59 protein-coding genes (2 of these 59 cut by a window edge) are annotated in these 57671 nt (G+C 31.0%); 21 read left to right on the forward strand and 38 right to left on the reverse strand.

Features of this window, described 5'->3' with window-relative positions:
* The 16 genes from FHK87_RS01600 to FHK87_RS01675 form a co-directional block, all read right to left on the reverse strand.
* Positions 1 to 319, reverse strand: the start of a protein-coding gene (locus FHK87_RS01600; protein ID WP_140588976.1) for an NUDIX hydrolase. Its footprint begins 362 nt before the window's first position; only the first 319 of its 681 coding nucleotides appear in the window; the start codon lies at positions 317 to 319; its stop codon lies off the left edge, out of view.
* Positions 320 to 397: 78 nt separating this feature from the next.
* Positions 398 to 898 (reverse strand): nuclear transport factor 2 family protein, encoded by a 501-nt coding sequence (locus FHK87_RS01605; protein ID WP_226293981.1) that lies wholly within the window; start codon positions 896 to 898, stop codon positions 398 to 400.
* Between the two features lie 32 nt (positions 899 to 930).
* Positions 931 to 1656 carry an SDR family oxidoreductase gene (locus FHK87_RS01610; protein ID WP_140588982.1) on the reverse strand — a complete coding sequence of 242 codons (726 nt, stop codon included), beginning with the start codon at positions 1654 to 1656 and terminating at the stop codon, positions 931 to 933.
* Positions 1657 to 1746: 90 nt separating this feature from the next.
* Positions 1747 to 2043, reverse strand: a complete 297-nt coding sequence (locus FHK87_RS01615; protein ID WP_226293982.1) for a putative quinol monooxygenase — start codon at positions 2041 to 2043, stop codon at positions 1747 to 1749.
* Positions 2044 to 2124: 81 nt separating this feature from the next.
* A complete protein-coding gene (locus tag FHK87_RS01620) occupies positions 2125 to 2700 on the reverse strand; it encodes a Crp/Fnr family transcriptional regulator (RefSeq protein WP_140588987.1) in 576 nt (191 codons plus the stop codon).
* Between the two features lie 63 nt (positions 2701 to 2763).
* Positions 2764 to 3183, reverse strand: coding sequence for a DUF6463 family protein (locus tag FHK87_RS01625; protein WP_140588989.1), 420 nt, complete (start codon positions 3181 to 3183; stop codon positions 2764 to 2766).
* 61 nt (positions 3184 to 3244) lie between these two features.
* A complete protein-coding gene (locus FHK87_RS01630) occupies positions 3245 to 3535 on the reverse strand; it encodes an antibiotic biosynthesis monooxygenase (RefSeq protein ID WP_140588991.1) in 291 nt (96 codons plus the stop codon).
* 150 nt (positions 3536 to 3685) lie between these two features.
* Positions 3686 to 5812 (reverse strand): T9SS type A sorting domain-containing protein, encoded by a 2127-nt coding sequence (locus tag FHK87_RS01635; RefSeq protein WP_140588993.1) that lies wholly within the window; start codon positions 5810 to 5812, stop codon positions 3686 to 3688.
* Between the two features lie 53 nt (positions 5813 to 5865).
* Positions 5866 to 6960, reverse strand: a complete 1095-nt coding sequence (locus tag FHK87_RS01640; RefSeq protein ID WP_226293984.1) for a TolB family protein — start codon at positions 6958 to 6960, stop codon at positions 5866 to 5868.
* Between the two features lie 90 nt (positions 6961 to 7050).
* On the reverse strand, positions 7051 to 7401 hold the full coding sequence (locus tag FHK87_RS01645) for a zinc-ribbon domain-containing protein (RefSeq protein ID WP_140588997.1): 351 nt from the start codon (positions 7399 to 7401) through the stop codon (positions 7051 to 7053).
* Between the two features lie 30 nt (positions 7402 to 7431).
* Positions 7432 to 8127 (reverse strand): hypothetical protein, encoded by a 696-nt coding sequence (locus FHK87_RS01650; protein WP_140588999.1) that lies wholly within the window; start codon positions 8125 to 8127, stop codon positions 7432 to 7434.
* A 53-nt stretch (positions 8128 to 8180) separates the two neighbouring features.
* Positions 8181 to 9305 (reverse strand): TolB family protein, encoded by a 1125-nt coding sequence (locus FHK87_RS01655; protein ID WP_140589001.1) that lies wholly within the window; start codon positions 9303 to 9305, stop codon positions 8181 to 8183.
* Between the two features lie 17 nt (positions 9306 to 9322).
* Positions 9323 to 10441 carry a hypothetical protein gene (locus tag FHK87_RS01660; protein WP_140589003.1) on the reverse strand — a complete coding sequence of 373 codons (1119 nt, stop codon included), beginning with the start codon at positions 10439 to 10441 and terminating at the stop codon, positions 9323 to 9325.
* Between the two features lie 410 nt (positions 10442 to 10851).
* The gene (locus FHK87_RS01665; protein WP_140589006.1) at positions 10852 to 11484 is read right to left on the reverse strand and encodes a response regulator transcription factor; all 633 of its coding nucleotides are present in this window, start codon (positions 11482 to 11484) and stop codon (positions 10852 to 10854) included.
* A 1-nt stretch (position 11485) separates the two neighbouring features.
* Complete coding sequence (locus tag FHK87_RS01670; protein WP_140589008.1) at positions 11486 to 13480, reverse strand: tetratricopeptide repeat-containing sensor histidine kinase; 1995 nt, start codon at positions 13478 to 13480, stop codon at positions 11486 to 11488.
* A gap of 107 nt (positions 13481 to 13587) precedes the next feature.
* Positions 13588 to 14352, reverse strand: a complete 765-nt coding sequence (locus tag FHK87_RS01675) for a LytR/AlgR family response regulator transcription factor (protein ID WP_226293986.1) — start codon at positions 14350 to 14352, stop codon at positions 13588 to 13590.
* A 127-nt stretch (positions 14353 to 14479) separates the two neighbouring features.
* Here FHK87_RS01675 and FHK87_RS01680 point away from each other — a divergent pair, with 127 nt between their 5' ends.
* The gene (locus FHK87_RS01680; RefSeq protein ID WP_140589013.1) at positions 14480 to 15796 is read left to right on the forward strand and encodes an alpha/beta fold hydrolase; all 1317 of its coding nucleotides are present in this window, start codon (positions 14480 to 14482) and stop codon (positions 15794 to 15796) included.
* A gap of 18 nt (positions 15797 to 15814) precedes the next feature.
* Here FHK87_RS01680 and FHK87_RS01685 read toward each other — a convergent pair whose 3' ends face one another.
* The 3 genes from FHK87_RS01685 to FHK87_RS01695 all read right to left on the reverse strand — a co-directional run bounded on the left by FHK87_RS01685 (position 15815) and on the right by FHK87_RS01695 (position 19386).
* Positions 15815 to 18214: an outer membrane beta-barrel family protein gene (locus tag FHK87_RS01685; protein WP_140589015.1), complete on the reverse strand. Its 2400-nt coding sequence runs from the start codon at positions 18212 to 18214 to the stop codon at positions 15815 to 15817.
* A 60-nt stretch (positions 18215 to 18274) separates the two neighbouring features.
* Entirely contained in the window at positions 18275 to 18865 is a 591-nt protein-coding gene (locus tag FHK87_RS01690) for a nuclear transport factor 2 family protein (protein WP_140589018.1), read from the reverse strand.
* Positions 18866 to 18957: 92 nt separating this feature from the next.
* On the reverse strand, positions 18958 to 19386 hold the full coding sequence (locus FHK87_RS01695; RefSeq protein WP_140589020.1) for a nuclear transport factor 2 family protein: 429 nt from the start codon (positions 19384 to 19386) through the stop codon (positions 18958 to 18960).
* A 207-nt stretch (positions 19387 to 19593) separates the two neighbouring features.
* Here FHK87_RS01695 and FHK87_RS01700 point away from each other — a divergent pair, with 207 nt between their 5' ends.
* Together FHK87_RS01700 and FHK87_RS01705 are read left to right on the forward strand one after the other, a co-directional pair.
* Positions 19594 to 20658 carry a sensor histidine kinase gene (locus FHK87_RS01700; protein ID WP_226293988.1) on the forward strand — a complete coding sequence of 355 codons (1065 nt, stop codon included), beginning with the start codon at positions 19594 to 19596 and terminating at the stop codon, positions 20656 to 20658.
* Positions 20655 to 21359 carry a LytR/AlgR family response regulator transcription factor gene (locus tag FHK87_RS01705; protein WP_140589026.1) on the forward strand — a complete coding sequence of 235 codons (705 nt, stop codon included), beginning with the start codon at positions 20655 to 20657 and terminating at the stop codon, positions 21357 to 21359. Before FHK87_RS01700 ends, FHK87_RS01705 begins: the two co-directional genes overlap by 4 nt.
* Positions 21360 to 21453: 94 nt before the next feature.
* Here the strand turns inward: FHK87_RS01705 and FHK87_RS01710 are convergent, their stop codons facing one another.
* The 9 genes from FHK87_RS01710 to FHK87_RS01750 form a co-directional block, all read right to left on the reverse strand.
* The gene (locus FHK87_RS01710) at positions 21454 to 22482 is read right to left on the reverse strand and encodes a serine hydrolase domain-containing protein (protein ID WP_140589029.1); all 1029 of its coding nucleotides are present in this window, start codon (positions 22480 to 22482) and stop codon (positions 21454 to 21456) included.
* 52 nt (positions 22483 to 22534) lie between these two features.
* Positions 22535 to 24004, reverse strand: a complete 1470-nt coding sequence (locus FHK87_RS01715) for a serine hydrolase domain-containing protein (protein WP_140589031.1) — start codon at positions 24002 to 24004, stop codon at positions 22535 to 22537.
* Between the two features lie 66 nt (positions 24005 to 24070).
* Positions 24071 to 25192, reverse strand: a complete 1122-nt coding sequence (locus tag FHK87_RS01720) for a serine hydrolase domain-containing protein (RefSeq protein ID WP_140589034.1) — start codon at positions 25190 to 25192, stop codon at positions 24071 to 24073.
* A gap of 51 nt (positions 25193 to 25243) precedes the next feature.
* Positions 25244 to 25699 carry a YybH family protein gene (locus FHK87_RS01725; protein ID WP_140589036.1) on the reverse strand — a complete coding sequence of 152 codons (456 nt, stop codon included), beginning with the start codon at positions 25697 to 25699 and terminating at the stop codon, positions 25244 to 25246.
* 12 nt (positions 25700 to 25711) lie between these two features.
* Complete coding sequence (locus FHK87_RS01730; RefSeq protein WP_140589038.1) at positions 25712 to 26134, reverse strand: nuclear transport factor 2 family protein; 423 nt, start codon at positions 26132 to 26134, stop codon at positions 25712 to 25714.
* Between the two features lie 15 nt (positions 26135 to 26149).
* The gene (locus FHK87_RS01735; RefSeq protein ID WP_140589041.1) at positions 26150 to 26917 is read right to left on the reverse strand and encodes a type 1 glutamine amidotransferase domain-containing protein; all 768 of its coding nucleotides are present in this window, start codon (positions 26915 to 26917) and stop codon (positions 26150 to 26152) included.
* Between the two features lie 105 nt (positions 26918 to 27022).
* Complete coding sequence (locus tag FHK87_RS01740) at positions 27023 to 28051, reverse strand: helix-turn-helix domain-containing protein (RefSeq protein ID WP_140589044.1); 1029 nt, start codon at positions 28049 to 28051, stop codon at positions 27023 to 27025.
* Between the two features lie 73 nt (positions 28052 to 28124).
* Positions 28125 to 29231, reverse strand: a complete 1107-nt coding sequence (locus FHK87_RS01745) for a D-TA family PLP-dependent enzyme (RefSeq protein WP_226293990.1) — start codon at positions 29229 to 29231, stop codon at positions 28125 to 28127.
* A 143-nt stretch (positions 29232 to 29374) separates the two neighbouring features.
* Positions 29375 to 30037 (reverse strand): hypothetical protein, encoded by a 663-nt coding sequence (locus tag FHK87_RS01750; protein ID WP_140589050.1) that lies wholly within the window; start codon positions 30035 to 30037, stop codon positions 29375 to 29377.
* A gap of 197 nt (positions 30038 to 30234) precedes the next feature.
* On the opposite strand from FHK87_RS01750, the gene FHK87_RS01755 reads away from it, so the two are divergent.
* Positions 30235 to 31473, forward strand: a complete 1239-nt coding sequence (locus tag FHK87_RS01755) for a response regulator (protein ID WP_140589052.1) — start codon at positions 30235 to 30237, stop codon at positions 31471 to 31473.
* 12 nt (positions 31474 to 31485) lie between these two features.
* Here FHK87_RS01755 and FHK87_RS01760 read toward each other — a convergent pair whose 3' ends face one another.
* On the reverse strand, positions 31486 to 32430 hold the full coding sequence (locus FHK87_RS01760) for a peptidoglycan DD-metalloendopeptidase family protein (RefSeq protein ID WP_140589055.1): 945 nt from the start codon (positions 32428 to 32430) through the stop codon (positions 31486 to 31488).
* 347 nt (positions 32431 to 32777) lie between these two features.
* Between FHK87_RS01760 and FHK87_RS01765 the strand changes: the two genes are divergently transcribed.
* Complete coding sequence (locus FHK87_RS01765) at positions 32778 to 33611, forward strand: OmpA/MotB family protein (RefSeq protein WP_140589058.1); 834 nt, start codon at positions 32778 to 32780, stop codon at positions 33609 to 33611.
* A 115-nt stretch (positions 33612 to 33726) separates the two neighbouring features.
* On the opposite strand, the gene FHK87_RS01770 is transcribed toward FHK87_RS01765, so the two are convergent.
* Positions 33727 to 34941, reverse strand: a complete 1215-nt coding sequence (locus tag FHK87_RS01770) for a class I SAM-dependent rRNA methyltransferase (RefSeq protein ID WP_140589061.1) — start codon at positions 34939 to 34941, stop codon at positions 33727 to 33729.
* Between the two features lie 237 nt (positions 34942 to 35178).
* Here FHK87_RS01770 and FHK87_RS01775 point away from each other — a divergent pair, with 237 nt between their 5' ends.
* On the forward strand, positions 35179 to 35778 hold the full coding sequence (locus FHK87_RS01775; protein ID WP_140589063.1) for a short chain dehydrogenase: 600 nt from the start codon (positions 35179 to 35181) through the stop codon (positions 35776 to 35778).
* A 32-nt stretch (positions 35779 to 35810) separates the two neighbouring features.
* Here FHK87_RS01775 and FHK87_RS01780 read toward each other — a convergent pair whose 3' ends face one another.
* Positions 35811 to 37310, reverse strand: coding sequence for a DEAD/DEAH box helicase (locus FHK87_RS01780; protein WP_140589066.1), 1500 nt, complete (start codon positions 37308 to 37310; stop codon positions 35811 to 35813).
* A 191-nt stretch (positions 37311 to 37501) separates the two neighbouring features.
* Between FHK87_RS01780 and FHK87_RS01785 the strand changes: the two genes are divergently transcribed.
* The 6 genes from FHK87_RS01785 to lpdA all read left to right on the forward strand — a co-directional run bounded on the left by FHK87_RS01785 (position 37502) and on the right by lpdA (position 42005).
* Complete coding sequence (locus FHK87_RS01785) at positions 37502 to 38371, forward strand: alpha/beta hydrolase (RefSeq protein ID WP_140589068.1); 870 nt, start codon at positions 37502 to 37504, stop codon at positions 38369 to 38371.
* Positions 38372 to 38441: 70 nt separating this feature from the next.
* Complete coding sequence (msrB, locus tag FHK87_RS01790) at positions 38442 to 38936, forward strand: peptide-methionine (R)-S-oxide reductase MsrB (protein ID WP_140589071.1); 495 nt, start codon at positions 38442 to 38444, stop codon at positions 38934 to 38936.
* A complete protein-coding gene (msrB, locus tag FHK87_RS01795) occupies positions 38929 to 39324 on the forward strand; it encodes a peptide-methionine (R)-S-oxide reductase MsrB (protein ID WP_140589073.1) in 396 nt (131 codons plus the stop codon). The genes msrB (FHK87_RS01790) and msrB (FHK87_RS01795) overlap by 8 nt, the downstream gene beginning before the upstream one ends.
* A gap of 26 nt (positions 39325 to 39350) precedes the next feature.
* A complete protein-coding gene (locus FHK87_RS01800; RefSeq protein ID WP_140589076.1) occupies positions 39351 to 39911 on the forward strand; it encodes a hypothetical protein in 561 nt (186 codons plus the stop codon).
* A 28-nt stretch (positions 39912 to 39939) separates the two neighbouring features.
* Positions 39940 to 40455: a hypothetical protein gene (locus FHK87_RS01805; RefSeq protein WP_140589078.1), complete on the forward strand. Its 516-nt coding sequence runs from the start codon at positions 39940 to 39942 to the stop codon at positions 40453 to 40455.
* A 158-nt stretch (positions 40456 to 40613) separates the two neighbouring features.
* Positions 40614 to 42005, forward strand: coding sequence for a dihydrolipoyl dehydrogenase (gene lpdA / locus FHK87_RS01810; RefSeq protein WP_140589081.1), 1392 nt, complete (start codon positions 40614 to 40616; stop codon positions 42003 to 42005).
* Between the two features lie 98 nt (positions 42006 to 42103).
* Here lpdA and aroQ read toward each other — a convergent pair whose 3' ends face one another.
* Complete coding sequence (aroQ, locus tag FHK87_RS01815; RefSeq protein ID WP_140589084.1) at positions 42104 to 42517, reverse strand: type II 3-dehydroquinate dehydratase; 414 nt, start codon at positions 42515 to 42517, stop codon at positions 42104 to 42106.
* A gap of 3 nt (positions 42518 to 42520) precedes the next feature.
* Positions 42521 to 43150: a porin family protein gene (locus FHK87_RS01820; protein ID WP_140589087.1), complete on the reverse strand. Its 630-nt coding sequence runs from the start codon at positions 43148 to 43150 to the stop codon at positions 42521 to 42523.
* 488 nt (positions 43151 to 43638) lie between these two features.
* Between FHK87_RS01820 and FHK87_RS01825 the strand changes: the two genes are divergently transcribed.
* From FHK87_RS01825 to FHK87_RS01840, 4 genes are all read left to right on the forward strand, one after another.
* The gene (locus FHK87_RS01825) at positions 43639 to 44238 is read left to right on the forward strand and encodes an outer membrane beta-barrel protein (protein WP_140589090.1); all 600 of its coding nucleotides are present in this window, start codon (positions 43639 to 43641) and stop codon (positions 44236 to 44238) included.
* Positions 44239 to 44321: 83 nt separating this feature from the next.
* Positions 44322 to 45218, forward strand: coding sequence for a site-specific tyrosine recombinase XerD (gene xerD / locus FHK87_RS01830; RefSeq protein WP_140589864.1), 897 nt, complete (start codon positions 44322 to 44324; stop codon positions 45216 to 45218).
* On the forward strand, positions 45215 to 46177 hold the full coding sequence (locus FHK87_RS01835; RefSeq protein WP_140589093.1) for a hypothetical protein: 963 nt from the start codon (positions 45215 to 45217) through the stop codon (positions 46175 to 46177). The genes xerD and FHK87_RS01835 overlap by 4 nt, the downstream gene beginning before the upstream one ends.
* 14 nt (positions 46178 to 46191) lie before the next feature.
* A complete protein-coding gene (locus FHK87_RS01840) occupies positions 46192 to 47106 on the forward strand; it encodes a leucine-rich repeat domain-containing protein (protein WP_140589095.1) in 915 nt (304 codons plus the stop codon).
* 66 nt (positions 47107 to 47172) lie between these two features.
* Here the strand turns inward: FHK87_RS01840 and FHK87_RS01845 are convergent, their stop codons facing one another.
* Together FHK87_RS01845 and FHK87_RS01850 are read right to left on the reverse strand one after the other, a co-directional pair.
* Positions 47173 to 48066, reverse strand: a complete 894-nt coding sequence (locus FHK87_RS01845; protein WP_140589097.1) for a hypothetical protein — start codon at positions 48064 to 48066, stop codon at positions 47173 to 47175.
* Positions 48067 to 48333: 267 nt separating this feature from the next.
* Complete coding sequence (locus FHK87_RS01850) at positions 48334 to 49869, reverse strand: NAD(P)H-hydrate dehydratase (protein ID WP_140589099.1); 1536 nt, start codon at positions 49867 to 49869, stop codon at positions 48334 to 48336.
* 416 nt (positions 49870 to 50285) lie between these two features.
* Here FHK87_RS01850 and thrA point away from each other — a divergent pair, with 416 nt between their 5' ends.
* The 4 genes from thrA to thrC are packed head-to-tail and all read left to right on the forward strand — an operon-like array spanning position 50286 to position 55351.
* Positions 50286 to 52730 carry a bifunctional aspartate kinase/homoserine dehydrogenase I gene (thrA, locus tag FHK87_RS01855; protein ID WP_140589102.1) on the forward strand — a complete coding sequence of 815 codons (2445 nt, stop codon included), beginning with the start codon at positions 50286 to 50288 and terminating at the stop codon, positions 52728 to 52730.
* Positions 52731 to 52740: 10 nt separating this feature from the next.
* Positions 52741 to 53670, forward strand: a complete 930-nt coding sequence (locus FHK87_RS01860; RefSeq protein WP_140589104.1) for a homoserine kinase — start codon at positions 52741 to 52743, stop codon at positions 53668 to 53670.
* 3 nt (positions 53671 to 53673) lie between these two features.
* Positions 53674 to 54036: a RidA family protein gene (locus tag FHK87_RS01865; RefSeq protein WP_140589107.1), complete on the forward strand. Its 363-nt coding sequence runs from the start codon at positions 53674 to 53676 to the stop codon at positions 54034 to 54036.
* Between the two features lie 25 nt (positions 54037 to 54061).
* Positions 54062 to 55351, forward strand: coding sequence for a threonine synthase (gene thrC, locus FHK87_RS01870; RefSeq protein ID WP_140589109.1), 1290 nt, complete (start codon positions 54062 to 54064; stop codon positions 55349 to 55351).
* Positions 55352 to 55393: 42 nt separating this feature from the next.
* Here thrC and FHK87_RS01875 read toward each other — a convergent pair whose 3' ends face one another.
* Entirely contained in the window at positions 55394 to 56278 is an 885-nt protein-coding gene (locus FHK87_RS01875) for a M28 family metallopeptidase (RefSeq protein WP_140589111.1), read from the reverse strand.
* Positions 56279 to 56376: 98 nt separating this feature from the next.
* Here FHK87_RS01875 and FHK87_RS01880 point away from each other — a divergent pair, with 98 nt between their 5' ends.
* A complete protein-coding gene (locus FHK87_RS01880) occupies positions 56377 to 56958 on the forward strand; it encodes a hypothetical protein (RefSeq protein ID WP_140589114.1) in 582 nt (193 codons plus the stop codon).
* 33 nt (positions 56959 to 56991) lie between these two features.
* Here FHK87_RS01880 and FHK87_RS01885 read toward each other — a convergent pair whose 3' ends face one another.
* Both FHK87_RS01885 and FHK87_RS01890 read right to left on the reverse strand, forming a co-directional pair.
* On the reverse strand, positions 56992 to 57561 hold the full coding sequence (locus FHK87_RS01885; protein WP_140589116.1) for an NUDIX domain-containing protein: 570 nt from the start codon (positions 57559 to 57561) through the stop codon (positions 56992 to 56994).
* A gap of 88 nt (positions 57562 to 57649) precedes the next feature.
* Positions 57650 to 57671, reverse strand: partial view of a M20/M25/M40 family metallo-hydrolase gene (locus tag FHK87_RS01890; RefSeq protein ID WP_226293993.1) — the end only. The gene runs 1223 nt beyond the window's last position; the window shows 22 of its 1245 coding nt (coding positions 1224–1245); the start codon falls outside the window, past its right edge; it ends in the stop codon at positions 57650 to 57652.

Genomic DNA, 57671 nt, shown 5'->3' on the forward strand with positions numbered 1-57671 from the left:
TATCTGCTTTGATCTTATGATGTTCGGGTTTGACTAATGCAAAATATGTGATACTAATGACTCTATTTCTTGGATCTCTTTTTACAGCACCAAATGAATACAATTGTTCCAAGTAATCTGCAGTTACGTTGGTTTCTTCTTTTAATTCACGCATTACTGCTTCTTCCAAACTTTCGTTTTCTAAAACTAATCCTCCAGGCAATGCCCATGAATCTTTAAAAGGTTCTATATCTCGTTTGATTAGCAACACATTCAAAGATTTATCTTTGTAACCAAAGACTACGGCATCTACAGCAACTTTAATATTTTGGCGTATCATATACGCAAAATTATGAATTTACAGTTATAGTATTTACTATATTAAGAGATTTTTTAAGAAAATAGAGTTTAAAAATTATTATTCAACACGTTCAAGTTGTTTTTGAAGCCGATAGAGATCGTAGTAATCTTTTTGTGCTATAATCTTACCTTCTTCGTTAATAGTTGTTGTACTGATTCCTTTGATAGAAAACTTTTTATTTTTAATGATGTTCGAACCCCATTGACCATTAAAAGTTCCTCCATACGTCCATTCATATGTAATTGTGTTTTTGTCGATAAAAGCATCTCCACTTCTTACCCAATACATGTCAGGGACATTTCCCATAAAAGTATCAGTAATATGTTTGGTAACATTAGATTTCCCTTTGATTATTGTATCTGATGGTAAGTTATACCATATGACATTTTGGTCAAAAAAACTGCCAATTTCTGAAGCGTCATGTTTTGTCCATGCAAACATATATTCTTGTAAAATACTTTCGGGGTTATGATTGGTTTTTATAGATGTTTTTTTAGAATCCTTACAGGCACTCAATAGTATTACTAATACCAGAGCTATTTTTACTATTATTTTCATGTTTTCAATATTTCTTTTTGATTGAATTGATTTTACCATTCGATTTTACCGTTTTCATCAAGAAAACCTCCATTGGGACCATTATCTGGTAAAGTTGCCAGATTTACGATCACTTTAGAACCTTGTTTTGGTGTTCGTGGTCCTGTTTTTCCATTCAAATCGGTAGCACAATATCCAGGATCAGCAGAATTTACTTTGATATTTGTGTCTTTAAGTTCGTAGGCGAATAGAATCGTTATGGCATTAAGAGCTGTCTTGGAGGTACTATATGCTAATGATTTATAAGCATAATATTCATAATCAGGATCAGAATTTTGTGTTAGTGATGCCAGACCACTAGATACATTAACAATTCTTGCTTCTTTTGATTTTTTTAATAATGGAAGAAAATATTTTATCGTGGCAATGACCCCAAAAGTATTTACCTTAAATGTATCTTCAATAACATTCATTGATACCTCTAACATAGGCATTCCAAAATCTAACCATACTCCGGCATTATTGATCAGTGCATCTAATTTTCCGAAGTCTTTTTCTATAGTATCTTTTGCCTTTTTGATAGAGGTTTCACTAGTAATATCAATTTGAACAAAAGTGGCATTAGGATTGTCTAAATCGACTAATGTTTGTTTTCCTTTTTCTATGTTTCTAGAGCCAATAATAACTGTATATTCATGATCCAAAAAAGTTTTAGCGGTTTCTAGGCCAATACCTTTATTTGCACCTGTTATTAATACTACTTTTTTATTTGTATTCATGTGATTCTTTTTTAATGACGTATAACCAGAGATAAATTGGTTTTAAAATGATTTTTTTGATATAAGGCGAGAAATTGAACTTAGACAATCTTAAAGGTTTAAAACTTTCCAGTATCTAATATTTGGAGCAGCGGTAAAGGTATTCTCAAGAATATCCATTACACCAGTATCTGTTCGCCATTTTAGATAGGCTTCATAATATTCTATGGTTTCCCATTCTTGATAAAAAACAACAGTATTGTGCTCTAAGTTTTTGTGAATTTTAATGCTGATAAAACCCGGATATTCCCTAGTTTCAGGTAAATATTTTGACAATAAGAGCTGAAATTCATCAACTTTATCTTCTTTTAAATTTGCTTCAAGGATAACGATTGCATTATTTTTCATTCTTTTCATTTTTGAGTTATGATGTGTCAAATGTAGAATGCAAGACCCTTTTATTTCTTGACATAAAGCAAGAAAACAGTTTTATGTAGAAAGTACTCGGCGTCGTACTCGGCTTAACGTACTATCGGTAATGCCTAAAAATGAAGCTATGTATTTGAGTGGTGCTTTTTGGATAAGCCTGGGGCGAAGTTTAAGTAATTGTTCGTAGCGTTCTTCTGAAGATAAATGAATATTAGATAAAATATATTTCTTGATATTAATTAATAATTCTTCATGAATCAATTTTTGATAAATATGCATTTCAGGAACTACTTTGTAAATATCTTGTAAATCTTGGTATGAAAAATAAGTAATTGTTGTCTCTTCTAGACATTGAATGTACTCTTGAGTAGGTTCTTGTTTTAAAAAACTTACTATTTCTGTAATGTATTCTTGATCAGTTAACAGCCAATTTGTTGTTTCTATACCTTGAGTATTGATATTGAAAACTCTCATCAACCCTTTTTCTATATATCCTGTAATATGACAGACTTGACCAGGCTCTATAAAAAAATCATTTTTTAAATATGTTTTTGTTTTAATAACCGATAACAGATATTTTTCTTGTAATACTGTTAAATTTATTTTTGATTTTATTTGATGTAGTAATGTATTCAATTATAGTGTTTTAAGTTATATGTATTGAATTAAGGGTTAAAGTAATGAATTTTATGTTCTTCATTATTGTATACTATTTTGAGGCCTATTTGTTTTTAGTTTTATGTATAGCATATATAATGCATGTGGTAACATAATAAATGTCATTCCTGAAAAAGGGATCATATAGATCCCTATTGCAATAACAAATAAATATGACCAAACAAAGCTTGTTGGTATTTTATGTAGTGTTGCTTCTATATAATGTACTAAAAGTCCTAACGGAATTAGGAGTAAACCAAAATAAAAGAACCAAAAAGCAGCAAAGTTTTCATAATTCATTTGTCCATTTAATAATGGAAATTCAAATAACCCCTCACTAATTTTAAATAAATATGTTTTACAAAAACTATAAAATTGGTTACCAAATGCATATGGTGTAATTCCTAATGTTGAATGACAAACCCCTGTTATTATAATTATTACTCCATTTGAAATTTGCATACCTATGTTTTTAGTTCTATATACATTAAAAATCATCTAAATTTAAGTCTTGTTTTTGGACTTAGATTGATAATACTTCAAAATATTTGATCTCTGGACCTTGGGCTATAAATCCTGAAAGTTCTTGGAGAACACCATTTTCTCTAATAAAGTTTAGATATTCAAGATGATCTAGCTTTGTATTCCAGTCTTCATAAAAAACCATTTCATCTTTTTCAGTATTAAACAAAATATCAACTGAATTACAACCTTTAAAGCTTCTTACATTTGGTAAATTCTTTTCAAGAAAAAGCAATAGGTTATCGTATGTTTCAGCATTAATTTTGGAAGTTAATATTACTTTATAACTCATTTTTTAATTCATTTTTATATTAAACAATTATTGTATTATTTATAAGAGGTGTATTTCTAATGCGTATAAACTTATTTTTATTATGGGGATTATATTGATATAACCCCCATAAACACTAAAAAAAACACTTAATTACGAAAACGTAAAGTGTTATCGTTTAATCAACTTTTTGATTTTTACTTTTTTGTCTACAGATACAATTTTTACAAAATATAATCCTGCGGATAAATTTGCGATTGATGTTGTTGTTTCTACCATCGTTTTTAAACGTTTTCCTAATGCATCATATATCACTATTTCTCGTAATATATTTTGTCCCATATTGATCGTTATTCTATCATCTGTAGGATTAGGAACTAACGATATTGTGTTATCTAATTCTTCTTCTGGATTTGATGGATCAGTCTCCGGATCAGGATTTGGATTTGGGTTTGGAGGAGTAGTTACAGGATCAGCACCAAATTCATATGGTCCTATGTCTATTGTTCCATTAATAACACGATTACGCCCCAGATAATCTTTTGGCCAATAATCAACAGGGTTGCCAGGATAAAAAGGATCATCTTTATAACGATCAATATACTGTTGATAAACATCAGTATGACCTGCTTGATACGTTTGTGTTCCTGCATTGATAGTAGGAGAATCTTCTAGTGTTGTAAAATTGCCTTGATCAATAGCTTCATATAAGGGATCTCCTACTTTATTATCAATTGCCCATGCTTGTGTGTTTAAATTCTCAATTGTATTGTAACTTGTCCTGCTTATAGATACTGAAGCATTATACGTATCAAACAAATTATTTCCTATGTATAAAGAAAGCCCATTTGTAGTATCAAATGTGATTGCTCTTGACGTTTGATCTATGGTAGCTGATATATTGGTAAAGATATTATTATAAATATGTGTTTTATCATTGCTACCATGGCGATTCGTGCCCGACCAAATACCATGACAACTACTATCAAAAATATTATTTACAATATAATGTTCTCCATGTTGTGAAAAAAGAGTGACCCCAGAGCATAAACGCCAGTTGTTATTACTTTCATTATCTCTATTGTTATAAAAAAGGTTTCCAATAATAAAAAGAGGCCCTTTCATAGGATCATTAGCAGTATGTTGCCAGCCTACACCACTTTTTGTCCCTACATTATTGATCCACCAGTTGTAATCTCCCAAACCATATTGATGCCCATAACATTGTCCATTTCCGCCGGCAAGTGTATAGCTATCTGTACAGTAGTTGGTAGAAAAAATGACATCTGTAGCTCTTTTTGTCCAACCAAGAGCTTGTCTCGAAAACTCCTGATAGTTTCCTGCGACAAATATATGGTGATTTCCACCACTAGACGCTATTTGATCTCCTACCTGAACTAAATTTCCAGATAAACTCTTATATAACCCATCTATAGGATCGGGATTTTCTCCTACCAAGGCTTTGTTTTCGATAATCCATACTTTATATACCTGATTGCCATTTATATTACCATTTACTTTATAAGCATGATGATCATTATCTCTAGTTGCCCAATCATAACCACCTCCACAGTTTTTAAATGTGTTTTTATAAGCAACAACATTATGCAATTCAGCATTTGAAGCGCTATTTGATGTTAGCCCTACAATAGCACCTCCTCCTCCGATGTATTTCAAATTTTCAAAAAGTAGATTTCTTAATGTAATATGATGTGTTGGTCCTTCACGATCTCTTGTAAGTGTCAATGCAGCATTAGTTGTGTTACCTCCTATCCAGTTTATATTCTCTACAATGGTATGTTGACTATTATACATTCCTAAAATAACATTAGAAAACACTGGTTTTTCTTCTGGATCCCCATGAATCCAAATAGGGTTATTATTATTTCCTTGAAATTGGGGGGACCATACCCTATGAAAATTGGTAGCATTATAATTACCTCCTTTTAACCAAATTATGGTTCCGGGAGTGTATACATCTCCTATCCAACTGTTACTTGGGATTGTTTTTCTAGGCCTATCTGGATAACCATACCTTCCATAAGTTCCTGTTAGCTCGCCAGACTGTATCGCATCACTTGCATTTGGATGATTGGGGGCTACATAATAGTAATTTTCTACTGCTGTTGATGGCCAATCATCTGGTTTTTCAAGTTTTATTGAAAAAGGGTCATATTCCCAATCTGTATATGGTATGCCTACATATGACCAAGCATTTTGACTATGTAATTGGTTTTGAATACATATCAAACCGATGATAATCAAAAAGAAGTAGATTTTACGTTTACAAAGTTTCATTATTGTAGTTATCTTGGTTAACAATATTTTGATGATTTCTGATTATTAATGGATTAAGGAATCCACGCAACAGTACCTTCTTTTACAGAAAAATCAGTCGTTAGCTCTACATTAGAACGCCCTTGTTTCATAGCAAAATAAGACCGGATGTGTATGATATCGGGATGATCATCATTTAATACTAGATTGTTACTGTCTGAAGGAATAACATATCCACCACCTATCAATCCTAAATCTGTAGTAGTTGCAGCTGCTACGTGACCATGAGTAAAAAAGATATATTTACCATCAGGTGACCATGCGAGGTTCTCAAAACTTGGACGACGCCCGGCTTCAACTTGAGCCAATTGTCGTAATCCGGATCCATCTATATTGATTATCCATGGTGTTGCTGTGCGTGTTCTAAAAGTAGCATCTGTTTGTAAAATAAATGCTATTTTTTTACCATCAAGACTTACTGTAACTTGTTTGGGTTGCCCTTGATTTTCATCAAAAGTCACGATAGGCGTTCCTACTGTATTTTTGTTATTTGTTATGTAGATACTTTGCTGCCGATCATACACAATTCTATTATCAGGTAACCAACTTAAAGATGGTGATACATTAAATCCGGGAGAAGAAATTGCAGATATAGGTTCAAAATCTCTAGAAATGATTACTAAAGCAGGATCTATATCGCTTTTGTCATGATCATAAAAGAAAGCCATGAGTTGACCATCTCTGGAAAGTTTTGGTTCTCCTAAAATATCTTCAAATAGGTGATTACCTTGTTTTTGAGTGCCATCTACCCCATAAATCACTAAACAATCATCATAACCGGAAAGAGGATCATCACCTGCTTTTTGGCATTTTGTAATTTTAGTTAGAAATTCATTTCCATTATATGCAATAGATGAAGCACTAAAATCCGCCAGAGCATGATAAGTACCATTTTTATTCTCCCAATCTACACCCGGTATTCTGTTGTATATGCCGGTTGAAATATCCAGAATCCATCCTTCTCCATCCCCTCCTATGAATAATCTACCTTCTAGATCTCCATTCACTTTTTGAGTACTCTCAAGATCATCATCAATATTTTCAGAATCACTATTACTACAGCTTATGATCAAAGATGAAAATAGTAAGGATAAATATATAATTGTCATTGGTAAGCAACTTTTCATAATATATGGGTTACATTATTTTACAGGATTATCTAATCAATTCTTTTTGATTATTTGAATTTTAGGATGTAATTAAAAAGAATTCATAGTACTTGACAAAATGATAATTGTTACAATTAATAGAAATACTAAACCGCCGAAACTATGCCATAAAGGTCTTTTTGGAGGTGCTGTTTCATTATCTTTTTTTAATTGCTCTCTAAAATTTTCAGGAGTTTCGTAAAGATTATATGTTTTTTTACAATGTGTACATTCTAAATATGTGGATTTATATAATGGAAAAATAGGTATCCAAAATACATGAAAGTATCTTCCATATATTGAAACATTGAATGTGTTATTTTGACAGTAAGAGCATTCAAAATTTCCTTGTATTTGTTTTGATTTTATTAATGAGGCACGAGTTCCAAAAAAAATAAACATGTTTTGACCTTTTTTATATAATTATGTTTTTTATTTACATCTGTAATACACATCTTTTCCGATGCTCATAAAGCTGGATTCATCATCAGTGTCTAAACCGAAAGTGGTAACAACAGAATTACCATTATCAAATAGTAATTCTATTTGATATTTATTTATGGTATAGCTCCCATTTTCATCTGGTCTAATAGAAGCACTGCTTCCTCCCGCACCAATTACGGCTGTAGAAGATTGAAAACTGAATCGACCATTATCACCAAAAAACACTTTTTCAATACTAAAAGAATGAATTTCTAAATCGCCTATACCAGTGCTTACACCACCGGTTATTTTATAGCAATCTGTAAATTTGAAGTCAGAAGATGTAACCGGAGCGATCTCAAAACTATTGAAGAAAGTACTATATTCTCCATTTTCTTCCCAATCAATTTCTAATTTGCCATCTACGATTCGTGATACACCCCAATGATCTGGATTTTTTGATTTTAAGTCTTCAATACTAGATGAAAATATATTGTCTACATCTTTGGTAACAGTACCATCAGAAAATCTAAGAACAACTTCATCATCTAAATCTGCTCCATTAACTGTTGCTATTAAATCGATTGTACGCCATAATACGAAAGAATCCTGTGAATTATCGAGTTGATCCTCATTTTGATCATCGTTACTACTACATGATAAAAAAATAACTAAAATGCATGTACATGCTTGTAAAATTTTCATAATACCCTTTTTTTAAATTGTTTATGTTCTATATTAATCTTGTTTTGTGCTATTTAATTTGGAAGCCAGTATAATCCCCAATTTGGGAAACGATCAGTTGGGTTGGGTTTTTCTTCATTTGGTTCTGTATCTTTATAATAGCGTTTCAAACGAATTGCTTCCGGTGATTTTTCGTCATCGATACTACTTAACATTACTACTTTATCCAAATCTGAAGGAATGGCATATAAATGCCCTAAAACCCCCGGTGTATTAAGATCTTGTCCTTGAGCCCCACCTTCTTTTAACAAAATCCATTTACTATCCGGAGACCATGTAGGGCTGTTTATTATTGGAAATTCCTCTCCTGGAACATCTGCCAATTGTTTAATATTAGTACCATCACTATTCATAACATAAGGCGTAGCACGGGTAGTAGCAAAATTTGAAGTATGAATCATAGAAAAAGCTACTCTTGTTCCATCCGGGCTAACAGATATTTGTCCCGGACTACCTGAAATCATTTCTGGTAAGGTGAGTTGATAATCAGGTGTTGTAGAGTAAGGTTCTGTGAATATAAAGCTACGGTTCTGTATATATACCAACCGTCCGTTAGGCAACCAATCGATACTTGTCTCATCTAGTTTCTGATCGCTGATTAAGTTTCCTTCTCGATCATAAATTTCTAACCATTTATCTGAACTTACAGATTGTCCGATATTTCTAAATAAAGCTAAATATTCTCTATTTCTTGATAAGTGAACAGATCCCCGAACAGCATACAAGAGTTCGAACTGAGAAACATATTCACCTTTGTAATTTTGGATAGCGATACAAGTTAATGAAGGTGATAAAACATCATCATTTACCCTCTTACAATTTCTAACTTTTATAATAAATTCCTGATGATCATACTTTGCTGGAATCGCCCAAAAGTTTGCAACTCCGCTAGGAAAACGATCATTTTGGTTCTCCCAGTCTGTATTGGGAATCTCAGTAAAAATACCACTTGCAAGATCCAATAAATAAGACCCATAATCATTCTCATGAACGAAGAGCTTGCCTGTAATACCAGGATTTAATAGGTTTGAATTTGCATCTAAATCTTCTGAGGTAGAACGACTATCATTACTACACGCGCATAAAAATAGTACCACTATTATTAAAGCTGCTGGAAAAATCTGTTTTAGAGTATTCATTCTTAATATTTTTAGGCTTAAGGAATCCAATAAAATCTACTCGCGGTAAAGAAAATATCAGGGTCATCTCTATCAGGATTAGAATTTTTGTCATAATGATATACAGGAATTGCTTCTGGAGAGCTTTTTTCTAAGCGATGTCTGCTCAAAATCAAAGGAGTCTCTATATCGATAGGAATAGCGTATCCGATCCCTCTAGAAGCCAACGTTGCTAAAGGGATACCTCCTACTCTAACAAATATGTACTTTTCATCTGGTGACCATGTCGGAAAAACAATATTTGGTCTATCTTCATCTTCTGGTGAAGTTGCTAATTGACGATATTGTAACGTTTCTACATCAATAATCCAAGGAATGCCTTTTGAGGCTAGAACTGTACTATTATCTCGATTAATCATTGTATAAGCTATATGCTTTCCAGAAGGGCTTACTGCTATTTGAGCGATAAAATCACCAGGGATATCTTCTGGTAATCTAATTTGTGTATCAGGTATAGAAGAATAAGGTTTGGTAAATACTAATGTTTTTTGATTATCTGTAGACACATATACGATACTTCCATTAGGCATCCAGGCATATGACCCAATTTCTGTTTGTACATTGTCAACAAAAGTACCGTCTCTTTTATAAACAGAAAGCCACATATCATCTAGATCTCTTACGATAGCTAGATATTCTGAATTATAGGAGAGTTTGGCACTATCTATTTCTCCTTCTAAATCAAAAGTATTAACGTAATTTCCTTCAAAGTCTTGAATCAGGATACAACTGTATTCTGGTCCAGGGAATTCAAACTTGCAGTTTTCGGCTACAACCACAAACTCTTTTGCATTAAAAGGAGATGGATTGACACTAAAACGTACTCCTGCTGAATTCGGAAAAGATTCACTGTCAAATTGCCATTCACTATCAGGTACATTTTCAATTAATCCTGTATTAAGGTCTATATAACTTGCTATATCGTTCCGGTTTCTATCGCTAATTCCTTCAAAAAAAAGCTTTCCCGATAGACGATTATTTAATCTATCATTACGCAAATCGGGGATATCCTCATTATCGCCAGAGCTATTGTCACTACAACTTACTGTGCTTAACCATATACATATGATTGCTACACTATACTTATAAATATTCATGTATTGATGATTTGATGTTTTTCTAAAACCATTGAAATAAATTCAGTTTTAGTTTATACCAAAAGTATACGATACATATACACAAAGAAATCCCTTGAAAATTGTATTTTTTTCTACTGGTTTCTAAGTATTTTTTGAGGGAAAAAAAGTGTGGTATTAGTTTTTGATTATTGCTAATAAAATCAGGATATACAAAAGTTTCATTTAAATATTTTGGGAATAAGGGCTGAAATTTACCAATGCTATCTGTTTTTAAGTTTGCTTTGAAGAAGCTGATTACATCGTTTTTCATTCTTTTCATTTTACAATTAGAATGTTTCAAATGTAAAATGCAAGACTCTTTTATTTCTTGACATAAAGCAAGAAAACACTTTTCTTTAGGATTCGAAATGTTATATTCTAAGTAATTTTCAAATCAAATTCTTTTCGATGGCAATTTTAACCAATGCAGCTGCGTTTTTCACATCCATTTTACGAATCAAATTTCGACGGTGTGTTTCTACAGTCAAAGGGCTAATGAATAATTTTTCGGCAATTTGATTTGTAGTTAGACCATTTGCAATTAGGCTTAAAATGTGTTTCTCTCGTCTTGTTAGTTTAGGTAATTCATCATCTTTATTTACAAAATTTGCTAAAAGATTCTGTATTTCATTCCCAAAGTAAAAGTTGCCTTTATAGATCTGTGTTATTGCGTTTACCAACTCTTCTGCCAAGGTGTTTTTTAATAGGTAACCATTTACCCCGTTCTTGATCATTTGATTGACAATACTAGGTTCGTTATAGGTACTCAAGCCCAACACATTTACATCTTTATGGTTTTTTTTGATGATTTTACATATTTCGATACCGCTAATATCAGGTAGGTTAACATCTAGTAACACTACATCTGTTTTTTGTTTCTCGAGAAAGGTAAGCGCATCTTTACCATTTGTAAAACAAGAAGTAATCAAAATAGTATCATAATCATTTAATAAGGTTTTTAATCCTTCTATTACCATAGGGTGATCATCTACTATGATTATTTTTATAGTTTCTTTTTTCATATCAAATATTGATTTGAATTGTTACGGTAGTTCCTTCATCTTGTTTTGATTGTATATCAAAATAACCATCTAGATACTCCACACGAGTTTTTAAATTGTTTAATCCCATACCTTTTGTTTGATCTAAAGAAGTCATATCAAATCCAATCCCATTATCTTCTACAGTAATGTCAATTTTGTTGTCTTCTTGAATATACTGTACCAAAATCTCAGAAGCTTTAGCATGTTTTATAGCATTGTTGATCAGTTCTTGAATAATTCTATATAAAGTTACTTGATCCGAGGTTGAAACATTTTTATAACTTCCGTAGAATTGTAAAGTTATTTGATTATCTTCATTATTCATATTACTACAATAATCTTTCAATGCTGATTGTAATCCATATTTAAGCAATGTTTCAGGCATTAAATTTCTTGCAACACCTCTTAACTCTATTAAAGAATTTGTAATATCATTTTGTATAATATTCAATTCTTGTTTTGGGTATTCTGTGTATCTGTTATTATCTAATTTTGATAACTTTAAGCTAATAGCAGAAAGCCTTCCTCCTAACCCGTCATGTAGATCAATAGCTAATCTTTTTCGCTCTTTTTCTTGCCCTTCTATCATGGCAGAAAAAACTTTTGTTTGTTGTTGATGCTTTAGCGTACCTATTTCTTCTTGATGTTTTCTTTCTTTAATATGATTCGATTTGATCTGATTACGATATATAAAAAATATGATAATCAAAGCAGAACAAAGTGTTATGATTAGTATTGCCATAAGATACCCTTGTGATCTTTTTTTCTCTAATACAAGTGCTACTTCATTGCGTTCATTGGTTAACTTTAAGATTTCTTTTTCTTTTTTTTCTGATTGGTATTGTATTTCTAATTGATCAATTTTTTGTGCGGTTTGTTTATAATCTAAACTATCTAACAGGTCAATGTGTTTTTGGGCATATTCATAAGCTTTATCATAATTCTTTTGTTTAGCTTCATATACTCCCAAACGATAATATGCCTTAGACCTACTTACATCATTACCGGATTTTAAGGATTCCTCTAAAAAATCGAGCATATATTTTTTACTCATCTTATAATTTTTTAGCTGTTCGTAGGTTTCTGCATATATCATATATAATGGAGAGTATTCGCGATGTATTTTATGCTTTTTTATAAAATCATAAGCTTTATCATACATTTTTATAGCTTCTTTATAGTCTCCTATACCACTATAATATAGTCCTCTATGAGAATAATATTTATGCCTATACTTTGATTCAGGTACTCTATCCAAATTAAATTTGACTTCGTCAAGAGCTTTTTTCATAGCTGGCAGAGAGTCGAGTTGGTATAAGCATAAAGAGAAACATAAACGATCAAAAATAATATCTTCGGGTAAGTCTTTTAATTTATAATAATAATCACTTTGGTTAAAATAATAATAGGCTCTGGTATTTTTTCCAAAATTCATGTGCTTGATTCCTAAATTTGTATAGGCAATACCAAGAAAAAGCGTGTCCCTTATTTTTCGTGCGATAGGAATTGTTTTTTCGATATATGATATTTCTTTTTCATTATTTCCTTCATACCCATATGCAACTCCCAAGTTGAAATTATTTTTTGCCCATAATTTAAGGTTTTGCCTAGACGAATCTTTCTTTAATAATTGTTCGATATATTCATTTGCGATATGATAGTTTTTTTTTGCTCTTTCTGCATCAAAATAACTGGAATATTCAACTGCAAGTGTATGATAAGATAAGGCTACACCATATTGATAATCAATATTTTTACTTAGTTTTAATGCTGCTTTGCTATGCTTAAAAGCGTTAACAGAATCAATCCCTTCGTAGGCTCTAGAAAGTTCACACATTAATTTGACCCTGGTAGTATCGTGATGAGCATCTACCAGTTGAAGTTTGATTTGATCTATATTTTGCCCAAAAGAAAGAGAAATAAAACCTGCAAAGAGTTGATAAATAAGAAAAACTAAACATCTTTTTAGTATCATGAATCGTAAAACAATTAAATTTTGAGCATTACCAAGATATTAATTAAGAACAACAAAATGTTCTAAGAGACTAAAAATACACGAAAACCAGTAGAAAATAATTTCAGTTATTTAAGGAATTCTACGATCATATTAAAATCAACAGAATTCCCGATAGGAAGTAATTTACCATTCAGAAGCTCGATATTATCCTTACTATATGATTTTACTTTCTCTTTATTAATAATATGAGATTTATGAATTCTAATAAAACTATCGGATAATTCTTGTAAAGCTTTTTTTAAGCCATTATACACAACAATTGTACTATCGTCTGCCAAATGATATGTGATATAGTTTCCTAACCCTTCTATATGAATGATTTCATCTTCAGCAATTGTATAGACTCTTTTGTTAGACCTTAGTTCTAATGTTTTTTTGGGAATATTGACAGATAGTAATTTGTTTTTTTCTTTTTCTTCAAAATAATAGTCAAGTATGTATACAGAAGATACAAATACAACTGTAGAATTAATTAGGATGATCGCTCTTAATAAAGCATTTATATCAAATATTTGCAAAAAAGTAAAGTCATTATAATCATCTACAAAAAAATGCATGAATAGTCGTTGTACTGCACTTGCTATAAATAATAAAGAAATGTATAATATCAAGAAGTGAAAAAACTTCTTTTTAAGTAAAAATTGAGGGATCAAATATAAAACTGTAAGGTAAACACTAAAAATCCTAACCGGTAAGAGTACAAACTCTAGATAGAAAGAAGCTTTATAATCACCTTCTTTTACCCAAATGATTCCAAAAATAATGTAGTATAGGATCCAAAATGAAACATGTATAAACAATATTGTATGTCGGCTAAGTGATCTAAACATGATAAAGTTTTTATTTGACATATATAAGAGCCTAAATTTCGCATAAAAAATGAAAGGATTCGTATAATTTTCAAAATTAAATCACTGCTACGGATAGTTTTGAACAAAAATTAAAATCAAAAGTATCATGCAACGCGTATTATTTTGTACACTATTTATTTCAGTTATTTTTTCCGGATTTTGTCAAGAATTAGAGCGTCGAGCTTCGTTTATTTCTAAAATATCATGGCCGGATCACAAAAATCCCGGAGCAAAAATTAAAGAAATCATCAAAAAATCTCCTTTGGATATGGCAGGGTTTAAAGCTGGGGATATAATCATTAGTGTAGATGACCGGCCTATAATCACACAAGAAGATTGGAGTACAATTACGTTTAACCTTAATTCTACCAAAACCACAAAAATACAGGCAAAACGAAATCATAAACTATTTACAAAGGTAGTTAGACTACAACCTTTACCATTAGAAAAAAATGAAAATGTAGAAACTTTTTACGAAACTGTAACTAGTGATTATGGAATACGGCAACGAGCGATTATTACCGTTCCAAAAGAAAATATAAACAAAAAGAATCCTGCAATTATATTAATACAGGGACTAAGTTGTTCTTCTGTTGAAAAATATTCTGGTCGCAGTAACAACTGGGTGCGACAGATCAAAGACATTGCCGAAAAATCCCAAATGGTATTTATGAGAATAGAAAAACCCGGTGTTGGCGATAGTGAAGGTGATTGTGGTACAGTAGATTTTTTGACAGAATTAAATGGATATGAATCTGCGATACAATATCTAAAAGATCAACATTATGTAGATGTATCAAAAATTATAATTTATGGAAATAGTATGGGAAGTGCTCTTGCTCCTTATCTGGCAACTAAATATGATTTGAGAGGTATTATCTCTGATGGTACGTTTTTTAAATCCTGGTATGAACATATGCTGGAGATAGAAAGAAGAATTTTACAGATCGAAGGAAAAACAGAGGAGGAAATTTATGATCTTATGAATACCGTTTACATTCCGTTATATTATGAGATGTTGATCAAAAAACGAAGTTTTGAAGAAATTCTAAATGATCATCCTACTTATAAAAAATATCATAGACAAGGAAAAAATCATATGTATGGTAGGTCTATGCATTATTATCATCAAATTCAAGATTTTAATTTTGCAAAACATTGGGAAAATATCAAAGTTCCTATACGAATACGATGGGGAACCAATGATTGGATCATGACAGAACATGATAATGACATGATTATAGATGTTTTAAAGTCTAAAGGACATAAGAATCATAAACTATATAAATATAAAAATCTAGATCACTGGAGTACGATACATCCTAACTATGCTAATAGTTATAATTTTGAACCCGGTACTTGGGAAGATAAAATCAGTCAGCAAATCATTGATTGGGCCTGGGAAATTATTAATGAAGAATAACTGTACTGGTAATTGCTGCTAATTGGCTCTTTTGGTTTCTGGTTCTCCGATATTTACGTTTTTATATCTGTCATTTTTTAGTTTACCAAAATTATATGATAAAGAAAATCTTATATACCTTGTATTGAATATATTTGCATATACGATATCTGTAATTCCGGCCCGATAGTTTCCGTCTGCTCTTACTTTATAAAAGATATCATTGAAATCGATATTAAAAGTAGTTGTTTTATTAAATAATTTTTTTTCTAAGCCTATGTTTACTGAAGAATAATCTCTTTCTGAATTTAATCCATCTTGCTTTTCACTTAAATACCATCCTGTTAAAAATATTGTTACCCAGTCTTTGATGTCAAAGCTATTTTGTGAGTATAAATAGTAGTATGGTTTTTTGTTATTAGAAATGTCAAACACTCCTGTATTGTCTTTAAGTTCATCGTATGTTGTAGTTATGGTATTTGAAGATCGCCACCATTTTAAATTTACATTTTTGGATAATGAAATAAAATAAGAATGCCGTTTAGTGACATTACGTCTTTGCAATATATATGCTCTGGGATTTTCTTCTGATTGAAATGCTCCACCATCTATAGGGTCTATAGTATAATTATATCCTGCTTTTAATCCCCATTTATTATACGTTCCTCCTATTTCGATTGCATGTACTTTTGAGGGTTGTAGATTTGGGTTTCCTTGTATAGATGTAAGCGCATCTTGATACACAACAAATGGGTTTAAAATAGAATAACGAGGCCTATTGATCCTAGAAGTATATGACAAGTATACATTACTATGATCAGACAAAGTAGTATTAATAGAAGCATTTGGAAAAAAATCTATGTATTCGTTTTCAATTTTACTTCCTGCTCTATTACTGGTTGTTAAATCATATGTAGTTAATTCTGATCGTAATCCCAAACTGTAATTTAGGGTATTGATTTTACCTTTATAATTAACATATAGTGCAGGAATTTTTTCTAGATATGTAAACGTGTTCGATATTTCTTCATCTATAATAAGGCTTCCATCATTTTGAATATTGAAGAAATCTGTGTTAGAATTAATGTTTACATATCCCAATTTCCCTCCAAATTCTACTATTGATGTATTGGGAAAGGTTTTTGTATAATCAAATTGAAAACTAACAATATCTATTTTGTTCTCTCCAATATTATTGATACGCGCATTATCTTCTACCATGTCTATTATATTGTTCTCTGTTATCAAATTTTCGAAGTCTTCGTTATAAGAAGAATACTGACCACCTATAAAAATATTAGATCCCAGGCTATCTATTTTAGAATAATAATTAATATTAAAGGTGTTTTTTGATGTTATCTGATCAACATTAATATTACTTTGATATATTCCTGTCGCAGTATCAGTAATTATATTCTTGCTGATTTGGTTTCCACCTAAACTTTCATAAGCACCTATATATGAAAATGATATATAATTTTCTTTGTTGATATTGTATTGAACTCCGGCTGTATAATTAGAAAAGTTATTAAAATCATATTGCCAATCTGTTTCTAGGTCAGAGGTAAACATATCTATGGGTTCTTTGCGTGATCTTGTAGTGGTCAAGATGTGTCTATCATTTCCTGTAAGAAAACCATAACTGCTATTAATAGACCATTTTCCCTTTACATAACTATAGTCAATGTTGGTTCTATTATCATAACCACTAAAATTATTGTGAGTATAATAGTTTTTTACTACTCCTTTATTACCTACTTCATCATTGATTTTTGTAATAATATTTATCACCGCATTACCTTCTGCATCATATCTTGGCCCAGGATTATTAATGATTTCTACTTTTTCGATATTTGTTGGTGATAGAGTTGATAAGCGTTCACTTGCGATTCGTATTCCATTCAAAAATATGATAGCATTACCTTTGCCAAACACACTAATCTCTCCGTCTGTGTTATAAACGATTCCGGGAGATTTCCTTAAAATTTCATCTACAGATGTACTTGTTGCTAATGTTGTATTTGCTATGTTGACCTCTAGAGTACCATCTGCTCGTTCTTTTACAAGGCTACTTTTTGATGTTAGCACGACTTCATCTAATTCATTTTTGTTTTCTAGAACATTCACAATACCTAGATCAATATCAGCCTGACCCTGATATTCAATATTCATGTACATTTCTTTGAATGCTAAAGAAGTGAATTTAAGGATAACTTTTGTTTGTTTGAGGTTATCAATGAGAAACTCATTTTCAAAAAAGCTTGTTCCGGTTATTACAGTAGAATCTTTTGCAGAAAGTACAATTACATTTCCTAATAATACTTGATTCTCGTTATTTTTTACATAACCAGAAATTGATTCTATGGATTGTGCGTGATTATTGTTACATAATAGCATACAAAATATAACCAATAGAATTATTTTGATAATAATATTCATAAATGATTATTGATTACGATTTATGACTTTAGCAAGAGAAAGTGTATGGTTTACGATATTCTACAGCTTTTGTTTTGTGGCGGTTTTGCTTATTATTTTCCATTGATTATCGATCTTTTTTAATAAAAAGAGGTCTATAAACTTTATATTTCTATCCGGATACAAAATTTCTACTTTTGCAGATGCAATATCTACCTGTAAGTCTATTGATAAAATCTTCCCTTTTCGACCTGTGAAATTATTAGGTTCTTGTTTGAAATAACTGAGGTATTCTATCGGTGTAATTCTTTTAAACTTTTCCTGCACAGTTAAATACAGCGTTGCATTTTCTGCAAAAGCACTTTTTAACAAACCCTTCTTAGTATAAGAAGTTCCTTCAATATAATTCTGAAGTGTTTTTTTGACTAATGCTTTTTCGGATACGGTTTTTACGTGAATATCATTATGACTGGGGATTATATTCAGGCTTTCATAGATGAGTTTATCATCACTTACAAAACTTTTATCATAATTGATTACCTTTTTTTGATTGCTATTGCTATGAATATTTATAAGCAATTTTTGTTTTAAGTTTTCTATACTATCATTTGCATATTGAGAATTAACAGTGCAAAATATTAAGACAAGTATTTTTAAAAATAGATATTTCATCTTTACATTGTTTTTAGTAGTTTATATTATTATTTTATAAATATGATTGTTATAGTCTTTAAAGACGTTTATAAGTGATGGTCAATATTTCTTTATTCTTTTACGCTGAAAATTTTACTCACTATCTTCCACTCGTTATTGATTTTAAGCAAATTCACAAAATCGACTACGGTCCTATCGGGATAATTAATTTCGATTTTTACATTTGCTGCTTTTCCAGCTACAGAGATATATTCAATACGATTTTTTCTATTTTTTTCAGGGGCACGTCCTTTGTCATTTTTGAAGACTTCTAATGCATTGTATTCTTGATATCCATTTTTTGAGGATACATATTTCATCGTAGCATTTTTATGAAAAGCTTTTTGCAGTGTTTCGAAATCCTTTTTTGTATCACCATTTATATAGTTGGATACCGTTTTTTCTATCATTTTGTAATCATTTTGATCCTGAGAAAAAATCGTAGTCACGATACTTAGTGTTAGAATACTTGTAAGCAAAATATTTTTTGAACTTTTCATGATGATATTGGCTATTTTGATTTTGAAGCAAATCTATACATCATGATTACACATATTTTTGAATATCGACTTACACGCTAATAGCGTATACCAACATCAAAAACAGTACTCGTAGCTTATTTACCAGGGTTGGTAGTCGATAATGATTGTCTGGTCTTCTTTTTCTAATATCGTACCACTATAATGTCTATTTTTATATCATTTGTTATGAAAAAAATGATCCTCGCAATGAAGCATCCGTTTTTTAATCATCTATTATTTTGGATTGGGGTTTTTTTATACTTTGCAGTTACCTCAAACATGACATTTTTTGATGGATATGTGCATATGATAGAGTCCAGTATGACTTTGGTCATAATGCAAATGGTAGCGACATATGTTATTCTTTATGTTTTTATTCCCAGGTTTTTAGACCAAAAAAAAAATGTAGTATTTACAGTGTTTGTATTACTTTTATTATCGGCTTTATTTGTATGTTACATGGCTATCAGAGCTTACTATTTTGATATAAAATACTTATATGTCTATAGTGATATTGCTAAAGAATATGCTTTAATGTCTTTTGGTGATAGATTATTGGATTTAAGCACGTTTGTAAGTAAAATTGTAAAGTTTTTGACACCTTTGGCGTTGCTTTTGTTATTTCGTTTTTATAGAAAACAAAAGGATTATTTGAAACTTAATGAGCAAAAAAAGATAGCAGAACTTACTGCTTTAAAAAATCAGCTAAATCCTCATTTTTTATTCAACACACTCAATAATCTATATTCTTTAGCTATAAAAAAATCGGATAAAACCCCTGAGGTAATAGAGAAACTCTCTGATATACTTGATTATATGCTATATAGATGTAATCATAAATATGTACCTATCCAAAAAGAGATAGAATTAATAGAAAATTATCTGGCTCTCGAAAAAATTAGATATGGAAAAAGGGTTGCTATTAGTTTTATAAACAAAATTGAAAAAGAGGTTCGTATTGCTCCTTTAATTTTACTCACATTTATAGAAAATGCTTTCAAGCATGGGGTTAGTCAGGAACTTAATATAGCTGATATCAATATAAAGCTTACTTTGGTACAAGAAGAAATCTTGTTTACAATTTTTAATACAAAACCTAATCATCAAACTAAAATAGTAGATTCAAAAAATGAGTTGGGTTTAAAAAATGTAAAACAACAATTGGAGCTGTTATATCCTAACGCTTATACTTTATTAATCGAAAATGACGAAAATAGCTTTGCAGTATCATTAAAACTAAAACAACAATGAAATACACCTGCCTAATTGTAGATGATGAAGAACTGGCGAGAGATCTTATCAAAAATCATTTAGATCAACTTGATCATTTTGAGTTAGTTGGTATGTGTGAAAGCGCGATAGAGGCAAGTCAAATCTTGAAAAATCAAAAAATAGATCTCCTATTTTTAGATATTGAAATGCCAGTATTACGGGGGACTGATTTTTTTAGGAATATAATCAATAAACCAAATGTCATTTTTACAACAGCTTACAGAGATTATGCAGTTGACGGTTTTGAACTTAATGCGATCGATTATTTGTTAAAACCAATTACTTTTAGTCGGTTTTTTAAAGCTATAGAAAAGTTTTTAGAACTTCAATCCTCAAAATCAATAAATCACCTTATAGACATAAAAGAAGATCAAAAAAGAGATTATATTTTTGTACGTAAAGAAAGGAAACAGGTTAAAATCTTTTTTGATGAAATCCTATGTGTTGAGAGTGTAAGAGATTACATAAAAATTAAAACAGAATCAGGGAATCATCTTGTAAAATATAGTCTAACCGCTTTTATCGAAAATTTAGATAATAATTTTATAAGAACTCATCGTTCTTATGTTGTGAATATTAAAAAAATTACCGCCTATACCAAAAATGATGTCGAAATCGGTAAAATAGAAATTCCAATAGGAGAACGCTATAAATCTATAATTAAAAAAGTATTGAGTTGATAATTAATTAAATAGTTGTACATATTCATCCTAAAAAGATGAATGTTTCTAAAAACAAATACTATTTTTAGAAACATTCATTTCTGTAGAAAATTTATCTAACAATCTCATGTATTCTATTTGATAGATCTCTTACATTGCCATGTTTTTGATTTGTTAGTATAATAATCATAAGTTTTTCCTTAGGAAATCGTCTAATGATTCCTTCATAATTACCACTAGACCCATGATGTGAATGTTCGAGTACTACACCATCTTGCCAATCACAAAAACCTAATGGAGCTTGTACATTACCTTCTTTTTCGAACTTGTTTGAAATAAAGCGTAGAGATTCTTTGTTTATAATTTTAAAAGTATGTAATTGTTGTAGCCATTGTGATAAATCACCAACTGTGGCAGCCATCAAAAGATATGGCACATTAAATTTGTATTGATCTTGTTTGAAATTATCATCAAACGGAATTGCCATTAAGGGTGTATTAAGATATGGATATTGTTGATTGAGTATTGTTGATGTTAATCCAAAGGGTTCAAAAATATGCTTATGCAAGTAGGTTGTATAATCTAATTGAGTGACTTGTTCTATAATTTTTATTAATAAAAGTGGACTATAATTAGTATAGATATAATCTGTTCCCGGTTGAAACTCTAGTTCTTTTATAGCAGAAAGATCTTTGAAAAGGTCATTTTCTGTTATATTCTGATTGTTTTTAAAATATTTTCCCCAGTTTACTCTTGGTAAACCACTAGAGTACTGTAACAATTGTGTTATAGAAATTTGCTGGGCCCACTGAGGAAGATTATCTAAATATTTAGTAATCTTATCATCTGTGTTGAGCATTCCTTTTTCCTGAAGTTGCATAATGGCTACAGCAGGAAATTCTTTGTATATCGATCCTATATTGAATCTGTGATTTTTGGTGAGCTTTTCAGTTTTGGTTGCATTAGCATATCCAAATGATTGATTATATAGTGTTTTTCCTTCTTTTATGACAAGAATATTACCATTTAGTTTTCCATTTTGATGTTGTTCTTTTAAAAAAGCATCAATATCTTTTTGAGCGTAACAACAACTTATAGTAAAACTTAAAAATGCTAAAAACATATATTGAGTTAGATTCATTATCTATTTTGATTGATTTATTATTAAACAATGTGTGTTTCTATGCAATAAGCTAAAATTTCTTCAATTTTACGAGCATTTTCACAGCATTTTCATTTTTAGAATCTATTTCTAGAGATTTATTATAATTTTTAATAGCAAGCTCTTTATCTCCATTTATCATATATGCTTCACCCAAGCTATCATAAACGTTGCCTGAATCCGGGAAAGCTTCTACATTTATTTCAAAGGTTTTTATGGCTTCTTCTATTTTGTTTTCTTTTAGAAATATATACCCTATTGTATTCATTTCTGCTTCATGCAAAATATATTCATCAGAAGATTTATATTTCTTAAAATAAGTAGTTCCATTTTTGATTCCTTCTTTAGTTACTACTTCAAAATAAGAACTGGCAAGTGATTTTTTAGGTTTTTCATACGGAGCATCATATAAAATATTTATAATTACATCGCGCATATTTTGTAAAGAAGTTCTTCCTGTGTTATTAAGTAATACAATTAGATGTTGATCTTGTGGTATACGAGCAATATTAGTGTTGAATCCGTTGATTCCTCCACCATGTTCTATCATATTTACACTATCCTTTGCAATGCCAGTCAATTCGTAACCAACGCTCCAACCATAGCCATAATTTCTTTTTCCTGCCTTAATGTGTGGAGTAAAAATGAGATCTTTATATTTTTCTGATACCAATTGATTGGTATAAAGAGCTCGATCCCATAGGTATAAATCTTCTGCAGTAGAATACATCGAGCCTGCTGCATAGGGTAATGACATGTCTAAATATGCTGCATTGTTATATGAAATTCCATATTTTTCATATCCAGAAGCTCTGTTTTGTATAATTGTTTTATGATGATCATATCCGGTATCATTCATTTTTAAAGGAGTGAATATATTGTCTTGTAGCATTTGTTCGTATGATTTGCCCGAAACTTTTTCGATAATATATCCTAATAAAAAATATCCTGAGTTGCTATATTCAAACTTTTCTCCTGGAGTAAAATGTAATGTAGAATCTGCAAATACACGTACAAATTCTTCTGGTTCAAAGTGATTTCTGGAATGTTGATTATAAAAATTAGAAAAAGACGTATAATTAGGGATGCCTGCCGTGTGTGTAAGTAAATGATGAATAGTAATTTGATCTCCTGTCATTTTTGGGTAATCAGAAAGATATTTTGTAATTGGTACATCTAATGCTAGTTTACCTTGCTCTACCAATTGAATAATAAGCATAGCAGTAAATTGTTTGGTAATAGATCCTAATCGATGTTTTGTATTAGGTTGATTAGGAATGTTCCATTCCATATTAGCAAGCCCAAATCCTTTTTTATAGATTACTTTGCCTTTTTCTGCAACAAGTATAGAACCATTAAATTGCCCATACTCATTATAAAGACGCATTACTTCGTTAATTTTTTCTGCTTTGGTTTGTGCTATTATTACATTGGTAGTAAAAAGAAATAAAATTACTACATGTAATACTCTAATGCATAGAGGATTCTTGATTATTGTCATTTTTATGTTTTTTGATTGATGATGTATATCTTAATAAGACACTTTTTGATGAATTTGTTACAGTTTTTATTTTGCAACTTTTAAAGTAAGAATTGATTCTGCTAATTCTCCTAACCATTTACCTCCACTAGATGTAAGTAAAACCAGACCTTTATTTTGTTCAGGAATAAAAAAGTACTCGCATGCAAAACCGTCTGCATCTCCGCCATGTCCATATTTTGTATACGTTTTTTCTGATTGTTTAATCAATCCAAATCCATATTCTAAATTTTTGCCCATATCAGCAGTATGATGAGTCAATACCAGAAAAGATGATTTTGAAGTATAATAATCTCTATATGATTTTAATTGACGCTGTAATAATTGAGTAAGATCTTTGGCATTAGAATAGATAGCACTTGCAGGAGTTGCCATTCCCATGACCGAAGGTTTGGTTTCTATAGTTCTATTATCTTTTCTGTAAGGCGTTACTAAAAGTGTTTTTTGTGTATTATCAAGGGATACTACAGTATTTTTAAAACGATATTCTTTTGTGATATAATTAGTTAACAAAGTTTCATATTTTTCTCCAGAAACTTTTTCACAGATATACCCAAGAATAGCATATCCCGAATTCGAATATTGAAATTTTGTTCCGGGTTCAAATTCTAATGAAATTGTATTAAGATCTTGTATAAGTTCTTCTTTTGTGTAACCATCTGCCCAATGATCACCTTCTTTTCTTAATTTATAGGGTAAACACACATTTCCTGGAATTCCAGAAGTATGCTGAATTAAATTTTTGAGTGTTATTGCTCTTAATTTTTCTTGAGCTTCTTTATTTAAATCTTCTTTTAAGTATTTTACTATAGAAGCTGTCAACTCTAATTTGTTTTCATTTATCAATCTATTTGCTATAATACCGGTAAACATTTTTGATTGGGAAGCGATCTGATAAATAGAGTTTTCATCTACTGTACTATCATTATTTTTACTTAAAACCCCATATCCTTTTAGCATTTTTATTTTGCCATCTTGTATATATCCTATAGACAGCGCAGATATATTGTGCTTTTGTAAAGCTTCTTCTATTAATGTATCAATTGTATCCTCAATACTAGTTGAATCTTTTTTTTGGGGTTGGCGAGCACAACCTAGTATAAAAGTACTAACGAAAAATAATACTGTAATTTGTTTAAAATACTTCATGTTCAAAATGATATTCTAATTCTATCTTGTTTGTTTTGATCAAAACAAAATTTAAGGGTTAACGCTGTTCCATATATCAAGATATATTTTCCATTGTGTTTTTACTTTTTTCCAGACAATAACATATTTTCCTTTCCATTCTACTTCGCTACCATCTGATTTTTTAGTTTTACCTTCATAATATCCATAATCATAGGCCGTATTATCCACAATTTCAATTTCTTCAGGTATGATTTTGTGATACGCTGTTTGTACTCCATCTGGTAGCTTCCAAAACTTGGTAATGGCTTCTTTGCCTGTTATAATTTTGGTTCTATTAGGAAAAATTTTTGCGTCTTTTGTATATGCATCTCCTAGTTTTACATGATCTGAGTTCATCATATCTTTAGAAAAGTTTTGAGAGTTCATGATAATTTGATCAATTTCTTTTTGATCTCCGATATAGTTTTGGCTATTACCATGACAATACATCAATGTAAAGACAAAAGTTACTAGTATTGATTTCATAAAGTATCGTTTTTAATTATTTTTTGGTTTTCTGTAAAAGATTTTACTAACTACTTTCCACTCATCTCCTATTTTTAGAAGGTTCATATAATCGATAAAGGTAAATTCTGGATATTCTATTTCTAATTTTGCATTAGCAGCATTACCAGAAATATTTATATCCACAATACTGGTTTTACGATTTTGCTTTGGTCCGGGTTTGATAACTTTTTTAAAAAACTCAAGAGCATTAACCTCTGTATATTCTCCTTTTTTGATAAACTTCATCGTAGCATTAGTATGAAAAGCTTTTTTCAACATTTCAAAATCATTATTAGTGCCACCATCTAAATAAAAGGATACAGCTTTTTCTACTTTTTGATAATCAGAATTTTGACTATACAGAATGGAGAAGGTACTCAAACAAAATACTAGTGTAAAAAGTGTTTTTTTCATAAATTAAATTTTTGATTATTTATTTTTGAGAGATTCTATTATTTTTTGTGCAACCGAAGCTGATGCCGATGGATCTTGACCTGTGATCAATCGTCCATCGATAACAAAGTGATCATCCCAACCTTTTTCTGAGTATGAGAATTTTCCACCATTTTGATTGATCATTTTTTCTATTGAAAAAGGAAATTGTTTGTAATATTCAGCTTTAGTATTTTCAAATTTGTCAGGAAAACCGCTTATTTTCTTTTCATTATAAAGATAGTTTCCGTTTTTAGTCTTTAGGTAAACAAGTCCTGCAGTACCATGGCATACAGCAGATACGACACCTTTGTTATTATAAATCGTCTTGGTAATGGTTTGGATTTGATTATTCTCTGGCACTCCAAACATAGCTGCTCCTCCCCCACTATAATATACTGCTTTGTATTCTGAAGCTTTTATCTCGTCTGGGCTGTGAGTGTTTTTAAGTATATTCATAAAAGTAGTATCATAGATGTACTTTTTTTGGATAGGATCAGAAGTTTTTAGATATCCTATTGGGATTGCACCACCTTTTGGACTTACAAAATCGACATGATATCCGGCTTTGGTCAATATATCATACGGTACAACAATTTCAGAGAAATGATTAGCCGCATTTAGTTTTGAGTCTCCGTAAGTATGTTGATTTGATACTACAAAAAGAATTTTTTCTTTAGTAGCTTTAGTATCCACATTTTGTGCGCCAACAAAATTGTTGATCGATATAAAAATAGTTAAGATGATGTATTTGATTTTTTGCATGCCGAAGTAATTTTTTGGCAATTTTAAAAATCATGATCATAAGTAGATTATAAATTATAAATCAGAAGTACAGATTTATAATACTGAACTTTCATAATAAAAATATTAGGATGTCTTTGCTTTGTAATTAGCTGGTGTTAAACCCGTTATTTTCTTAAAGGTAGTAAAAAAAGTAGATTTAGAATTAAAGCCACTTTCATAACCAATAGCTTCAATAGTATAGGATTCCTGGTCTTTTATTAACTGTTTTGCTTCTTTAATTCTATATTCGTTTATAAAAAGAGCAAAGCTTTTACCAAAATTATCATTCAGAAATTGAGATAAATAATGTGAGGTCACATTTAACTCATTGGCTACATCCAACAATTTTAAATTAGGGTTTTTATACAACTTTTTAGTCGCCATTATTTGCATTAATGTTTCAGAAATTTGTGTGGCTTCCTGATCATTTATCTTTTTGTTATTATACTTTTTATGATCTTCAAAAAACGCAGTATTTTTCTTTCTATTAAATACTACAAGTAATAATAGTAAGAAAAACACGAAAGAAAATGTCAAAGCACCTACTATATAAGATGTATATGCCCCAATACTATACCCAATTAAAATGATTGCTACACCTATTAATACACTTAATAACCATATTTCTGTGTCTTGTAATTTTGCTTTACTTGAAAATAGTTTCTTAACTATTTCTTTTAATTGGATACCGCTATAAACAACATATATTAACCATTGTGTATAAATTATTTTAACGATATAATATGACCAAACTTTTCTATGCTCCCAGTATGGATACATTATCCCTAATAGAATCATGATTATAACAAAAGGGAGAATATGTATCATCCACCTTTTATTTGTAACTTTTGTAATCTGAGAATTGAGATATAAAAAAAGAAATGGGCCTATGAGTACACAGGCAGAAAGCCCTATTTGTATAAATACTTCTGATAAACCAGGATTAAAATACAAAAATACAGATTTGATGATCCTAACACCAATCACAAATAATAATGCTGATAAAAAATAATTGGATTGTTTAGGTTTTATAGCAAAATAGATACTCAAAAATAATGCATTAAAACCTCCTAATGCACTAAAAAGAAATAATAATTGCTGGTTTACATCCATAAAAAGTATAAAAAAGTAAATATATCAAAAAATCACTTTTTATATGAATTTATATTTTATGTGGTTACAAAAACTAAATATTTATTTTTCGTTTTCGTGCAGTGATTTCCCATTGATGAGTATACTTTTGGTCACAAATTACATTAACGTTGTCATACAAATTGACAGTAGGACAGACATGATAAGGAACTCCATATAAGACATCTCCTACTTGTATCTTTTCCCATGATTTGACTTTAAGAACCCCATGCTCTTCACTTTGTGAGAGTAATTCGTAATCGTCTAAATTCAAAAATTTTACTCTTGATTGAACTGGGTTTTCTGCTGCTACCGACTTATGCCCCAGATCTATTGTAATAATATCTTTTGTTGGTTTTGAGATTACTCTTGTAATCAATAGTAGCGCGAATAAAAACTCTTGCTCTTTTAGCTTTTCATCATAACCCCAATCCCAAAACACACATGTACCCGGACTGCATATTCTTTCTTTATGATCTAAATGTGTTGTAAATGATGGTGTTCCTCCACAAACAAGTTGTATATCCTTATTATTTTGTCGTAATTGATCAAATAGATGTAATGTCCCTGATAAACCTTTTTCTATCTCGTTTTTACGCAATTGAAAGTCCTTATTACGTAAATGGCCATCATATGCATGTAAACCTTTAAAAAATAAATTTTTACTTGCTTGTAATGTTTCTATTAGTTGTAATAGCTCTTCTTTGGATTCTGAGCCAGAACGATTCATTCCTGTATTGATGTCAATAAAAACAGGTATAGCATGATGTAACTTTTGAGCTTTTTCTTGCAGTTGAAGTATTGAAGTTTTATTATCTACAATTGTAGCAAAAGATGTATCTGGATATGCTAGAATTAATGCAATAAACCTTTGAATCTTAGGCCCTACTAGTTGATGTGCAATTAATATACTTTTTGCTCCTTCTATAGCGGCCATTTCAGCTTCGGCTATAGTAGAAGCCTTAAATTGTGTAATGCCCAAAGACAACATCTCACGCACAACATTTGGCATTTTATTGGTTTTAATATGTGGCATTAACTTGGATGTGTCGTTATCCACCATATGCAGCATTTTTTGTAAGTTATTCTGCAAACGTTCTTTATACAATAAAATAGAAGGAGAATCTATTTTTGATTCATTTTCAATACGATACCAATTCATTATTCTATCGGAGCTTAAATTTTTCGATTTTAAAAATAAGAAATGAAATAAAATTATTAGCTGTTATCTCAGAATAGATTTACCAAATAATTTTATTGATAGGCGTTTACAAAAATAAAGAAGTATTGATTATCAATAGTAGTTTATTCTTTGACAACAATCATAGAGGCTTTTACTCCTGTGGCAAGATTCCATTCGTTACTAGTCATGAGGTTACCATACTCATCATAAAGTTGAAATGCAGCAGTGTTTGGACCAGAATCCCCTTGGTTAAGCGCTGTAATATCTATTTTATTAAATCCTTTAATGAGATCGATTTCTATACCCTGGAATTGACTTGACAAAAATACTTTACTTAAAATAACTTCATCATTAACCGAAATTCTTACAATATCACCATCAACAAATTGATGATCTCTATAGATTAATTTAACAACACTTCCTCCACTTTTAAAGTCACCAAAATATTGATCGCTTTTAAATTTTTCTTCAAAAGCTTTATCTTTTTCAAACCATTTAGGTGTATCTTTTGCATGCGGTTGAAGAAGTCCGTTGTCATCTATCATGCTAAAAGCTTTTGGTTGTCTACCATATTTTGATAAATCAGCAGGTTCGCTTATTGAAGGTAAATCAGCATTAAGATTAGAGTTTAATGTCGCTCCGGATATACTATACTTATCTGTATTGAGATTACTTTCTGCATCAATACGCAAAGAAGTAGATTTTTCAATCTGCGCATGAGAAATCCATATACTAAATAATAAGGATATTGAGAAAAATACAATCTTTTTACTAATCAGCAACACAATTAAAGTTTTTATAAAGGTAAAAAATAATGCTATTTTTTACTGTTAATAGCTTGTTATTTAGTTTTTATAACAAACATCTATATATGATAAAGACGAAATAAGTCTTTGATCATTACATATTTTGTAACAAATTATGATAAAAAAGACTTAAATTGTATAACAAATCTTATATTAATTATTTCTTCAAAATAGTTATGGTCTACTTTATTATTATAGGTGTACTACTTTTATGCATTATAGTAGTACTTATTAGATTTCAAAAAGCAAATAAGGAACTCAAAACGCTAAAAAAAGAAGCAGAGCAACGATTTGATATGCAACAAAGTTTTATTTCTTCTCTCAGTCAGGAATTGAGAACACCTCTCTATGGAATCATGGGGCTTACTAATCTACTAGTTGAAGAATACCCTGATTTAAAAGAAGATAAAAACCTAAAATCACTAAAGTTTTCTGGTAACTATCTGCTAACGCTTATTAGTAACGTATTGCATGTTAACTTTTTGGAGTCTGATGATGTTGTGGTTCAAAATAATACATTCGACTTGAAAGAAATGAGTCAAAATGTTCTCAATTCTTTTAGCTATGCTACAGAAAATAGTGGAAATGTGTTACATTTTGATTTTGATCCTGAAATTGATGAAACAGTAAATGGGGATTCTTCGATTTTATCACAAATTCTAATCAATTTGATCAGTAATGCATTACGATTTTCACAAAATGGTAATGTCTATTTTTCTGTAAACCTCATTAGAAAATTTGAAAAAACATCTAAAATATCTTTCAAAATAAAACATGATGGGTCTGAAGTCTCTCCCGAAGAACATCAATCTATATATAGAGAATTTATTAATATAGAAAAAGCACAAAAATCATATTTGAATACAGCAGGAATAAACTCTAAAATAGTTAAGCGGTTGACTAAAGCAATACAAGGAGAAATTATTATTCAGAACAAAAATCGTGTAGGATCAGAATATGTATTAGTCACAGAGCTCAATATTCCTGAAGTCAAAAAGAGTAGTGATCAAAATCACCCCTTATCCATGGCTCCAAAATCATCTTTTACAGCATTAATTGTAGATGATAATAAACTTAATCTTTTGGTTGCTGACAAAATATTGTCTAAAGAGAATTTTAAATGTACAACTATAGACAATGGTTTTGATGCCATAGAATTAGTAAAAAATAATGATTATGATATTATTTTGATGGATATCAATATGCCTAAATTAAATGGTATAGGCACTACAAAAAGAATACGTGAATTTAATATAACAACACCTATTATAGCACTTACTGCAGTTGATGTAACACAATTAAATAAACAGATTATGCAAGCTGGGTTAAATGATTATATATTAAAACCTTACGACAAGAATCATTTGTTAGAAATGATTTACAAACATTTAGCTAATAATCCGATATATAATTAAAATCTATTTAGATTAATTAATGATAATCTGTTGACCAATCTTGAGAACAGAGTTCTTTTTGATAGCGTTTAATTTACAGATTTGTGACACAGCTAAACCATATTTATTAGCTATTCTGCTTAAGGTATCTCCTTTTCTAACAGTATAGACTTCCTTTTTCTTCATTTCCAAAGGGTCTATATCATCTTCTGTTTGATGTAAAACAATTTTACTTTTGCGATGTGATCTATGCAATCTGGGAGTTGTCCATTTTGGAGTTACGTACACCAACTCTGACCTTACTTTTGTGCTATCAGAAAAATCAAATAGATATTCTGGATGTATGCTTTTACCATGATATTTAACTTCGAGGTGTAAGTGACTCCCACGAGCATTGCCAGAAACTCCTCCTTTACCAATGATTTCACCTTTTTCTACTTCCTGGTTCGTTTCAACTAATAATTTTGATAAATGCGCATATACTGTTTCTAAACCATTGTAATGCCTAACTATAACCGTTTTTCCATATCCTCTTGTATATCCTGCATATCTAATTTTACCTCCAAGAATTGTTTTTACACTATCTCCAACCTGTAAATCAATATCAATTCCTCTATGAGGCCTTCCTCTTCGTAGTCCATAACGTGAAGTAACTACCATCTTGCCTTGAACCGGAGAAGCAAAATTTGTATCTGTAAACGATATAGGAACCGGAAATGACAACTCTTTTGTATACGGATTAAAATTTTTGTTATCCCAATTCACATCTAATTCTTTATTAACTGAAACGTGTTCTACCTCTTCTGGAGGATTAGTAGATATGAAAATATTTTTTTTGTAAATAGGTAAATAATTAATCTTTCCTTTAATAGCTATAGTCTTACGCTGTAAAATTTCACCCAAATTTTGAGCCGAAGTATTTGAAGACATTAAAAAAACAAGAATTCCAAAAAATATAAAACAAGATTTACTCTTCATTATTAAAAAAACTCAATTTAATTTTCCCTTTTGATTATTATAAAGTAGATCTGGTTCAAATTATATTCTATTTACTGTTAAGTAGGACTGCAAAAATAAGACCTTGTTACAGAAAAATCCTATTATGAAATGAAATTTTGTTAAATGTTAAATTTAATCAATTGATATACAGTATTATAAGTGTTGATTTTTTAAATATTTTTTTTCTTGATTTATTGTTTTGAAAGGTTTTTAAAAAAAGATATTAACATTTTTTAAGAAAGTGATGTGAAAAAATTAATAATTACAAAAACAATAAAAGAATTAAGGAATAGTTAATGTAAGTGAAATTTTAAAATTAAATAACCATGAAAAGATCTTTCACATTAATCGCGTTAACAGGAGCTGTGATCATGACTTCTTGTGTATCAAAAAAGAAATACGTTGCACTAGAGCAAGAATTACAAGATACTAGAAGTAATTTACAGAAAACTACTGTAGAAAAAGAAGAGCTAGAGGATAAATTTGCGAAGATCGAGGCAAGAGTAGCAGACTACAATGCTAAAATAAATTCCTTAAGAGATTCAAACGATGAAAAAATGGTAATGGTAGACGATGTAGCTGCTATATCTAATAAAACTAAGGAAAAAATGAGAGAAACTTTAGCAAAAGTTGATCAAGAAAAACTTAGTGGAGCAAAATCTCTTAAAGATTCTATGAACTTAGCCTTGTCTTATAATCTTAAAAATTCTCTAGATGATAGTCTTAAAGAGGACGAGGATATTTCTATCAACTTGGATAATACGGTTGTAATGATTTCTATTTCTGACAAGTTATTATTTAAAACTGCTAGTTACAGAGTTAATGACAAAGCAAGTGATATCTTAGGAAAATTAGCAAACGTTATTAATTCTGAGCCAAGTATAGAAGTTATGGTAGAAGGACATACAGATTCTAGAACAATCAGCAATGCTGTTGTATCAGATAACTGGGATTTGAGTGTTAAAAGAGCTACTTCTATCGTTAGAAAACTTCAAAAAGACTATGAAGTTGATCCTGCTAAATTAATTGCTTCAGGAAGAAGTAGCTATAAGCCTCTTGTAGAAAATGATACAAAAGAGAATATGGCAATAAACAGACGTACAAGAATTGTATTGTTACCAAATATGGATAAGTTTTTTGCTTTACTTTCTTCTAACTAAAATACACAATAACTCACTCACAATTTATTATTAACCACTTGTATTCAAAAACCAGATGAGATTTAAAATCTCATCTGGTTTTTGTTTTTATCAAATCAGTGTTATTTATTTTAGTCTACATTATTTTATAATACCCACATTTTAAATACTCTCCCTCTGAAAATATAATTGGATGATCTATATCATGCCCTGTTTTTTCTATGATTTCAAAAGACGTATTAGTTTCAAGTATACTGTTTTCAGATATTTCAAAAAATTCTTCTGGAGATACTCTTGATGAACAAGAAGCTAAAATTAAAATCCCATTTTTGGCAACTAATTTTGACCCTAGTTTTGCTAACCTAGCATAGCTATTCTTTGCTCTATTAATTTCGCTTTCTTGTTTAGCAAAAGAAGGAGGATCAATAACAACAATATCGAACTTATTCTGTGAAGTAATTAATTTTTGAAGGCCTTCGAAAGCATCAGCAACGATTATTTTATGTGTTCCTGAGTGAGAATTCAAACTAGCATTGCTTTTTGCCATGTCTAGAGCATGTTTGCTGATATCAAGGCTTGTTACTTCTTTAGCTCCTCCATGCAATGCATGTACCGAAAAACCTCCTGCATATGAAAACACATCTAAAACTGTTTTGTCTTTAGCCATTTCCCCTACTCTTTTCCTATTGTGTCTATGGTCTAAAAAATATCCTGTTTTATGACCTTTAATCACATTAGCCGAAAAGTTTACGCCATGTTCTTTGAATATCACAACCTCATCGTGTAATTTTCCATACAAAACCTGACCATCTTTTAGACCAAATGTTTCTCCTTTTGATTGTAATGATCTACTAAGCCGTATGACTACAGTACTACAATTACTCTGCTGAATCAAGTGCTTTACAATCCAATTCAAATAAGGAAACCAAATATGAGAATATAGTTTTATGACTAAAACGGTATCATAAACATCCGCAATACAACCCGGAAAATGATCATTTTCGCCAAATAATAAGCGATAACTGTTTGTTACCGTTTCTAGTAAAGGGAGTCGTTTTTGATATGCATGTTTTATTTTTTTGGCAAACCAATCTTTATCTATTTTTTCTGGTTTTTTAAACTGTATAAGCTTAATTCGTATGGGAGAATAAGGATCATACAAACCACAAGCCAAAAATTTATTCTTTTTTTGATCATATATAATTACCAAATCTCCTGCATTCCCCTCAATATTTTGTTTTGTGATACTATTTTCAAAAATCCAAGGATGTTCTTTTTTGATCATCTTTTCTGCTGCGGATTTTACTTTTACAGCAAGCCTTTTGGTTTCTATAGATGCTAATATATTCATACAAAACAAGAATACTAATTATTTTCAGAATTCTAAAAGAACTTTGACTAAATGATAACATTAAAAAAGCACTTACCTTAACTATGGTAAGTGCTTTCATGTATTGTTAAAGCTAAATATTTATAAACAAGAATAATTAATGTCCTCGTTTTTTATGTAAGACGCATACCTTTAATTTTTGTTACATGTATTTTATATTTAATTTTAAAAGATATTTATAAAATCAAAAATAAGATTATGAAAATACTAGTTATTGGAGCGACAGGAACGATAGGAAAGGCTGTTTATGACAGTTTGATTAAAGAGGGCGAAGAAGTTTATGGAGCACATAGAAATAGCACTGATTACCCTGTAGATATCACAGATTCCCTTTCGATAGAAAACCTATTTAAGAAATTACCAAAATTGAATGCAGTGATTAATGCTGTAGGCACTGCAACTTGGAAACCTTTTTCTGAATTGAAAGAAGAAGATTATTATGTGGGGATCAAAAGTAAATTAATGGGGCAGGTTAATCTGGTCCATGTGGCACAAAATTATATTTCTGATAATGGATCTATTACATTAACTACAGGAATTTTAGCAGAACATTATGAACCTAACGCTGTTGGGTTATCATTAGTAAATGGAGCGATACAGAGCTTTGTTATGGCTGCTTCAAATGAATTACAAAGAAGAATTAAGCTTAATGTTGTTGCTCCGGGAGCTATAATTGGCGATTTTCCTAAAGACAAAAAATTTGCAGATCACTTTCCGATACCCATCGAAGAAGTAATAAAACTCTACAAAGAATCCATCCATAAAAGCGATACGGGTCAAGTTCTGAAAAAATATTAAATCAAAAATAGTTACGGATATTTTTAATCTACTTATTGTTCCATAAAAAGTTGATTGATTTTTGAACGTAGTTTTCTTTTGTAATCTTCTTCTAACCAATCTCTATAATTTTTTGTACTCTTGCTAATACAATACGAATATCTTCGTACCCTGTACTCAATATCTTGATCTAGTAGTCGACTTAGAATTCTTGCGTCAAAAACGTCTTCACTATTTTGTGCGCACATTGTAGCATGTTGATCGATCGATTTTTCCAGAACAGTAAGGCTACGGAGTCCATATTTCTTGGTTTTAGAATATTCTTCTTCAATATCAAAATCAATATCTTCAGACTTAGAAAATTCTTTTCTTAGTTCATCAGGTAAGACGTACTTAAAATTCCTTTCAATTTCTTCATCATCAATCAAGTTGTCGTAATAGAAATCAGGAGATCTAAAAATAGATTGCCAGTCCATCTCAGAGTTCCACAACCCAAATCGAGCTGTATTATTACCCAAATCAATGATTGTAAAATCTTTTTTATCAGAAAGAATACGAGATCCTCGACCAATCATTTGAAAATATAATGTCAAAGACTTTGTAGCACGATTTAAAATTACGGTTTCTACAGTAGGTTCATCAAATCCGGTGGTCAAGATACTAACAGATGTCAATATAGCATTATCTGTTTCTCTAAACCATTGTAAAATATCTTCTCGCTCTTGTTTGCTATTTGTGTTATCTAAGTGACGAATAGGATATCCTGCTTTTTTAAATGTATCGTACACATAAATTGAAGTATTAATCCCATTATTAAAGATTAATGTCTTTTTGTTTTTAGAACGTTCTTCATAAGCATGCAATAGTTTATCCTGCATCTGAAGATTAGTATACAATTCTTCTGATGATTTAACGGTGTAATCACCATTCATACCTATTTTTAGAGAACCTAATCCTACATCATAAGTATATGTGATTGGTTTTGCCAAAAAACCTTTGTTAATAAGAGCATTTATCGTATCGCCAACAATAAGTTCATTATAATTGTCCTTCATAGGAAGCTTCATATTCGAACTTAAAGGAGTAGCTGTTACTCCAAGAATAAAACAATTTTTAAAAAATCTGAATAGTTTTCTAAATGAATTGTAATGTGCTTCATCTATAATGACCATCCCTACATTATAAAGCTCTAGATGATCTTCATTGAGTCTGTTGTTCAAAGTCTCTACCATCGCAACAAAACACATATATTCGTTTTGGTCATCTAATCCTTTTACAGAGCTATTGATGATTTTGTTTTTTACACCAAACTCATTTAGCATTTTAGAAGTTTGTCCACAAAGCTCAATACGGTGTGTAAGTACAACAACTTTTTTACGAGTAGCTTCAATATATCTTCTTACAATTTCAGAGAAAATAACTGTTTTTCCTCCTCCTGTAGGAAGTTGATAGAGTAAATTGTACTTCTCTGAGAATTCTTCTAATCGACTAAAAATTTTGTCTATATCACGACTTTGATAGTCATAAAGTACTTTTTGCTCTTTTTTTTGCATCGTTATTGGGTATAAACCCATTTGAAGGTTAAATTAAATAAGCTACAAAATTAAATACTTTAAAAGGTTAAATGAAAAAAAACCTTAAAAAGATTTTTCTATGCGTATTTTCAAATGTTAATTATTCATAATTTATCAATTAAAAGATCCTGTTATTTTAATTTTAAAATCCTATGAATTAATATTGTTTCATGAATAAGAAAGATAAAAACCTCATTCCTGTTCAAACACTTTTAATACCAAAATATATTATTTATTCTGGGAAATTACTCAACTTTATTTCGCCTCTTCTAGCATCAAGATTTGCTGCAAGGATTTTTTTAACTCCATTTGGATATAAAATGCCCGAACGTGAACGAAAAATGTATGAAAACAGTAAAAGAGAAGAAATTTTTGTACAAAAAATTAAAAGAAAAATAATTGTTTATAATTATGGTGTTTCTGAAAAGAAAGTATTGTTAGTTCATGGTTGGTCAGGTAGTGGTACTCAACTTTCCATGATTGCAGATCAATTAGTGAAACATGGGTATAGCACAGTTAGCTTTGATGCTCCTGCTCATGGTCATTCACCAGGAAAAAGAAGTATGCTGCCCCACTTTATAGAAATCATATATCAATTAGAAAAAAGTCATGGCCCATTTGAGGCTGCTATAGGACATTCTTTGGGAGGAATGTCTTTGCTAAGAGCTATTAAATTTGATGTATCGGTAAAAAAACTAGTGATTATAGGAACTGCAAATAGTATTACAGCGATCACCAAAAATTTTGTCAATAACTTACAACTAGATACCAAAGTAGGAATACTTTTGAAAGCTTATTTTGATGATAGGTACGGTGAGAATTTAGATAATTATTCGGGTTCGGTATCTGCAAAAGGGGTTACTATCCCCACTTTGGTCATACATGATCAAGATGATGTAGATGTACACTACAGCTCGGCACATGAAATTATTAAGAATTTAGAAAAAGGAAAACTTTTAATAACCAAAGAATTAGGACATCGTAGAATTTTAGGAAATAAAAATGTCATTGATTCAATATCCGAATTTATTTTGGAATAATTATTGATAAACAGTTATTCTAGATACATTTGTACGACTATTAAGAGACTTAATATAAAAAAATAAAGCTATGAATCGTTTATTATGTTTGCTTATAGGATTACTTTGTATTAGTTGTACTAGTGTAGCGCAAAAAGAAAAATATAAAAAAGAAAAAGTTTATACTGTTTCAAAAACAAATGCAGAGTGGAAAGAAATATTGACTTCAGAACAATACTATATTTTGAGGCAAGCCGGTACTGAGAGACCTTATTCGAGTCCGCTTAATAAAATTTATAAATCAGGTACTTTTCACTGCGCAGCATGTGACTCTCCTTTGTATGAGAGTAAATATAAATTTGATAGTGGTACAGGATGGCCAAGTTTTGATAGAGCTGTAGAAGATGCGGTAGATAAAGATGTTGATTATAAATTGGGATATGCCAGATCAGAATTACTATGTGCTACTTGCGGAGGGCACCTTGGTCATGTTTTTAATGACGGCCCTAGAGAAACAACTGGAATGAGACATTGTATAAATGGAGACGCACTTGTTTTTAAACATAAAGAATCAAAAAATGAATAAATATCCAATTCATAAACCTGAAGCTGAATGGAAAGAACAACTTACTGATGAGCAATATAGGGTTTTGAGACAAAAAGGGACAGAAAGACCCTTTACAGGAAAATATAATATGCATTTTGATAAGGGAACATACACTTGTATGGCATGCAATACTCCCCTATTTGAAAGTAAGACTAAATTTGATTCAGGATGTGGCTGGCCTAGTTTCGACGAATCGATCGAAGGGGCAATAGAATATGTAAGAGATACATCTCACGGTATGATTCGTACAGAAATTTTATGCACAAATTGTGGAAGTCATTTAGGACATGTCTTTAATGATGGACCGACAGCAAAAGGACAACGATATTGTGTTAATTCTGTAAGTATAGATTTTAAAAACAAATAAACATATACGTATAAACCTTAACATTTATGAAAAAAATTTTCACACTCTTATTAGTATTGGCCGCTATTTCAATTTCATGTGAAGGAGATCAAGGACCTCCGGGACCAGAAGGAATACCGGGCCTAGATGGAGCTCCTGGTGAAGATGGCGGTTTGCTTCTGGCTGCAAATTTTATAACCGATCCTATTGATTTTGTATCAACTAACGGTTTGGACGCTGCCATAGATTTTCCTATTCCTGATAATATCAATGTAGAAGAAGGTGATGTTCCTTTCGTTTTTATACTTGATCCTATTGCCAGTCAAGCTAATGGTGCAGATGTGTGGGAACCTTTACCACGTGTATTTAGTCTAGCTGGTGCAGGCTTTACGCAATACAGAAACAATTTTATTTTTGATCAGGCAACCGGTATTTTTGATATTGAAATTATTCTAGAAGCAGATGACTTTACACAATTAGGAATAGAGTTTACAGATGATCAAGTTTTTAGAGTGATTATTACTCCTGGAGAGTTCGCTCAAAATACCGATATCGACGTAACTAATTTTAATGAGCTTTCTAAAGCTTTACATTTAGTAACACCATAAATTATAACACCATATAAACACATTAACAATGAAAAAAATTTTTGTTTTACTATTTTCTACAACTTTGCTTTTTACAGCATGTTCAGATGATGATGATTTTATAGATACAGACACAATTGCAAGAACCTTTGAAATTGATAATGTAGATTTTGTATCAAATGATGGTCTAGATGCCAGAGTTACCATACCGGTTCCCAATACTATAGAGGTATTTGAACAAGATGTACCTTTGGTATATGTTGTAGATCCTGTAGCAACTGCAGATACTGGATCAGAGGTATGGGAACAACTACCAGCAACCTATTTTTTGGATGGAGGTTTAACTGTACAATACAGACCGACATTTATATTTGATGCTCAAAGAGGAATTTTTGACATCATCGTTACATTAGAGTCAAATGATTTTGTTGCTGTTCCTAATACTTTTACTCAAAACCAAATATTTAGAATCGTAATAATACCATCTGACTTTGCTGCTCAAAACCCTAATATTGATTTGTCAAATTTAGATCAAGTACAATCCGCATTAAATTTAGAATTCTAAACATAAAAAGAATCAATTTTATATTTTTTAAAAAGCCTCTAATAAAATTTATTAGAGGCTTTTTAATTTTCAAAATTCATAATTAACATGACATTATCTAATTCCTTTTTGGATTCAACGAATTATGCTTAAATTCGTCACTTGAAAAATTGAGATTTATGAACACATATGATATCATTGTTTTAGGAAGCGGTCCTGGTGGATATGTTACCGCTATTAGAGCGTCACAACTTGGATTTAAAACAGCTATAGTAGAAAAAGAAAGCTTAGGAGGAGTATGCCTTAATTGGGGATGTATACCTACTAAAGCCTTATTAAAAAGTGCACAAGTTTTTGAGTATCTTAAGCATGCTTCAGACTATGGATTAACCGTAGATAATGTAGATAAAGATTTTGATGCTGTTGTAAAACGTAGTCGTTCTGTGGCAGAAGGAATGAGCAAAGGAGTTCAGTTCTTGATGAAAAAGAACAAAATTGACGTTATCAATGGTTTTGGTAAGTTAAAGGCAAATAACAAGATTACAGTTACAGACGCTGACGGAAAAGCTACAGATTATGAAGCAAAACATATTGTTATTGCTACAGGAGCACGCGCCAGAGAGTTACCTAATCTACCTGTAGATGGTAAAAAAGTTATAGAATACCGCAAAGCTATGAGCTTAGAATCTCAACCAAAGAAAATGATTGTTGTAGGTTCTGGAGCCATAGGGGTAGAATTTGCTCACTTTTATAATGCGATGGGAACAGAGGTTACAATTGTAGAATTCTTGCCTAATCTCGTTCCATTAGAAGATGAAGAAGTATCTAAACAATTTGAACGCAGTTTCAAAAAAGCAGGAATCAAAGTGATGACAAACTCTTCTGTAGAAAGTGTAGATACTAGTGGAGATGGTGTCAAAGCAACTGTAAAAACCAAAAAAGGAGAAGAAATTTTAGAAGCAGATGTGGTTTTATCAGCAGTTGGGATCAAAACTAATATTGAAAATATCGGATTAGAAGAATTAGGAATTGCTACTGATAGAGATAAAATTGTAGTTAATGATTGGTATCAAACCAATATTCCCGGGGTTTATGCTATTGGTGATGTTGTTGCAGGTCCTGCACTTGCGCATGTTGCTTCTGCAGAGGGTATTACCTGTGTAGAAAAAATAGCAGGCTTACATGTCGAAGCTATTGACTATGGTAATATACCCGGTTGTACTTATGCAACACCAGAAATTGCTAGTGTTGGTATGACAGAAAAACAGGCAAAAGAAGCCGGTTATGAAATAAAAGTAGGTAAATTTCCTTTTTCTGCTTCAGGAAAAGCAAGTGCATCAGGAAATAAAGATGGTTTTGTAAAAGTAATTTTTGATGCCAAATATGGAGAGTGGTTAGGCTGCCATATGATAGGTGCAGGAGTTACAGATATGATTGCTGAAGCTGTATTAGGTAGAAAGCTAGAAACTACAGGTCATGAAGTACTTAAAGCCATACACCCTCACCCTACTATGAGTGAAGCTGTTATGGAGGCCGTTGCAGATGCTTATGATGAAGTTATTCATCTATAATTAATAATATTAGCTATAATTATAATAAAATAAGGCTGGGATATTTTATCCCAGCCTTATTTTATTATATAAGAGAGTATAGACAAGATCAAACTTATTTATAAAAAGCTTTGTATTCCTAAAATATAACTTTGCATACCAAAACCAAGAATAACCCCTTTTGCATTTGGAGAAATAAATGATTTATGTCTGAAGGCCTCACGGTTATATGTATTTGAAATATGTACTTCTACTACGGGTACAGAAACAGCTTTTATAGCATCTGCTATAGCTATCGATGTGTGAGTATAAGCTCCTGCGTTTAATACAATCCCATCATATAATTCATCGGCCTCTTGAATTTTAGTAATTAATTCTCCCTCTATATTAGATTGATGATAAGACAAACTGATGGTATCAAATTTATCTTGTAACTCTAAAAAAAAGTCATTGAATGTCTGGCTACCATAAATTTCAGGTTCTCTTTTGCCCAATAAATTTAGGTTAGGACCATTTAGTATTAAAAGTTTCATTAATTATTCTTCAAATTGATTATTAATACGTCTGTTGTTTTTTGTTTTAAATAAATATCCTGCAGAAATCTGTATAACAGTGTTGTTATCTGTAATCATATCAATTTCACTGAGATTACTTAATCCTAAATTATACCTTGCCTGGATAAACACTCCACTTTCAGCTTTATACTCGATTCCAAAAACCCAACTAAAATCAAAATCACTAAAAGAATCAAAAAACTCATCGGGAGAATTATCAAAAGATTCTGATACATTAGCCAAATTAGAAAACTGTGGCCCTGTTTCAAGACCAAACCGTGGAGTAAAAAATAATTTAGTAATGATTGGGAGCGATAAATAATTTAAACTGATTTTATTCTCCCCTCTCTCCTCTTCTATCTTATATCCTTGCGCAGAATATAGTAATTCTGGTTGTATATAAATTCGTTGTGTAATAGGAAATTCTATAACGGCTCCAAGGTGCATACGTACTCTTGCGTCAGTATCTTCTGTGTCTCCGGTAATATTTGAATAATTAAGCCCAAATTTAAAACCTGCTCTTGTGTATAAAGGTTCTTCATCTTGTTGTCCATAAGAAGCACTTAACATACAAAAAACAAGAGAGCCAAATATTAAAAACTTTTTAATCATAATATAAGTAGTGTTAATGATTCAAAAATAAGTTTATTTTTCGAATTCAGTGTATTTATAAAATCTTACAAAATACTTACAGCGCATTAAGATACTTTGTTTTACTTTCAATTTTAGTATTCCCTCCTTTAAGTAAGGGATATTCAATAAAATACGATACTTTAAGAATACTAAATAGTTATTTTATAATTATAGTTTGATTAAATACGATTCGACAAAATCACTTTTAAAATCGTTATAAAACAAAATTAACATATTATTGTCAAAAATTAACAATACTGTAACTTATGTATTTATAATCTCCAAACCTTTGTTATATCTATGTTTTAAAAAATTATTAAACTTTTTTCGTAGTTGTTTGATTTACAATAACAAAACCTGTGTTAGCTTTTTTTTATCGATAAACGGCAAAAAATTTAGATTTTATTAACGTCTTAGAAGGATAAAGTAGCCTACATTTGACCCGAAATTTTAAACAAACAGTTATTATGAAAAAATTAATTTTATCCGCAATTGCAGTATTTGCTTTTACTTTTGCTCAAGCTCAAGAAGAAAGTGGTACTCCTGGATTTGCAAAAGGAGACCTATTTATTTCTGGTGCTATAGGAATTAATTCTGAAGAAACAGGAGATTTTAAAACATCTTCATTTACAATTGCTCCTAGAGCTGGTTATTTTTTAACAGAAAATATAGCTGCTGGTCTTAGACTAGGGTATACTGCTAGAAATGTTGAGCAAGGAAATGCTGATTTTGATGTTAATACTTTTCAAATTGGGGCATTTGGTCGTTATTATGCTACTCCTACAAACAGATTTTCTTTGTTTGGTGAGCTAGGGTTTGGATACTTTTCTACAGATGACGAAAACTTTAATGGAAGTGGACAAGACGTAACTGTAGATGGTTTTGACATCGGTGTAAGACCTGGTATTAGCTATTTCTTTAGTAATAATTTTGCTGTAGAAGCTTTAATCGGAGCATTAAGTTATAGAACTTCTGAGCCAGATATTAATGGAGCAGAGTCTACAGATACTTTTGATTTTAGCCTAGATTTAGAAAACATTAATCTTGGATTAATTTATAAGTTCTAATTCTTATAAGTATATAAACACTTTTATAAAATAAAAACCACCCTGTGAATTATCTCAGGGTGGTTTTTGTTATTTTAGCTATAATGAAATGGAAACATGCCATACAGGATTTTGAAAACTACTTACGAATAGAAAGAGGATTATCTGATAATTCGATTATTAATTATATACTTGATATACAACGACTATTAAAATATCTAGAACATCAAGATAATTCATCAACCCCTTTATCAATAAAAAAAGAAACGCTACAACAATTTGTATTTGAAACGGCAAAATTGGTAAATCCAAGATCACAATCAAGGATTATTTCAGGTCTGAAAAGCTTTTTTAACTATCTTGTTTTTGAAGAATATAGAGAATCTAATCCAATGGAGCTTATAGAAGCTCCTAAAATAGGTAGAAAATTGCCAGATACGTTATCAGTTGATGAAATCGATACAATTATTTCACAAATTGATTTAGGAAAACCAGAAGGAGAAAGAAACAGGGCTATCATAGAGACTCTTTATGGCTGCGGTCTACGAGTTAGTGAATTAATCACATTACGATTATCAGATCTTTTTTTTAAAGAAGGTTTTATAAGTATTACGGGTAAAGGAGATAAACAAAGATTTGTTCCTATTGGGGAAACTACTCAAAAATATATCAATATTTATATTAATGATATTAGATGTCATCTGGATATTAAAGATGGCCATGAAGATACATTATTCTTAAACCGAAGAGGTAGACAACTCACAAGAGCTATGATATTTACAATCATTAAAAAACTTGTAGAAAAATCCGGTATCCGGAAACAGATAAGCCCACATACTTTTCGACATTCTTTTGCCACACATTTATTAGAAAACGGTGCTGATCTTAGAGCAATTCAACTAATGCTCGGCCATGAAAGCATTACTACAACTGAGATTTATATGCATATAGATAGAAGTCATTTAACTGAAGTAATACATAGTTTTCATCCTAGAAAATGAAAGATCGGTATCCCTTCAACTTCACTCTACTATTTTTTTTGGCATTGTTCATTAGCACTACTAATGCTTATACACAAGTTTTAAAAGCTAATGGAGGTGTTCTATTAAATGCAGAAATTACAATTGGTAATCAAAATCAATGGCTCAAATTAGGAGTTTTTGGTTTTGGAACATTACAATACAAAGATTTATCATTAGAAAGTGGACTATCAATTGCTTCTTATACATTTTTAAAGCGTCATACAATTGCATCTCCCGGAATTGCCTATTCATATGAGTTTTTTGCTCTAGGCGGAATAGGAAAAAACAGTAATCTATTAGGTTCTTCTATATCAAATATGAATACTAATCTATTATTTAATCCTAATGGAGAGGGAGGGTTCAATGGATTAGGGTTTGGTTTTGGAAAAGATTATTTACCTGGTAATTTAAAATCATACGGACTTCGAAGAGGAGCTTTCCTGATGCGTTTTAGTAATTCGAATCACAATCTGCATCTTGCTTTCTTAAATGATTTTAAGATAGGATGGTTTAATGGTTCACGTACTGATTATGGAGTAACCGGTAGTTTAGATATAGGTTTTACCAAAATCAAAGATCTTACAACTATTTATCAATTAGGTTTTGGAGTAGATCTTTTTACCCCTAGGCCTAACTATAGTTTATCTCCAAGAAAAACAATCAATTCTGATGATGGGCGTAAAAATGTATGGTATATGCTTCCACCATACAAAGATTTATTTTATGGAAATCTTTACCTATATGGCACATTACAAGGAGAACATCTCATGGCACATACAAAACTGGGAATCAATAGTCAAAAAGCAGGAGCGTTTATACAAAATACATTACACGATGGCATTGGACTTAATCCTCGTTTTCCCTGGGCGGTAGAAACAAAAGATAAACTTTATATAGAAATTAGTGGTAATGCTATATATAAAAATATTTCAGAATGAAAATGCAGTACTACATGTATATAATATTACTATTCATCGCTAGTGGATGTAATACTTATAAAACATTTTATCAAACTACTTTTTCGTCAATACCGGATACAGATATTTCAAAAATATATAGGTTGAATCTTAGCGATCAAAATTTGGAGACATTACCCCTATCTGCTTCAAAATTGAGTTCATTAAGAATGTTAGATTTAAGTGGAAATACAGACCTTAATCTAGAAACTGTTTTTGAGCAATTGCATTATAAAGATCATATTGAAGTACTCATTCTTGATCATTTGACTATTGATAAATTACCAAAATCAATTAGTGCTTTTACAAGCCTAAAACACATTTCTTTAGCATATAATCCAAATCTTGACCTGAAACATACTTTAGAACTTTTAAAAACACTTCCTATAGTGTTTTTGAATCTTCAAGGAAACCAAATTACTGATCTTCCTGAAGAAATAGCTGGGTTACATCATCTTAGAGATCTTAATTTGTCTTATAATAAGATCCATAATGAAAAAAGTTATGAATATTTAGGAACATTGCCAAAACTCTATTCTGTTTGGATTGATCATAATGAGTTCGATGAACTTCCCAAAACTATTGGTACACTGGATCAGATTCGTTTTTTGTATATCGATCATAATCATCTAAAAACACTTCCAAAAGAAATGTCACAGCTTAAAACCTGGGTAATACATGCAGGATATAACAATTTTGATACGCTTCCTGAAGTGTTTACAGATATGCAATCATTATTTATGGTGCATATCAATCATAATCAAATCTCAACCATTCCAAAAGCCTATGAAACTAAAAAATACCCTTTAGCTGGTCTTATTTTGGATGGTAATCCTCTACCATCAACAGAGAAAAAAAAGGCACAAAAATTATTTAAAAGTTTTTTTCTACTGTCTTTTGAGCAAAAATAAACTCCCAAAAAGGGAGTTCTGCTTTATTTGATCAAAAAGTTGAATGATTTTGAATTTTAAAGAAGGTTACTTCTCCAACGTACCTGTGATAAAAAAGTTATTGGTACTCATAGTATTTACCTGATTTGCCGTTGCATTATTTGTCGATAATACTTGTATATCAAAAGGTTCATTACTATTATCACCATTTTCTGGCTCTACAGTAATAAACACATTTCTATTTGTGATATCAGCAGGAAAAGCAATATTAATTAGGTTTCCAGCAGAAGTGTTCAAGAAATCTTCACCGGGAATTTGAGGCGCATCACCTTGTCCACTAAAAATGTCATTCTCATCTGATTGACTTGTATCACTAAATTTCCCCAAAGAAAGATTTACATTATTACCGTTTCTATCGCTTAGTACTACCCATGCTTCGTATTTCCACCCAGGATTCAAAGTTGGTAATGATAATGCTGATGATAGATTTGTAGTAGCACTCAACTCATTTGTAAACCATATACCATTAGGTTCGTTACTTGGAGCACTGCCCGTAAATGTTCTTAAAACAAAACTCCCCGAAATCGAAGAAAAATCTCCAATAGCATCTACAGATGATATTTGCGCGGTATTACTATTAGTACTCAATCTGGCAGAAGCAATTCTGGTACTTGATGGAGTATTGCTATTAGCAGTATTATCTTCTATTGTGATAAAGAAATCAGTAGCAGCATCCAGTTCATCAGAAACTACTTCAAAATTCTTTGGAAAATCAACATCCTGAAAAGTACCTAATTCAATAGTATTCGAATTAGTTCTGATCCATGCTTTATAAACAACATTACCCTCGAGCATGTTTAGATTAAGAATGTTTATTGTTAATGTAGTTGTAGCTGGCCCATCATCATCACTAGAACATGAGGTAAATAACATCCCGGTAAAAATAATTGCTATGAATAAAATCTTTTTAGTTGTCATCATTTGTTTCTTTATATGTTATAATAAAATTAATGATATTACATTTGAGTAAACTTTAAAATTTACATAAAATTGTAACAGAATGTTAGCTTTTATAAATGAAGTGGTTTAAACTTTTTTAATTGAAGCGAGAAATCGTTAGTTTTTGATCATTTTGAAGCTTTTTTTGCGTTGCATAGCAGCGCTACGGAACAATAAAAAATCAAAAAAGGGCGAAAAGAAACATTTTATAACCAATTGAAAAAAGTTTAAACCACTTTAATATTAATACTATTGATTTTTATCAACATTCTTTGAATTTTTAAACAATTCTAGGAAAGCATTTCCGATATGATCTATGATATCACTTGCAATTAAAGCTTCGAATCCATTTTTTTGTGCGACAAGATCTCCTGCACTTCCATGTAAATATACTCCAAATATAGCGGCATGTAAAGGAGTATACCCTTGAGATAATAGCCCTGTAATTATCCCTGAGAGGACATCGCCACTACCTGCAGTTGCCATACCGGGATTTCCATTATTATTTACAAATAATTGATCATTATAAATAACCATAGAATTAGCTCCTTTTATAATAACGATACAATTATTTTCTTTTGAGAAGGATTTTACTTTTTCAATTTTTTCAAAATCATCATCCCATTCCCTTATTAAACGTTCTAATTCTTTTGGATGTGGTGTCAAAATCGTTTCAGGAGCAAGTTTCTTTAATAACTTAGGGTTTTTGGCTAAAATGTTCAATCCATCCGCATCGATTACTAATGGATGCGTATTAGTATTCAAAAAAGATTCAAAAGCTTTTATTGTTTTTTCATGCGTACCAATTCCCATACCAATTCCTATAGCGGTAGGCTCATAATCAAACGTAATTTCTTCTATTAAATCTTCATTATCATCTGTAATAACCATAGCTTCCGGCAATGCAGTTTGTAATATACTATAACCACACTCAGGCACGTATGTACTTGCTAATCCTGCACCAGTTCTTAATGCGGCTTTGGTCGCTAGAACAACACTTCCGATTTTACCATAACTCCCTCCTATCAATAAGCAATGCCCATAGGTTCCTTTATGGCTAAATTTAGCTCTGTTTTTATATAAAGATACTGCTTCATATGGACCAATTAACTCTCCTACTCCAGATTCGTTGACTATAAAGTTACGATCAAGTCCTATATCAATTACCTGTACATCTCTAGTATAATTTCCTGTTTGAGGAAGAAAAAATATCAATTTAGGTAATTGAAAAGTAACTGTTATATCTGCAAATATTACGGCTTCTGCGTCTTCTGGAACCTTATTAGTATACAATCCAGAAGGAATATCAATAGAAAGCGTAAAACACCTTAATGTATTGAGGCGTTTAATTGATTGAGCAACCCAAGGTACTAGAGGTCTATTAAGGCCAATCCCAAAAATTGCATCTATAACGATACTTTGTGGTTCTATCTCAGGAAAATCTTCTTCGCTTTTTAATTGTATTGGCCATTCGTTTGTTGTCTCCTTTAAACGATCATAATTTGCTAAAAAATTTTTTGATCGATTTTCGCTAAAATTCACAATGTATGTCTTTACATGATATCCATGTGTGATTAATAACCTTGATACGACTAGACCATCGCCTCCATTATTGCCAATACCACAAAATATGTGTATCGGTACCGCTGCTCCATTAAGTTTATTATGGATGATATTAAAAACCTGAGTAGCGGCACGTTCCATTAGTTCTAGAGAGGTCAATTGTTGATTTTGCATAGTCGCATGATCAGCTTTTTGCATTTGTTTTGCCGAGAATATTTTCATAAATAAACTTTAATGATTAGTTATTTTTTCGGGATCAAATATATTCAATTTTGAATTTGCTATTTTATGCTATCTTATTGTAAATTATTCAACAAAATAAGCTAATAATTAGAGAATACATAAAAGTTTATGAATACCCTTAAATTAAGTTTTCTCTTAGATCAAAAACATATACATTTGATTCAGCAAAAATTAAATAAGATCTAATGTTTAGCATGGTCACAATATTAGTTTTAATTTTAGGTTCGATTATGATTATCGACGCTACTTCTATTACACGTATTTTTTCTACGATTACCCTTAGGGGTTAATTACATTTATATCACCACCGCTATTATCTTTTTGTTGTTTTAAGAAAACAAATAAAAGACCACCAATAAACAATCAATTTATTTCAACTTTAAAACATACTTTTTATGAACGTTCTAAAATTTGGAGGTTCGTCTGTTGCTAATGCTGCAACAATAGAAAACGTAATAGAAATCATTCAAAAACAATCAAACTCCTCTCCTATTTATGTAGTTGTCTCAGCAATGGGAGGCGTTACAGATTTATTATTAAAGGCCGGAAAACAAGCATCTCATAATGATGAAGAGTATAAAAATACTTTGGCAGAAATAGAACAAAGACATTTTGAAGCAATTAAAACTCTTATTCCTGTTTTATCACAAAGTGCTATCATAAGTAAAGTAAAATCAGAGCTTAATGCTTTAGAATCTATCTGCGAAGGTATTTACTTACTAAGTGAGCTATCACCAAAAACAATAGCAGTGATTTCTAGTTTTGGTGAGATGTTATCTTCATACATTATTTCTGAAGCTGCAAAAGCAAAAGGATTAGATATTACATTAAAAGATTCAAGAGATCTTATTGTAAAAGCAGAAAATGGAAAAGTAGCAATCCATTATAATGAAACAAATAAAAGAATACAAGAGTTTCAAAAAAACAATACACATAGAGTTACTTTATTTCCTGGTTTTGTTGCCAGAACACAAGAGGGTGAGCCTACAACATTAGGCCGAGGAGGATCAGATTTTACTGCAGCTATTCTTGCAGCAGCCTTAGAAGCAAATGAGCTACACATTTGGACTGATGTAAGTGGTATGTATACAGCAAACCCAAAACTAGTAAAACAAGCTAAGCCTGTATCACATATTTCTTATCATGAGGCTATGGAATTATCACATTTTGGTGCTAAAGTCATTTATCCTCCAACCATACATCCTGTGCTCGAGAACAATATTCCGATTCTGATCAAAAATACCTTTAATCCTTCAGACAAGGGTACACTTATAACCAGAACTGTCGATGATAGAAAAAAACCGGTTACAGGAATAAGTCATATCGAAAACATCGCTATTATCTCATTAGAAGGTAGTGGTATGGTAGGTATTCCAGGGTTTTCAAAGCGTTTATTTGAAACTTTATTTTTAGAGAATATTAATATTATACTAATCACTCAAGCTTCCTCAGAACATTCAATATGTTTGGCTGTAGAAGCAGAAGATGCCGAAAAAGCTAAACATGTTCTTGATATTGCTTTTGAGTTTGAAATTTCGAAAGGAAAACTAGACCCCGTAAAAATTGAGCATCATGCAGCTATTGTTGCTTTGGTTGGTGATAACATGTATCATCATCAAGGATTAAGTGGTAAAATGTTTAGTACCCTTGGTAAAAACAATGTAAATATAAGAGCAATAGCACAAGGAGCTTCAGAAAAAAATATATCTGTAGTCATAGAGAAAAAAGATATTAAAAAAGCACTCAATGTTTTACATGAACGCTTTTTTGAAGTAAAAACAAAACAGCTCAATCTTTTTATTACCGGTGTAGGAAATGTAGGGAGTAAACTTTTGGAGCAATTAGAACAACAAAAAGAATATTTAAAAAATAAATTACAACTAAAAATTAGAGTAGTTGGACTCTCTAACTCCAGAAAAATGATTTTTGACGAAAGTGGAGTGAACTTAAAAAAATGGCAAGAAGTACTCACATCGGGAGAAACAGCAGATGCAACCGCTTTTTTCAATAGAGCAAAAGAAATGAACTTACGGAACTCCATTTTTGTAGACAATACTGCTAATCCTGATATCGCAAATGTGTATAAGCATTACCTCAAAGAAAGTATGGCAGTTGTAACTTGTAATAAAATCGCTTGCGCAGATGCTTATATTCATTATGAAGAATTACAAAACTTATCAAGAAAATTTAGTGCTTCTTTTTTATATGAAACTAATGTTGGTGCAGGTTTACCGATAATTGATACATTAAATAACCTTATCGCTTCCGGAGATAATATTCATAAAATTCAGGCTGTATTATCAGGAAGTTTAAATTTTGTTTTTAATAATTACAAAGAAGATATTTTATTTCATGATGTTGTACAACAAGCTAAAGAAGAAGGATATACAGAACCAGATCCCAAGATAGATTTAAGTGGTGTGGATGTAGCTCGAAAAATATTAATCTTAGCCAGAGAAAGTGGTAAAGTTATGGAACTTGAAGATATCGAAAATGATGCATTTTTACCAAAAGAAACCTTGAACACAAAATCAGTAGAAGAATTTTTTGTATCTCTACAGAAAAATGAAGAGCATTTTAAAGCTATTTTGCAAGAAGCTTCTCAAAAAGATTGTAGGTTGAAATATGTAGCTCAGTACGAAGACGGAAAAGCAAAAGTAGGATTACAACACATACCTGCTGATCATCCATTTTATAACTTAGAAGGAAGTGATAACATTGTATTATTTTATACGGATAGATATCCACAACAACCTCTTATTGTAAAAGGAGCCGGTGCCGGAGCAGCCGTAACAGCTTCAGGTATTTTTGCAGATATTATTAGGATCGGGAAAAAATAGAGAACATATCATGAGTAAAAGTCTAAAAATATTTGCTCCGGCAACAGTAGCTAATTTATCGTGTGGTTTTGATGTCTTAGGGTGTTGTTTGGATACTGTAGGTGATGAAATGGTGATTTCACTTTCATCTACGCCTGGTGTAAAAATCACTAAAATTGTTGGAGCAACACTTCCTTTCGAAACACATAAAAATGTTGCAGGTGTTGCTACAGAAGCACTTCTAAAAGAATATGGAAAAAACATTGGAATCGAGATAGAGATTTACAAAAAGATAAAAGCCGGTAGTGGTATTGGTAGCAGTGCTGCAAGTAGTGCCGGAGCTGTTTGGGCTGTAAATCATTTACTCGATTCTCCTTTTACTCCAAATCAATTGATCCCATTTGCAATGGAAGGTGAAAAACTGGCAAGTGGTAATGCCCATGCAGATAATGTGGCTCCTGCCCTACTTGGTGGTTTTACATTGGTTAGAAGTTACTCGCCTTTGGATGTAATCAAATTACACACTCCAAAAGATCTTTTTATGACAGTTATCCACCCACAAATAGAAGTAAAAACCTCTGATTCTAGATCAGTGATTAAAAATAAAGTATCATTACAAAAAGCAATTCATCAGTGGGGTAATGTAGGAGGATTAGTCGCCGGTCTATATACAGAAGATTATCAACTTATCGGTCGCAGTCTTGAAGATGTAATTATAGAACCATTACGTTCTATTTTAATTCCAGAATTTGATACTGTAAAAACAACAGCGCTCAAAAATGGGGCTTTAGGTTGCGGAATATCAGGTTCAGGCCCTTCTATTTTTGCATTAAGCCGAGGAAATCAAAATGCTATTGTAATTGCAGAACACATCAAAAAAATATATGATACAACGGGAATTGATTTTGATATTCATGTTTCAAAAATTAATAATAACGGAGTTAAAATTTTAAATAACTAAAGCATGCAGCAACGTAAAAAAGTAAGCAGCGGAGCACCTTGGGAAGATATTGTTGGATATTCTAGGGCAATACAAGTAGGAAATACAATAGAAATTGCAGGCACTACAGCAAAAGGTAATGATGAATATGAGCAAACTCATGCTATCATTAAAATTGCTGAAAAATCACTTCACGAACTTGGCGCAGATTTAAGCCACGTGATTCGTACACGAATATATTGCACAAACATTGCTAATTGGGAGAAAATTGGCAAAGCACACGGAGAATTCTTTAGAACTGTAAAGCCTGTATCGACAATGGTAGAAGTTTCTAAATTAATAAATCCGGATATTTTGGTAGAAATAGAGTTTTCTGCTGTCTTATAAATACTAAAAATAATCATAATAAACAATGAACTATTATAGTTTACATAACCATACCTTAAAAGTATGTTTTTCTGAAGCAGTCATACAAGGATTAGCTCCTGATAGAGGGCTATACTTTCCTGAAGATATTAAACCTTTACCAACATCTTTTTTTGAAAATATAGACAAATTAGATAATACCGAAATAGCGTTTCAGACCATAAAACAATTTGTTGGAGATGAAATCCCTGAACAGGAATTAAAAAATATCTTGTCTGATGTGTTAAGTTTTGATTTTCCTATTGTACCAATTTCGGATAATATAGCAAGTTTAGAACTTTTTCATGGGCCAACTATGGCTTTCAAAGATGTGGGCGCACGTTTTATGGCTAGATGTCTAGGGTATTTTAATAAGGATAATGATAACAATGTAACAGTTTTGGTTGCAACTTCTGGAGATACAGGAGGCGCAGTTGCAAAAGGTTTTTTAGGAGTAAAAGGAGTTGACGTGGTTATTTTGTATCCATCCGGAAAAGTGAGTGACATTCAAGAAAGACAATTAACTACACTTGGTCAAAATATCACCGCTTTGCAGGTAGATGGCGTTTTTGATGATTGCCAAGATATGGTGAAAACAGCATTTTTGGATACAGAAATAACCAATCATAGACAACTTACTTCTGCCAATTCTATAAACATTGCAAGATGGTTGCCTCAATTATTTTACTTCGTATTTGCTTACAAACAATTGAAAAACAATCATAAAGATCTTGTTTTTTCTGTGCCTAGTGGAAATTTTGGAAATATTTGTGCTGGTATTGTTGCTCACAAGTTAGGTCTGCCTGTTAAGCATTTTATAGCTTCGACAAATAGTAATGATACAGTAGTGAGGTATCTCGAAACATCAAATTATGATCCTAAACCTTCTAAAGCTACAATCTCGAATGCAATGGATGTAGGTAACCCTAGTAATTTTGTTAGAATTCAAAAATTATTTAATGATAGTTTTCAAGAACTAAAGAATGATTTTTCTGCATATAGCTTTGATGACGATCAGACTAGAGAAGGAATGAAAGAAATATACAACAAAACCCAATATATCGCTGATCCACATGGTGCAATTGGGTATTTAGGTCTTAAAAAACATCAGCTTTCTGATGATGAATATGGCGTTTTTCTTGAAACAGCGCATCCTGTAAAGTTTTTAGACACAGTAAAAGATACTTTGGATACTACTATTGAAATCCCTCCTCAAATTGAGAAAGTGATGAACAAGGAAAAGAAAAGTATTGCAATAAAAGGATATAAAGAATTAAAGGAGTTTTTATTACAATAAAAACTCCTTTAATCAATTATTTTTTTTTCGAAAAGATGTTGTTTACTGGTTTGCCAGTGACTTCATTACTTTGTACACAATATCTGTAGTAGAAGCTAAATATTTAAAATTAACGGTGGTGTATTTATCTTCACTTTGTCTTACAAAAGGAGAATTATCAGCATTTTTTAGTTCTGCTGTAAGTGTTACTGTCTCATAACCAAAGTTTGCAAAAAATCTACTTTCAGGTGTTGCAACAGTTCTTTTGTAGACAGGAACAGGAGATTCTATACGATACAAAGACTCTAAACTAATATTTGAAGCTAGAAGTTCAATAGCTCGATCCTCGTCATTATCCCATCCCATATAATCTGCTCTATGCATAGAATGAATTTTATAACCATCTTCTTTTAATTTTTTGGTAAACATTCTGGTTCCCACCATATTACTTTTCCAATGATCAAAGAATACGACCATAAAATTTTTATTCCTGTTTTCTAATTTTGCGATTTTTTGAGCAACATAATAAGCTATGGCAACTCCTGTTGCGTTATGAACAGCTCCCGGGCTGTCTTCAACAGTATCATAATGTGCTGCAATCACAACATATTCATCTCCTCCATTGGTTGAAGGAATTTCAGCGTAGATATTTACTCCATTAAATATTTCTCCTTTCTTGTTTTTTACGTTATACGTATGTCTTTCTGGTTTAAGTCCACTCTCTTTTAGAGAATTGTATAAAAAATCTGCAGAAACTTTTCGTTCAGAGCTACTAAACCTGCTCGAAAGCTTCTTTCGTCCTTTTATAGGTTCATGTCCTGTGAGTTTAGCAACAATATTCCGCTGAATATTGAAGATCTCAGCTTCTATTCGGTCTTGTTCAGATTGAGCTGGGGCTATCTGAGTTATAAAAACGAATAATAGTAGAATTGTTCTATAATACTTCATTTTGTAGGTTTTGTACACTTTCCTTTTTTAACACAAAATTATGAAAAAAATGTTATTGATGCAATTTTGTATTTTAGGGGCGAAAATTAATAATTAAAATGAACATCTCAAAAACCATACCTTTTATTATTTTGGCTATTTTATTGACACAATGCCAGACAACCAAAAATAACGAAAACCTTTTAATAGCACCTGATGGCTGGAAATCTGAAATCATAGCGTTTCCTTTAAGCTTCGCTCCTGATTTACAATACACAGGTAATGAACATGTTAGGTTTACTCCAGAATGGGCAAATAAAGATTCAAATGATTATTTTTCATACGTTTTTTTATGGAACATCGATCAAAAACCAAATTTGTCTGCTGAAAAACTAGAAAATGAACTTGAAGAATATTATGATGGACTGATGCAATCGGTATCAAAAGGCCAGAATATAGAGGTTCCTATCAAATCCAAAGCTTTTTTTGAGCAATTGAACGAATCTTCTTTTGTAGGTAAAGTGCTTACTTACGATGCTTTTATCACAAAAGATAAAGTCAATTTAAATATTATTGTCAACTATTCGTTTTGCGAAAAATCAAAAAAATATCAAGTATTATTTAAAATCTCTCCTCAAACCCCTGAACATGCTGTCTGGAAAAAATTAGATAAAGTTTCTCTTCTCGAAAATTGTCGTTGATACCTGTCAGTTTTAAATATATATATTATATCATTATTTATGTAATAGAAACCATTGTAAAGCTATTATCGTTTTAGCGTCATTAATTTTACTATTATTGAGCAAAGAGTCTATCTCTGATATAGGATATTTACAAAGTTGTATATCTTCGTTTTCTTCTTTTACCCCTCCTCCTTCTGCTATCTTATCATTTGAGGTTACTTCTGCATAATAAAGATACATACGTTCTGAGGACACCCCGGGCGTGGCATAAAATTTTGAAATTAACTGTAATTGACTAGCCCTATAACCTGTTTCTTCTTCAACTTCTCGAATAGCACAGGTTACAGGGTCTTCATCTTTTTCAATTCCTCCCGCCGGAAGCTCTACAAGCCAACCATCATTATCTCGTTGAGTGGTTGGATATCTAAATTGATTAATCAATAACACGTTTTGGGTATCTTTTTCGAAAAGCAAAACAGCAACACAATCACCTTTATCCAACATCTCACGCGAATAAGATATTGTATTTTCATTATGAAAACGATCATGAGTAATCGTCGCTTTTTTTATTTTTAAAAATCCCTCATATACTAGATTTTCTTTGTCGATTTTATATTTCATCAATTATATCTTAAAATCAAAATAGTATTTACAATATATTGATTTTTTGACATGAAAACTTTTAAATATATATCAAACTTATTTTAAATTATTTAGACATTCCTGCTTGT

Origin of the sequence: Aquimarina algicola, from assembly GCF_006443095.1 — a bacterium.
Taxonomy (GTDB): Bacteria; Bacteroidota; Bacteroidia; order Flavobacteriales; family Flavobacteriaceae; genus Aquimarina; species Aquimarina algicola.

Coding starts and splice junctions, on each gene's coding strand:
- FHK87_RS01705 (WP_140589026.1), top strand. CDS start 20,655: ATGAAATACACCTGCCTAATTGTAGATGATGAAGAACTGGCGAGAGAT.
- FHK87_RS01825 (WP_140589090.1), top strand. CDS start 43,639: ATGAAAAAATTAATTTTATCCGCAATTGCAGTATTTGCTTTTACTTTT.
- FHK87_RS01645 (WP_140588997.1), bottom strand. CDS start 7,401: ATGTTTATTTTTTTTGGAACTCGTGCCTCATTAATAAAATCAAAACAA.
- FHK87_RS01650 (WP_140588999.1), bottom strand. CDS start 8,127: ATGAAAATTTTACAAGCATGTACATGCATTTTAGTTATTTTTTTATCA.
- FHK87_RS01850 (WP_140589099.1), bottom strand. CDS start 49,869: ATGAAAATATTCTCGGCAAAACAAATGCAAAAAGCTGATCATGCGACT.
- FHK87_RS01730 (WP_140589038.1), bottom strand. CDS start 26,134: ATGAAAAAAACACTTTTTACACTAGTATTTTGTTTGAGTACCTTCTCC.
- FHK87_RS01860 (WP_140589104.1), top strand. CDS start 52,741: ATGAGTAAAAGTCTAAAAATATTTGCTCCGGCAACAGTAGCTAATTTA.
- FHK87_RS01630 (WP_140588991.1), bottom strand. CDS start 3,535: ATGAGTTATAAAGTAATATTAACTTCCAAAATTAATGCTGAAACATAC.
- FHK87_RS01760 (WP_140589055.1), bottom strand. CDS start 32,430: ATGAAGAGTAAATCTTGTTTTATATTTTTTGGAATTCTTGTTTTTTTA.
- FHK87_RS01845 (WP_140589097.1), bottom strand. CDS start 48,066: ATGATGACAACTAAAAAGATTTTATTCATAGCAATTATTTTTACCGGG.
- FHK87_RS01625 (WP_140588989.1), bottom strand. CDS start 3,183: ATGCAAATTTCAAATGGAGTAATAATTATAATAACAGGGGTTTGTCAT.
- msrB (WP_140589073.1), top strand. CDS start 38,929: ATGAATAAATATCCAATTCATAAACCTGAAGCTGAATGGAAAGAACAA.
- FHK87_RS01720 (WP_140589034.1), bottom strand. CDS start 25,192: ATGAAGTATTTTAAACAAATTACAGTATTATTTTTCGTTAGTACTTTT.
- FHK87_RS01755 (WP_140589052.1), top strand. CDS start 30,235: ATGGTCTACTTTATTATTATAGGTGTACTACTTTTATGCATTATAGTA.
- lpdA (WP_140589081.1), top strand. CDS start 40,614: ATGAACACATATGATATCATTGTTTTAGGAAGCGGTCCTGGTGGATAT.
- FHK87_RS01875 (WP_140589111.1), bottom strand. CDS start 56,278: ATGAAGTATTATAGAACAATTCTACTATTATTCGTTTTTATAACTCAG.
- FHK87_RS01665 (WP_140589006.1), bottom strand. CDS start 11,484: ATGAAAAAAGAAACTATAAAAATAATCATAGTAGATGATCACCCTATG.
- FHK87_RS01770 (WP_140589061.1), bottom strand. CDS start 34,941: ATGAATATATTAGCATCTATAGAAACCAAAAGGCTTGCTGTAAAAGTA.
- FHK87_RS01780 (WP_140589066.1), bottom strand. CDS start 37,310: ATGCAAAAAAAAGAGCAAAAAGTACTTTATGACTATCAAAGTCGTGAT.
- FHK87_RS01765 (WP_140589058.1), top strand. CDS start 32,778: ATGAAAAGATCTTTCACATTAATCGCGTTAACAGGAGCTGTGATCATG.
- FHK87_RS01640 (WP_226293984.1), bottom strand. CDS start 6,960: ATGACAATTATATATTTATCCTTACTATTTTCATCTTTGATCATAAGC.
- FHK87_RS01605 (WP_226293981.1), bottom strand. CDS start 898: ATGAAAATAATAGTAAAAATAGCTCTGGTATTAGTAATACTATTGAGT.
- FHK87_RS01710 (WP_140589029.1), bottom strand. CDS start 22,482: ATGAATCTAACTCAATATATGTTTTTAGCATTTTTAAGTTTTACTATA.
- FHK87_RS01735 (WP_140589041.1), bottom strand. CDS start 26,917: ATGCAAAAAATCAAATACATCATCTTAACTATTTTTATATCGATCAAC.
- FHK87_RS01800 (WP_140589076.1), top strand. CDS start 39,351: ATGAAAAAAATTTTCACACTCTTATTAGTATTGGCCGCTATTTCAATT.
- FHK87_RS01840 (WP_140589095.1), top strand. CDS start 46,192: ATGTATATAATATTACTATTCATCGCTAGTGGATGTAATACTTATAAA.
- FHK87_RS01715 (WP_140589031.1), bottom strand. CDS start 24,004: ATGACAATAATCAAGAATCCTCTATGCATTAGAGTATTACATGTAGTA.
- FHK87_RS01700 (WP_226293988.1), top strand. CDS start 19,594: ATGAAAAAAATGATCCTCGCAATGAAGCATCCGTTTTTTAATCATCTA.
- FHK87_RS01655 (WP_140589001.1), bottom strand. CDS start 9,305: ATGAATACTCTAAAACAGATTTTTCCAGCAGCTTTAATAATAGTGGTA.
- FHK87_RS01745 (WP_226293990.1), bottom strand. CDS start 29,231: ATGAATTGGTATCGTATTGAAAATGAATCAAAAATAGATTCTCCTTCT.
- xerD (WP_140589864.1), top strand. CDS start 44,322: ATGAAATGGAAACATGCCATACAGGATTTTGAAAACTACTTACGAATA.
- FHK87_RS01660 (WP_140589003.1), bottom strand. CDS start 10,441: ATGAATATTTATAAGTATAGTGTAGCAATCATATGTATATGGTTAAGC.
- FHK87_RS01670 (WP_140589008.1), bottom strand. CDS start 13,480: ATGATACTAAAAAGATGTTTAGTTTTTCTTATTTATCAACTCTTTGCA.
- FHK87_RS01835 (WP_140589093.1), top strand. CDS start 45,215: ATGAAAGATCGGTATCCCTTCAACTTCACTCTACTATTTTTTTTGGCA.
- FHK87_RS01820 (WP_140589087.1), bottom strand. CDS start 43,150: ATGATTAAAAAGTTTTTAATATTTGGCTCTCTTGTTTTTTGTATGTTA.
- FHK87_RS01695 (WP_140589020.1), bottom strand. CDS start 19,386: ATGAAAAGTTCAAAAAATATTTTGCTTACAAGTATTCTAACACTAAGT.
- FHK87_RS01775 (WP_140589063.1), top strand. CDS start 35,179: ATGAAAATACTAGTTATTGGAGCGACAGGAACGATAGGAAAGGCTGTT.
- FHK87_RS01615 (WP_226293982.1), bottom strand. CDS start 2,043: ATGAAAAATAATGCAATCGTTATCCTTGAAGCAAATTTAAAAGAAGAT.
- FHK87_RS01725 (WP_140589036.1), bottom strand. CDS start 25,699: ATGAAATCAATACTAGTAACTTTTGTCTTTACATTGATGTATTGTCAT.
- FHK87_RS01680 (WP_140589013.1), top strand. CDS start 14,480: ATGCAACGCGTATTATTTTGTACACTATTTATTTCAGTTATTTTTTCC.
- FHK87_RS01685 (WP_140589015.1), bottom strand. CDS start 18,214: ATGAATATTATTATCAAAATAATTCTATTGGTTATATTTTGTATGCTA.
- thrC (WP_140589109.1), top strand. CDS start 54,062: ATGAACTATTATAGTTTACATAACCATACCTTAAAAGTATGTTTTTCT.
- FHK87_RS01635 (WP_140588993.1), bottom strand. CDS start 5,812: ATGAAACTTTGTAAACGTAAAATCTACTTCTTTTTGATTATCATCGGT.
- FHK87_RS01610 (WP_140588982.1), bottom strand. CDS start 1,656: ATGAATACAAATAAAAAAGTAGTATTAATAACAGGTGCAAATAAAGGT.
- FHK87_RS01805 (WP_140589078.1), top strand. CDS start 39,940: ATGAAAAAAATTTTTGTTTTACTATTTTCTACAACTTTGCTTTTTACA.
- FHK87_RS01690 (WP_140589018.1), bottom strand. CDS start 18,865: ATGAAATATCTATTTTTAAAAATACTTGTCTTAATATTTTGCACTGTT.
- msrB (WP_140589071.1), top strand. CDS start 38,442: ATGAATCGTTTATTATGTTTGCTTATAGGATTACTTTGTATTAGTTGT.
- FHK87_RS01885 (WP_140589116.1), bottom strand. CDS start 57,561: ATGAAATATAAAATCGACAAAGAAAATCTAGTATATGAGGGATTTTTA.
- aroQ (WP_140589084.1), bottom strand. CDS start 42,517: ATGAAACTTTTAATACTAAATGGTCCTAACCTAAATTTATTGGGCAAA.
- thrA (WP_140589102.1), top strand. CDS start 50,286: ATGAACGTTCTAAAATTTGGAGGTTCGTCTGTTGCTAATGCTGCAACA.
- FHK87_RS01740 (WP_140589044.1), bottom strand. CDS start 28,051: ATGGATGTAAACCAGCAATTATTATTTCTTTTTAGTGCATTAGGAGGT.
- FHK87_RS01880 (WP_140589114.1), top strand. CDS start 56,377: ATGAACATCTCAAAAACCATACCTTTTATTATTTTGGCTATTTTATTG.
- FHK87_RS01675 (WP_226293986.1), bottom strand. CDS start 14,352: ATGTTTAGATCACTTAGCCGACATACAATATTGTTTATACATGTTTCA.
- FHK87_RS01865 (WP_140589107.1), top strand. CDS start 53,674: ATGCAGCAACGTAAAAAAGTAAGCAGCGGAGCACCTTGGGAAGATATT.
- FHK87_RS01785 (WP_140589068.1), top strand. CDS start 37,502: ATGAATAAGAAAGATAAAAACCTCATTCCTGTTCAAACACTTTTAATA.